The organism is Pseudomonas sp. 29 (genome assembly GCF_002754355.1).
GTDB lineage: Bacteria > Pseudomonadota > Gammaproteobacteria > Pseudomonadales > Pseudomonadaceae > Aquipseudomonas > Aquipseudomonas neuropathica.
The window spans coordinates 681,763-739,433 of record NZ_PEEY01000001.1 but is presented as its reverse complement, the minus strand read 5'-3'; the positions used below and the strand labels follow the sequence as shown (position 1 = coordinate 739,433).

Sequence of the window (57,671 nt, the reverse complement as noted above, 5' to 3'; positions counted from 1 at the left end):
ATCACTGCACCGATCCACTCAAAACGCCGAACCGCAAACGCCAGCGAACGAATGCGAGCTTCATCGACCGACCCCCGCGCCATCAACACCAGCGCCAGCATCGCACCCAGCCACGCGCCCGCCGCGAGCAGGTGCAGAATGTCGCTGAGAAAATGCCAGAACCGCAGTATTCCTTCGTCCATCGCCCCGTGTCCGCTCCAGGCCAAAGAGGCGAGGGCGATGGCGCCAGCCATCGATGCGAGCCACGCGCCCGGCCTGATCAACACCACGATCAGCGCGATAATCCGCACTGCCCACGCCAGCCCGACATCGGTTTCCAGCAGCATCATTTGCAGATGTGGCCACAGCGCCGCGAGCGCTGTTTCGCCACTCATGGCGCGGGTCATCAGCATCAATCCTGCCACTGACAACAACGCCCCGATCAATGCCATCCCGCGCAGCATCGGCCGAAACCGCAGCAGCGTCCCAGCGCTGTACAGCGCAAACAACGCCAGCCCGAACAACAGCAGCAAATCCACATACAACGCAAACCGCAGCACGATGTTGATCAGTTCAGCCATTGCTCACTTCACTTTGAACGTGACGTTGCCGGTGATCGGGTGCGTATCGGAAGACACTGCGCGCCATTGGACTTGGTAGGTGCCGGCGGGCAGCGGCGCGAGCGGGGTGATCAGCATGCTTTTCGGATCGCTGCCGGCGCTGACTTTGGCTTTCATTGGCATCGGCGAATGGGCCATGCCGGGCATTTCGGTCATGACCAGTTTGGCGCCGGAGAATTTTGTCAGCAGGTTCTCGGAAAAATGCAGTTCGATCTTGCCGGGCGCGGCGCCGTCGGCACCTTCGGCGGGAGTCGACGAGAGCAGTTTCGGGTGGGCTTGAGCGAGGCTGCTGAGGAGCAAGCCGCTGGCGAGTACAAGGGTGATTTTCAAGGTGCGCATGCAAGACCTCTGGAGTGTTTTTTAATGGAAATTCAGAACCACATCCGCACGCCAAGCACGAGGCGCGCTTCGCTGCGCTTCTCGCCTTCTTCGCGGGCGTAATCGGCGGTGTTGCCGTAGGTGCGGTTCCACGTCACGCCGATGTACGGCGCAAATTCGCGGCGGATTTCATAACGCAAACGCAGGCCGGCTTCAGTGTTGGCAAGCCCGGAACCGATACCCCATTGCGCATCGTTTTTGCCGTAGATGTTGAGTTCAGCGGTGGGCTGCAGGATCAGGCGGTTGGTCAGCAGAATGTCGTAGTCACCCTCGAACCGCAGCGCGCTCTGGCCACCTTCACCGATAAACGCAGTGGCCTCGGCTTCGAAGTTGTACAGCGCCATGCCCTGCACACCGAATGCAGCCCAAGTCTGCGGCGCGCCGGGTTTGAAGTCCTGACGCACGCCGCTGACCACGTCCCACCACGGCGAAATCGCATGGCCCCAGAGTGCTTGAATCTCTGCGTCTTCGGTCTTGCCGTTGCTGCGCTCGCCTTCGGAGCGCAGCCACAGACGATTGATGTCGCCACCGATCCAGCCGGACAGATCCCAGGCCAACGCGCTGCCGTCATCGGCGTCCTGCCATTCGAGTTTGTCGGCGAGGAAGTACGTGTTGATCGCGCTGTCGTGGACTTTATGGCCGCCGGGGCTGGTAAATACGGCGGCGCGGTCGGCGTCGGTCAACTGCGGGATCGGCGTGCGACTTTCCGTCGGGGCGGCGGGCTGCATCCTGCCGTCGTCCATGCTTTGCATCGCGGAATGATCCATGCCGGACATCTGGCTGTGATCCATGCCCGGCATGTCGCCGGCGGCCATCGCCGAGCTGCCGACCAGCAGCAAAGAAAACGCGGTGAGTCGAGTCATCAGCGGCCCCTTCATGCTTCCACCCGCACTTCGCGGAACATGCCCGTTTCCATGTGGTACAGGAGATGGCAGTGATAGGCCCAGCGGCCAAGTGCGTCGGCGGTCACGCGATAACTGCGGCGCGTGCCGGGCGGCATATCGATGGTGTGTTTGCGCACCTGGAAGTCGCCGTTGTCGTCTTCCAGATCGCTCCACATGCCGTGCAGGTGAATCGGGTGGGTCATCATCGTGTCGTTGACCAGCACCAGGCGGATGCGCTCGCCGTATTTCAGGCGTAAAGGCTCGGCGTCGGAGAATTTGATGCCGTTGAACGACCAGGCGAATTTCTCCATGTGGCCGGTCAGGTGCAGTTCGACCGTGCGGCTCGGATCGCGGCCATCCGGGTCTTCGAAGGTGCTGCGCAGGTCGGCGTAGGTGAGCACGCGACGGCCGTTGTTGCGCAGGCCGAGGCCGGGGTCGTTGAGTTTGGGCGCGGTGGTCATGGCTTGCATGTCGACCAGCGGATTGTCTTTTTCGCTGTCGGGATGGGATTGCATCGGGCCCATCGTCGAGTGATCCATGGCACTCATGTCCATCGAGCCGTGATCCATGCCGCCCATGCCCATGTCGTCCATGGTCACCATTGGGCGCGGGTCCAACGCTGGCACCGGCGCCGACAATCCGGCGCGAGTGGCGAGGGTGCCACGGGCAAAACCGGTACGATCCATGGCCTGGGCAAACAGGGTGTACGCCTCGGTGTCCGGCTCGACGATGACGTCGTAAGTCTCGGCCACCGCGATGCGCAGTTCATCGACGCTGACCGGTTTGACGTGCAAGCCATCCGCCGCGACTACGGTCATTTTCAGTCCGGGAATGCGCACGTCGAAATAGGTCATGGCCGAGCCGTTGATCAGGCGCAGGCGCAGTTTTTCGCCGGGGCGGAACAACCCGGTCCAGTTGTTATCCGGCGCGTGGCCATTCATGAGGAAGGTGTAAGTGGCGCCGCTGACGTCGGCAATGTCGGTGGGATTCATGTTCATTTCTGCCCACATCTTGCGATCGGCAACGGTGGCGCCCCAGCCTTTTTCGCTGACGTCGTTGATGAAATCGCCAACGGTGCGTTTGTCGAAGTTGTAGTAGTCGGACTGTTTTTTCAGGGTCTTCATCAGGCTGGCCGGGTCTTCGTCGCTCCAGTCGCTGAGCATCACTACGAACTCGCGATCGTAGTGGAATGGCTCAGGGTCTTTGGCGTCGATCACCAGCGGCCCGTAGACGCCGGCCTGTTCCTGCAACCCGGAATGGCTGTGATACCAGTAGGTGCCGTTCTGCCGCACCTTGAATTGATAGACGTACACGCCACCCGGTTCGATGCCGTGAAAGCTCAGGCCCGGCACGCCGTCCATGTTCGCCGGCAGCAGAATGCCGTGCCAGTGAATCGAGGTGCTGGCGCTGAGTCCGTTGCGCACCCGCAGCGTCACCGTATCGCCCTCGCGCCAGCGCAGCAGCGGGCCGGGCAGGCTGCCGTTGATGGTCATCGCCGTGCGTGGGCTGCCGGTGAAGTTCACCGGGGTTTCGCCGATGAACAACTCGAAGTCGCTGCCGCTCAGTTCATGCAATTGACCGGGCGCATTCCGCGCCCAGACCGGCGTGCGCCACAGGCCCAGGCCACCAAGCAGGCTGCCGGCGGCGAGGCCTTTGACGAAGGTGCGTCGTGATGGGTTGGAAGGCATGCGCTGGAAATCCCCGTTTGACTCATGACGGGGAGGCTAACCAGCGCCAGCTTTCAGTTGGCTGAGGCGGGGATTACAGTTTTGACAGGTTTAACGCGGCAAACGTCCCGAGATCCATGCACATTCCACCCTTGGACTTCCAGTTGGCAGTGCTCGCTTTGGCTTTGTGTAACAGCGGTAGCCATTCGTGCAGCGCTCCCAGGTTGTTTTTGTAGCCTGGGATATGACTGGCGCTCACATACTGCATGAACTCGGCTTGCCCGGTAGCCGAGTAGAAGACTGGCTCATTGGCGCCGTCCTCTTCTGCAAAGCAGAACTGCTCACCATCGTGATAGAAACTGATGAAGTGTGCATGCTGCGGGATATCGCTCCAGCTCTCCCAGCCAAATGCCGGTTGCCCTTGTTCCGTCGACTTCTGCGCCAGAACCTTTTTGCCTTTGGTGGACATATCGTGAATGTCGACAGTGACAAACCAGCGTTCCGAGCCGAAAGCATCAGGGTTTTTCATGGCCGCCGCGATCAGTGAGTCTTGCTGTGTGTCTTGCACCTGCCGGAATTTTTGCCGGGCTGCCCAGGCCGCTTCGATTTTTTTGAAGTAGGCACTGTCGACATCGATGGCATCCGACTCAGACCAGCGTTCAGCGAACCAGCGTTTTGCGTCCTGTATCGCTACGGTATCGTCCGTCAGGATGCCGAGTTCAATCCAGTGATTGGCTGCTTGACCTTCAATGCCCAAGCCATTGGCTGACGCGTTGGCGCTTCCCACGATCATTTCGTTTTCGCCAATGTAAGCCTTGGCATGGAGTCGAGGGAGGCTGCGAATGTTCGCTGGATGCAGTTGGAGCAGTTGCCTGACCACTGCGGGGTTGGTCGCCCCTGCAGACAAGTCGAGGAGAATGCGGACGTCTCCACGGCGTTGATCCAGACCCAGTTCCGTTATGGCGCGTTCGCCCCAAAAGGCGACGGCAATGTCCAATGAACCTTTGACTTCGCGCGCCCATTGAGCAAGTTGTTGCTGGTTTTGAATCAGTCGTGTCATCAGTACAACTCTAAGAGGTTAATAGAAGGTCTGCCGGGGCTGTCGATCCTAGAGGCCAAGCCCTTCCTGCACGACCTGCAGCAAGTTGTTTTCGGTCAGGGCGATGGCATCCAATTCCTGCCCGGTTTCGACGGTTTGCAACCACCAGTGGCTTTCGTGGTGTTCATCGACGGTTCGCAACAGATAGGTGTTTCTTTCCGGCAGGGTAATCTGCACCCGCCCGGCGCCATCCTCGGTAAACCGCGCAATGGGATCGAATGTCAGGCTTCGATCATTGGCCTCGATCACCAGTTGATCAATTGCGTAGTCATGCGCCTCACAATCCGGTGAAGTTTCGCAAACATGCGTAGGATTTCGCCGAATCTTCAGTCCTACTTCGGTGACGGGCTGCAACCACGCCTCAATGCGGTGGTACAAGTCATACACCTGAGCAGGCCAGCAATCGATTTCCAGTGCCGCATCCGCGTGGGTATGCCGGGTTTGTTTGAGTTTGGCGGCGAGTTCGTCTGCTTTACTCATTTTGGTTCCCTTGGTTTGGTGGCTGCCTGTTAATCGTAGACCTTTCAACGGCGTACGGCTTTGCCTTGCGTCATGCGCTTGCAACACAAGCGTGTCGAAATCAGTGCTGGCCAAGTCGGTCAGGATCAAAAACCATGGACGCAGGCGTCCCAAAGGAGTGGGTACATGAAAAAGCTGTTTACAATTTTGGCGGTGATTGCGCTGACGGCCGGTAGCATCGGTTTGAGTTCGGCGCGCCAATCACAGTCCAGCAAGGCCCAGGCAGAATCGGTGGCGGGGGTGTTCGATTACTACCTGCTGGCGCTGTCCTGGTCGCCGACCTTTTGTTTGACGCACAAAGATGACTCGCAGTGCACGGGCAAGGGCTACGGCTTCGTGCTTCACGGTTTGTGGCCGCAATACGCCAAGGGTGGCTGGCCGGAGTCCTGTCCACCGCTGACCACGCTGAACGCGGCGCAAACCAGCCAGGGCCTGACGCTGTTCCCGACCAAAAAACTGCTCGACCACGAATGGTCCAAGCACGGCACCTGCAGCGGCCTCGGCGCGATGGGCTATCTGGATGAAGCGGACAAAGCCGTTGGCGCGGTGAAAATCCCGCAGGAACTGCAACCGTTCAGCAGTTCCTATTACTTCGAAGCCCAGGAAATTGCTGACCTGTTCCGCAAGGCCAACCCGGGGATCCCGGCAGATGGCATCGCCGTCATTTGCAGCGGCCCGGAACTGTCGGAAGTGCGCGTGTGCATGGGCAAGGATTTGCAGTTCGGCGCGTGTGGCAAGGGCGTGAAAACCCAGTGCCGGGCGGGGGATATTCGCGTGCCGCCGTCGCGTTGATGTGCCAGAACTGATCGGCTGAACACTAAACTTGTGGCGAGCGAGCAAGCTCTCTCGCCACAGGGTTTCGACAGGCCTGGGTCATCAGGTCAATTCCCGCGCATCCACCCCCAACTCCCCACGCAAAAACTCCACCAGACCGCGCTGCAAACTGCTCACACGCCTTCATAACTGACTAACCCTAAAGAGGCATCGAAAATAAATCTGCGAACAGCGATCATCCAAATTCGCTGCGCGCCGATATACCTGGGCGGGAGCGGGGCGTTTGCCCCGTAGATTCCGGTGGGCTACGCTCACAAACATAAGGGTTTCCCTGCTGGCGCCCTTGTCGTACCTGCCCAGGACTTGCTTTTGCCTATCCCCATTCACGACCCACATCAGGCCCCCGGAGGCACCCTTAAACGCCTGCCGCTACGCAAAGCGGCGGTGCTGTTTATCGTTGCGGTGGGGTTGTGCCTGTCCGGTTTGCTGTACCTGCAACTGGAGCAGTCGCGACGCCAGGATCTGGCGGTGGCAAAAGTCGCGTCGAGCAACCTGACCCGGGCGATGGCCCAGCAGGCCGAAGACACGTTTCTGGCTGCCGATCTGGTGATGACCAGCCTGGTCGACTGGATTCAGGAGGACGGTTACGGCGCCGCGCAGAAGCCGCGTCTGCAGAGAACCTTCGCCCGGCGCGTGCAGCAACTCGATCAGTTGCACGGCATGTTCCTGTTTGATCGTGATGGGCAGTGGGTGATCACCTCATTTACTGATCTGCCCCGTGGTAATGGCGTGGCGGACCGCGAGTATTTCAAATTCCACCAACAGAACGCTTCGACGCTGGCGCACATCGGCCCGGCGATTCGCAGCCGCGAGAACGGCGAGTGGATCATCCCGATTTCCAAACGCGTCAATGATCACGCCGGCAATTTTCAGGGTGTGTTGCTGGCCGGGATCAAGATGTCGTACTTCGACCGCTTCTTCGAAAGCTTCAGCCTCGATGACCAAGGCATCATGTTTCTTGGCTTGAGCGACGGCACTTTGCTTGCCCGCCGTCCGTTTGATGAGAGCCTGATCGGCACGTCGCTGGCGCAAGGACGGATTTATCGCACGTTGCTGCCCGAGGCGGCGGCCGGCACGGCGATGATCAATTCGGTGGTCGATGGTGTTGTGCGTTTGTACGGTTATCGACGCTTGTCGGCGTATCCGTTGGTGGTGTCGTCTGCGACCTCGCGCGATACGATTCTCAAGGGCTGGTACGAGCGTGCGTTCCAGTCGAGTGTGATTGTCGCGCTGGTGATTCTCGGCGTCGGCCTGTTTGGCTGGGTGTTCATTCATCAGGTGCGCGACGGCGAACGGATCGAGAAAAACCTGCGCAAGGCCCAGCGCGCACTGGAGCAGATTGCGACCCACGACAGCCTGACCGGATTGGCCAACCGACGTTTGTTCGAGCGTTCGCTGGAGATCGAATTTGCCCGGGGCGCGCGGCAGGTCAGTCCGGTCAGCCTGATCATGCTCGATATCGATTTCTTCAAACGCTACAACGACGCCTATGGCCACGTCGCCGGGGATCACTGTCTGACCCAGGTTGCTCAGGTGCTGCGGGCGTGCTGTCAGCGCAAATCCGATCTGGCAGTACGTTACGGTGGCGAGGAGTTTGCGGTGCTGTTGCCGGACACCGACATCAACGGCGCGTTGGCAATTGCCGGGCAGATTCGACGCAGCGTGATCGACAAGCACATCACCCATAGCGGCTCGCCGACCGGGTATCTGACGGTGAGTCTGGGCTGCTATTCATTTATCCCGAGCGGCAATGACAGCCTGGAAGTGTTTATCCAGCGCGCCGATGCGGCGCTGTATCAGGCGAAAAATGCCGGGCGCAATCGCGCAGCGGTGTTATCGCTGGATAGCGGCCTGGCCGAATTGATGCGCTCCGATCGCTGAGCCATACGCTGACACAAACCCTGTGGGAGCGAGCTTGCTCGCGAAAGCGCAGTGTCAGGCGATGAAAATGTTGGCTGATCTACCGCCTTCGCGAGCAAGCTCGCTCCCACAGGGATTTTCATCAGGCCAAGGTTATGTGAATACCCAAACAATCAAGAGTTTTCACCACGGGTGGCTCTTGTTCGTTCAGCCGCCCGTGCCACCGCCCGCACCGCCAGTCCCGCCACCTGCCGAACCTGTGCCGCCGCCAGCCCCCGAACCAGAACCACTGGCGCCACCATTGGTGCCAGTCCCGGAACCCATCCCCGAAGACCCGCTGCCACCGGAAGGCGCGCCCGGCGTGTTGTCTGGCGGCGTGGTGGTGCTGGTCGGTCCGCCGGATTTGGTGCCGGTAGCGTCAGCGCCGTCGTTGACGGCGAAGCTCGCGGTCGATGCCGTGGCCAGCAACCCGGCGAGTAATAACGAAGTGAGTTTGCGCGTGATCATGATCCGTCTCCATAAAGGGTCTGTACCTGATATTGGTCTGACGCGCAGAACCCTTGGTGCCGGGTGGCTGACGAGCGGTCAGCAGCGAAACCGAGTGGCCTCCTGATCTTCGGCAATATTGGCTATTTGCCGGACCGGGTGTGAGGGCTAACGTAACCACACATTCACTTGCTACCCGGAGCTACCATGCAACCTCGTGCCGATTTCTACACCGCTTCCCCAGACGCCTTGAAAGCGATGATGGCTTTGGAAACGGCGGTGTCCAAACTGCCGCTGGAAAAAACCCTGATCGAACTGGTGAAACTGCGCGCTTCGCAAATCAACGGCTGCGCGTTCTGCATCGACATGCATACCACCGATGCGATCAAGGGCGGCGAAACCCCGCGTCGGCTGTTCGCGGTCACCGCCTGGCGGGAAGCGCCGTTCTTCAGCGACCGCGAACGCGCCGCGCTGCTGTGGACCGAATCGCTGACCCAACTGAGCCTGACCCACGCACCGGACGAAGATTACGACGTGGTTGCGGCGCAATTCACGCCGAAAGAAATGGTCGATTTGACCGTGGCGATCAGCACCATCAATAGCTGGAATCGTTTGGCCGTAGGTTTCCGCAAAACCCCGCAGGCTTAAGCCTCAACGCATAAGCCCTGTGGGAGCGAGCTTGCTCGCGAAAGCGGAGTGTCAGATAACAACCATGGTGACTGACACGACGCCTTCGCGAGCAGGCTCGCTCCCACAGGGGAAATGGGCATGGCCAGAAAATAGGGATCAATGCCCATCCGCACTCGGCGCCGCCGGTGGTTGCACCTTGCGCATCAAGGGCACCATCGCCGTGGCGATGACGAAGCACACCCCGATCATCAGAAAGGTGTCGCCGTAGGTTTGCGTCTGCGCCTCGCGGTAGGTCAGTAGCCACAACTGGCGCAGGCTGGCGGTGACACCGACGTCGCCACTCTGGCCCAGATTCGCCAGGTTGCCGCCGACCTGCGACAGCCACTGATTCATCGCTTCATTGCTGCTGTTCAAGTGTTCGGCCAACCGTGTGAAGTGCAGGTTGGTGCGGTCATTGAGAATGGTCGCGCACGCCGCAATACCAATCGCCCCGCCCAGATTGCGCATCAGGTTGAACAGACCCGAAGCATGCTTCAAACGTGCGGGCGCCAACCCACCCAAAGTCAACGTCACCGCTGGCGGCACTGCCAGTTGCTGGGCGATCCCGCGCAACGCTTGCGGCAGCATCAATTGCCCCGCACCCCAGTCGTGGGTGATCGGGCTGAACTCCCACATCGACACCGCGAACAAACCCAGACCGATCATCATGATCCAGCGCAGGTCCATGCGATTGGCCAGAAAGGCATACAACGGAATCGCCATGATCTGGAACACGCCAGTGGAGAAAACCGCCAGACCAATGTCCAGCGCGCTGTAGCCGCGTACCCGGCCGAGGAACAGCGGCGTCAGGTAAATCGTCGCGAACAGGCCGATGCCGGTGACAAACGAAAAGAAGCAGCCGAGGGCGAAATTGCGATCCTTCAAGGCGCGCAGATCAACGATCGGATTGGCCACGTGCAAGGTCCGGCCGATGAAGGCCAATCCCGCGAGGCCGCTGATCCACGCCGTGGTCAGAATGGTCTGGTCGCTGAACCAGTTCCAGCGCGGGCCTTCTTCGAGGGTGTATTCCAGGCAGCCAAGAAACAGCGCGAGGAACACCATGCTCAGGTAGTCCGCGCCCTTGAGCAGGGACAATTCCGGCTGGTCGATTTTCACCAGCATCGGTACCGCTACAGCGACGAAAATCCCCGGCACCAGGTTGATGTAGAACAACCAGTGCCACGAAGAAATATCAGTGATCCAGCCGCCGATCACCGGTCCCAAGGTCGGTGCCAATGACGCAACGGCGCCGATGGTTGCCGCAGCGATCACCCGCTGTTTGCCGGTGAAGAAAAAGAACGCCGTGGTGAACACCAGCGGAATCATCGAGCCGCCGAGAAAACCTTGCAGCGCCCGAAAAGCAATCATGCTCTGGATGTTCCAGGCGACGCCGCAGAGCAGGCTGGCGAGGGTGAAGCCGACCGCCGAAGCGCAGAACAACCAGCGCGTGGAGAACACGCGCGACAGCCAGCCCGACAGCGGAATCACGATGATTTCGGCGATCAGGTAACTGGTCTGCACCCACGCGGTTTCATCGGTACCGGCGGACAGCCCACCGCCGATATCGCGCAGCGACGCCGAGACGATCTGGATATCCAGCAGCGCAATGAACATGCCGATGCACATGGTCGCGAAGGCGAACACCTTGGTCGCGGTCGCCATGTCCGCCGCGTTGAATGGCTGCGCCGGGGCGGCGAGGGTGGTGCTCATGGCGCGACGGCCACGGCGCTGGTTTCCGGTTGCGCGCGGGTGTCGACTTCTGCCGTCACCGAGAGGCCCGGACGCAAGTGGCCGAGCACGCCGTCAGCCGGGTCGAGGAGGATCCGCACCGGCACGCGCTGGACGATTTTGGTGAAGTTGCCGGTGGCGTTTTCCGGCGGCAGCACGCTGAACTGCGAGCCGGTCGCGGGGGCGAGGCTGTCGAGGCGACCGTGGAATTCCTGGCCGGAGAGCACGTCGGCACGGATGCTTACGCGCTGCCCGGGTTTCATCCGCGCCAATTGGTCTTCCTTGAAGTTGGCATCGACCCACAAGCCGCTGGCCGGCACCACGGACAACTGTTGTGAACCGGCCTGAGCGTAAGCGCCAACCCGCGCGCGGCGATTGCCGATCACCCCATCGACCGGCGCGCGAAGTTCGGTGTAGCCGAGGTTCAGTTGCGCCAGATCACGTTCGGCGCGGGCTTGTTGAAGGGCGGCGCGGGCCTGTTGTTTTTGCGTGTCGATCACCGCCAGTTGGCGTTGCGCGGCGAGCAGTTCGGCCTGGGCGCGGGCACTGAGGGCTTGCGCTGTTTTGAAGGTCGCGTCGGCGCGTTGTGCGCTTTCCACCGACACCGCATTGGTCGTCACCAAGCGTTTGTAGCGCGCGTTGTCATCCCGCGAGCGTGCGGTTTCTGCGCCAGCGGCGTCGATGCCGGCGCGGGCCTGACCGATCACCGCTTGTTGCAGTTGTTCGGTGGCGTCGAGGTTGGCCAGTAGTGCTTCTTCGGCGGCAACGGCGCCTTCGGCCTTGGCGAGGTTGGCGCGATAGTCGCGGGCGTCGAGGCGGATCAGCACATCGCCGGCCTTCACGTGCTGGTTGTCGGTGACCAGCACTTCGTCGATGTAACCGGCGACTTTCGGCCCGATCACCGTGACGTCGCCACCAATATAGGCATCGTCGGTTTCTTCAAGAAAACGCCCCGCGCCCCACCAGTGCATGGCGTAAATACCGGCGAAAATCAGCGCGAGCAATCCTGCGCCCGGAAGCAAAACGCGTTTAAGCAGAGGCGGCTTGGTCTTTACCACAACAGGTTCGAGGGTGGGCATGCTGGTCATGGCGGATTACCTGCGTAAGCGGATCGTTATTACGGCTGTAATATGACGCAGGTAATATTTAGTGGCAAATTATTTCTGGTGCCAATCGTCAGTTGTTCACTTGAGCCAGTGGCCCGGCGTGCTGCCGGTCATGGTTTTGAAGAAGGCGATGAAAGCGCTGTCGCTGGCAAAACCCGATTCGAACGCGCAGTAACTCAGGCTGCGCCCGGTGGCGAGCAATTCCATCGCGCGCATCAAGCGCCACTGCTGGCGCCATTGCTGATAACTCATGCCGGTTTCGCGCTGGAAGATTCGCCCGATGGTGCGGCTGCTGGCGCCGACCTGCTGCTCCAGTACTTGCAACTCTGGAGGCAGACGTTCAGGCGTTTTCAACAGTGGTGCCAGGCGCTTGTCCTGAGGTAACGGCAGCAGCATCGGTTGCTGCGCCGCTTCAGCGATTTCGCTCAGACACAGGCCGAGCAGGTGGGAGAGTTTGCCCTGTTGCCAATCGCTGGCGAAATCCGCCAGCGCCATCGGTTCCAGCACCGCACGCAACAACGGGCTGACTTCAATCACGCAAACCTGCTGCGGCAGTGCGCTGCACAGCTCGGGGATCAAGTAGATCGAGCGGTAGTCGACGCTCTGTTGCATCACCGCGCGATGGCTGACACCCGGTGGAATCCACGCCGCCCGCGACGGCGGCAGCAGGCACAGTTGCTGCGCCAGGGTAATCCGCGTGCAGCCTTGGCGCGTGTACAGCAGTTGGCCGCGTTGATGACGGTGCAGACCGGAATCGTGATCGCCCAAGGTCGAGGCGATACCGATCACGGGTGCGTCATAGCGATCTGCATCAAACGTTGCGTGGGCGTCGAGCCAAGCCATGGGTTGTCCGGTTTCAGCGATAAATTGGCAGGATCTGGATAATACGCCAGTCAGCGATTCTTAAACTCCTCGGCGGTTTATGAGAGGAGTGATGAAGCATGAACAACAGACATTTCTTGTGGCTGGCGATTGCGCTGCTGATGTTTCCACAGATCGCGCAAACCCTGTACAGCCCGGCGCTCGGTGATATCGGGCGGGTGTTTAACGTTGGCCCGCAAGCCGCCGCGCAGACGTTGTCGGTGTATTTCCTCGCGTTTGCCGTCGGGGTGGTGGTGTGGGGGCGTTTGTGCGATCGCATCGGTCGACGCCCGACGATGCTCGCGGGCCTGGCCATCTATGCGATTGCCACGCTTTCAGGCCTGCGGGTCAGCAGTTTCAACGGCTTGTTACTGACGCAGATGTTGGCGGCCTTCGGTGCGGCGGTGGGTTCGGTGGTTACGCAGACCGTGTTGCGCGACCGCTTCAAAGGCGCCGAACTGGCGCAGGTGTTTTCGTTGGTGGGCATCGCGTTGGCGGCCAGCCCGGCGCTTGGCTTGTTCACGGGGGCTAGTCTGGTTCAGGCCTTCGGTTATCGCGGTGTGCTTGGCGCGTTGCTGTTGTTGGCAACGCTGTTGTGGCTGTGGAGTTGGTACACCTTGGCGGAAACCCGGTCCCAGCCAACGTGCCATGTCGGTCTGTTCGAAACCCTCGGGCGCATGTTGCGTGACCCGGGAATCTGGCGTTCGGCGCTGTGGATCGCCTCATTCAACGTGGCGCTGTTCAGCTATTACAGCCTCGCTCCGTTCATGTTTCAGCGGCTGGGTGTGGAAGCCAGCGGGTTCGGCTACAGCGGTGTGATCCTCGCGCTGGGCTCAGGTTTTGGAGCATGGCTGAACCGGCGTTTATTGACGGCCGGGTTCAAGGCATTGCAGTTGATTCGCCTCGCGGCTGGCATCGCCTTGCTCGGTGGTGTGGGCGTGTGGTCGCTGCAGAACAGTGTCGCGTTCGTCCTGCCGATGCTGTTGGTGGTATTGGCGTTTGGCCTGGCGATCCCGAACATTCTCGGTTCGGCCCTGGCCGATTACGCTGATCGATTGGGCACTGCCGGGGCGTTGTTGGGCTTGATGTATTACCTGCTGATCGGCGCCGGGCTGATGCTCGCCGGCTGGTTTCAGGCCCTCGGGGAAACCCTGATAACGTGCAGCGCCGTGGCCTTGCTGCTGACAATAAAGCCAGGCAAAGCAATTGTTTAAGAAATGTAAGCGCTGTAGGAAGCGTCTTGCTTTTGTGTGGGATGGCTCCGACTATCACGATCATTGATGACATGGCATTACGCCATTTTATGATCGCAAGGAAGTTGCGTGCCGTTTCCGTTTCGCGCTGTTTTTCGTCGTTGTTCCACGCGCTGCCCGCTGTTGTCGGCCTTTGTGTTGAGTGTCTGTGCCTCCTCGATTGAAGCTGCCGAACCTGTCGCGCCGGGCCAGGAAGTGCTGCGCCAGCAGCAACAGCAGCAGCGCGATCTGCAACAACTGCAACTTGAGCAAAGAAAGCGGCAACTGGAACGCGGCGCGTTCGGCCAGGCGCCGGTCACCCCGGCCATCCCACCAACCGTCACCGCCGATGAACGTTGCTGGCCGTTGAGCGGTGCGCGCATCGGCGGCGTCACGCTGATCGACAGCGACCAGCTCAACGCGCAGATCAAACCGTTGTTGGCGCCGTGCATGGGCGTCGGCCAGATCAATCATCTGCTGGCCACCATCACCGCGAGCTACGTCGACAAGGGGTACATCGCCAGTCGTCCGTATCTGCTCAGCGCACCGGCAGCGGGGCAGTCGCTGGATATCCGCATTGACGAAGGCTACATCGAGTCCATCGAACTGGCCGATCAGAGCCTGCCGGTGTCGCTCGGAGGCGCGTTTCCAGACATGCTCGGCGAGCCGCTGAATCTGCGCGATCTGGAGCAGGGCCTCGATCAACTGAATCGCCTGCGTTCGATCGATCTCACCGCCGACATCGCCCCCGGCAGCCAGCCCGGTGCCTCGCGGATCATCCTGCGGTCGCGCACCTCTGCGCACTCGCGCTGGGCCTTGAACGCGGGGTTCGACAACCTCGGCAGCGCCAGCACTGGACGTGATCGCGACACCGTCAGCCTGAGCCTCGACAGCCCACTGCAACTCAACGACTTGTTGAGTCTCAGTGCCAGCGACACCCTCAATCAGGGTGACCGCTACAGCCGCAACGCCAGCCTGTATTACGCGATCCCTTACGGCTACTGGACCTACAGCGTGTTCGCCAGCCACGCCGAATATCGCGCGCCGTTCAAACTGCCGAGCGTGACCTTTCACAGCACGGGCATCACCGATCAGGTCAGCCTGCGCGCCGACCGTGTGTTGTGGCGCGACCAGAGCCGTCAGCTCAGCGCCAACCTGCAACTGGCGCACAAAGATGTCGACAGCTACTTGCAAGACGTTCGCCTTGGCATTCAAAGCCCGACCCTGACCGTGGCCGAGGCCGGGCTCAATCTGTTCTGGCTCGACCGCGCGGTGTGGAACCTTGACGTCAATTACGCCCAAGGCTTGCGCTGGTTTGGCGCCGACGATGACTCGCAACATCAGATCAATAACCTGCCCAGAGCGCAGTTTCGTAAGTACCGCGCCGGCCTCAGCCAATGGCGTAACGGTCAGTTCGGCGCGCAGGCCTGGCAATGGCAGAGCCAACTCAATTTGCAGTACAGCCCCGATCCGTTGCCGGCCATCGAACAGTTGCTCGGCACCGACGACTCGGCGGTGCGCGGCTATCGGGTCAGCAGTGCCTCCGGCGCCAGCGGCGCGATCTGGCGCAACACCTTGCGCCTGCCGCTGCGCAGCGAGTGGCCGCTGCAGATCACCCCGCGGGTGGGCCTCGACCACGGCTGGATCAAGGCAGATCACGGTGCGCAGGGGCAACGCCTGAGCGGTGCCAGTGTCGGCCTGAATCTGGGCTGGAAGAACCTGCAAGTGGACGTCGATTACCAGCGCGCCCTCAACACCCCGAACGGTCTGCAGCACGAGCCTGAAACCTGGCTGATGCGCGTGGGCCTGCAAATCTGAACAACGCAGTGAATAAACAGCCGTCGGATCTGAGCGCGTCAGCCACGGCCGAGACTAAACGCGCAACGTGATGCCGTACTCACATGGAGACGTTTTTATGCCAGCACACACCTTTGCATTTCATCTTTCCCCTCGGGGCAAATTGCGCTGGGCGATTGCCAGCCTGTTCTTCGCCGTGCACCTGCCGAGCGCGATGGCCGGCGGCGTCGTGGTCGCACCGGGGCCCGGCGGCACCGCGCAATTGCAGACCCAGGGCGGTGTGCCCATCGTCAACATCGTCGCGCCCAACGGTTCGGGCCTGTCGCACAACCAGTTCCTCGACTACAACGTCGACCGCCAGGGCCTGGTGCTGAACAACGCCTTGCAGGCCGGGCAATCGCAACTGGCCGGGCAACTGGCGGCCAACCCGCAATTGCAAGGCCAGGCGGCGAGCGTGATCCTCAACGAAGTGATCAGTCGCAATCCGTCCGCGATCAACGGTGCGCAGGAAATCTTCGGCCGCGCAGCCGATTATGTGCTGGCCAACCCCAACGGCATCTCGGTCAATGGCGGCAGCTTCATCAACACGCCGAACGCTAATCTGGTGGTCGGTCGCCCGGAACTGAATGACGGCAAACTGCAAAGTCTGAACAGCCGCGATGCCAGCGGTCAGTTGCAGATTCAGGGCGGTGGCCTGCGCAACGGCGAGGGCTCGATCAACCTCATCGCGCCGCGTATCGACAGCCAGGGCGCGATCACTGCACGCGATCAGTTGAACCTCACGGTGGGACGCAATCAGGTCGATTACGCCAGCGGTCAGGTGAAAACCGTGGATCCGGCGGGCAACACGTCTGATCAACGCATCGACGCCAGCCTGTTCGGCGCGATGCAGGCCGGTCGCATCAATATTGTCAGCACCGCCGAAGGTGCCGGCGTGCGGGTGGGCGCGGTGCAAGTCGCCGGGCGTGACGGCGTGCAGATTCGCTCGGCCGGTGACTTGAGTGTCAGCGGTGAAGCCGTGGCCAACAGCCTCGACGTGACCCGCGCCGGTATCCGCAGCAGTCAGGGCGACGTCGGCTTGCACAGCGGCAAGGATCTGACGTTGGCCGCTGCTGATGTCAGCGCTCGCGACGTCACCGTCGAGGCGAAACGCAACCTGACTTTGTCCACGGTCGAAAGCCGCAAGCTTCAGGAAAAGCGCGAAAACTGGAACAACAGCACCATCGGCATCACCTGGGAAACCTACGACCGTACCCAGACCGATAGCGAATCCCGTCAGCACGGCAGCCAGATCATTGCCAGCCGCGACGCCAAACTTGCCTCCGGCAAAGACACCGAACTGAAAGCCGCGAAAGTCGAAGCCGCGAATAATCTGAGCGTGCAAAGCGCTGGCGATCTGCGCCTGACTGCCGCTACCGAAAGCCATACGCAGACCGATCAAGGCAACCACCGCAAACACCTGTGGAAAGCCGACTGGAACAGCAGCAGCGAAGAACAGCGCAGCGTCACCAGCCAGTTGAAGGCCGGCAATATCGCCCTGCAAACCGCCGCATTATTGCGCTCCGAAGGCGCCGAGTTGACCAGCGCCGGCGACCTGCAACTGGCCGGCAAACAAGTGGAAATCAGCACCGCCACACGGACCAATCGCAGCAGCGACAATAGTTACTCCGGTGACCTGGTCGGCGGTGGTTTCTTCGGCAAGACCGGTGATGCCGACAAGGGCAAAACCCAGCATCAGGGCAGCAAGGTCAACGCCACCGGCAAACTGATCGTCAAGGCTGACGACGTGCGCATCAGCGGCAGCCAGGTGCGTGGCGGCAGCGACGCCAGCGTGATCAGCGATAAAGGTTCGCTGGTCATCGATGGCGTGCAGGACACCTCGCACAGCAACAATCACGACAAGGACAGCAAATTCTTCGGCATTACCAAGGACGAGTCGCGGCAGAACAGCAAAGACAGCAGCACCGTGCGCAGCGAACTGGTGTCCGACAGCAACCTCAAGCTCAAGAGCGCCAAGGACATCGAGCTGGCTGGCTCGACGGTCAAGGCTGACGGTGCGCTGACGGCCGACGCAGCGGGTGACGTCAATGTGCATTCGGCGCAGAACACTCACGACAGCACTGACACCAAGCAAACCCGTGGCTTCGATGCGTACGCCAAAGAGCAAACGCCAGAGCAGTATCGCGCCGGGATTCATTACGAGGACAAACAGCAAACGGTTACTCGCAACGACGTCATCCAGCAGGGCTCCAGCCTCAGTGGTGGCAGCGTGCAGGTGAAGGCGGGCGGTGACGTCACGCTCAAAGGCGCAGAGGTGAAGTCCACCGCTGGCGACACGACATTGAGCGGCCAAAACGTGTCGTTGCTGGCCGAAGCTGACAGCCACAAAACCTCCACCGACACCTCCAGCACCGGCGGTGGTTTCTACTACACCGGCGGTCTCGACCGTGCTGGCAGCGGCGTCGATTTCGCCCACAGCACGGCGCAGGATTCCACCAGCAAAACCACCGCGCAAACCACCCGTGTGCAGAGCAGCGGCGGCTTGACCATCAATGCCGACAAACTCGCTACCGAAGGCGCACAACTCAAGGCCGGCAATGGTCTGAGCGTCGCCGCCAACGAGATCGACAACCGTGCGGCCAGCAACACTGACAGCAGCACGCACAATGACAGCAACTGGTCGGCGGATATCGGCGCCAACGTCGAATACAAAGACATTGCTCGGCCGATCGCCGGCGCGGTCAAGGATGTGCTCAACGGCAAGGTGCCGGACAAGGACGCACTGGCCAACCTCGGTCAGCCGAATGTCGGTATCGACGTTGCGGTCGGTCACGGCAACGCCAGCAAAACCGAGCAGAGCAGCAACGCCGTGGTCAGCCGTTTTGATGGCGGCACCGTCGATGTGAAAACCACTGGCACGCTGCATGACCAAGGCACGCAATACAACGCCAGCGCCGGCCAAGTGAACATCAGCGCTGACAAACTGCTTGCCGACGCTGCGAGCAACACGCACAACAGCAGCGCTAACGCGGTGGATGCCAAGGTCGACGTGCGCGTCTACACCAAGACCGGCGAAGACGTGAACGTCGCTGGCAGCGGCGCGGGTGGTAGCAGTGCGTCGAGCAAGGACAATTCCACCGCCGTCGTCGGCGCTTATGCCGGCAGCCAGGGTGTGAACATCAAGATCGGCGGCGATGCGCAGTTCGAAGGCAGCCGTTTCGATGGCGGGCAGGGTGGTGTGAGCATCAACACCGGTGGTGATCTGGCGCTGAATCAAGCCAATGACCGTCAAACCAGCAATGACAGCAGCCTGCGCGGCAATGGCTCGCTGACGGTCGGCACCTTGCCGGGTACCGATGGCACCAACGTCGATCTCGGCGCCGGCTTCCAGCTCGATCACACCGGCAAGCAAAGCACTGACACCCAGGCTCACGTTGCGAGCATTAGCGGCAACGGCCCGGTGCAGTTGAGCAGCGGCGGCAATCAGCTGCAGCAAGGCACGAAAATCGACAGCGCTGGCGCCATCGATTTGCACGCCGATGGCAAACTTGATCTGCAAGCAGCCACCGACACCCACACCGCCAGCGGCAGCAACCTCGGCAGCGGCTTGAAGGGCGGCGGCAGCAAAACCAGCAGCGAGAAGAGCCGCGATCAGGGCGGCAATCTGAGTGGCAATTTCAATATCGGTCGGGTCAACGAGGATTCGAAAACCCTCAGCGGTGGCCAGATCAACAGCCAGAACGGCATCGTCTTGAGCGGTGATTCGATCCACCTGCAAGGCACTCAGGTCAGCGCATCGAACGTCAGCATCGACGCGCAGAAGGGTGGCTATGTGCAGGAATCGGCGCAGTCCACCGACCACCGCAATAACTGGAATGTCGCGCTCAACGCCGGCGGCAACCTGAGCAGCAAAACTCCGACTGCCGAGGATGAGAAGGCCAGCAGCGATCACGGCTTCAACGCCGGGGCCAAAGTCGGCGTGGATTACTTGCAGGGCAGCACGCAGCAGAACAGCCAGATCAAGGCTGACAGCGTGGTGTTGAACAGCGCCGGTGATGCACTGCTGGCGGGTGCGCGGATTGACGCGAAAACTGTCAGCGGCAAGGTCGCGGGTGATTTGACCGTCGAGAGCCGTCAAGACTCGAGCAACCACGCCAAGGTCGATGTCGATCTGGGCCTGACCGCGAAGAAAAACCCACCGAGTGACAAGGAGAAACTTGCCGGCACCGATTACAAGCCGACGTTGAAAGCGCAGGGCGAGTATGCGCATAAGGACGGCGTGGCGCAGGCGTCCGGGATCAGTGCCAACCAAAGCGTGAATCTCGCGGTCGGCGGCGCCACGCAACTGACCGGCGCGCGGATTTCGGCGCCGCAAGGGAAGGTCGATCTGGGTGGTTCGAAGGTCAGCAGTGCTGATCTGAGCAACCGCGATTATGGCGTGAAGGCAGGCCTGGATCTGCCGCACAAAACCGAGGAAAACGCACCGAAGGTTTCCCTGGAAAACGGCAACCTGAAAGTCGGCCCGGTCACCCTTAGCGGGCATCTGGACACCCAGACCCTGCAAGCCGGGATCGACGAAAAAGGCTAAAACAAACGGTAGTGGATGTGCCAGATCTGCCATCCACCACCGAACCCTGTGGGAGCGAGCTTGCTCGCGAAAGCGTCCGTTCAGTCAGTACAGTAAGTGACTGGTGAACCGCATTCGCGAGCAAGCTCGCTCCCACATTGTTTTGCGCCAGACGTTAAATCTCGCGCATCATGCGCGACCTTAAAGACGCCAGGGAGGCAAACAATGAAAACAGCATTCGTCGCTGTACTCGGGGCTTTGTTGATCGCCCAACCATCCGTGTCCTTCGCGGATAGCAGCAACGGCAAAAACCTCTATGTGCAGCGCTGCGCTGTGTGCCACGGCGCCGATATCAAAGGAACAGGGCCGCTGGCGCACAAAAGCAATCCGCCCACACCTGACCTGACAACCTCCACGTTCAAGCAACGACTGCATGAATATCCGGGGGTGATTGTGTCGTCGATCATCCTTCGCCCGAACGGCAACCTGATACCGAAAACGCTGAAGGAAAACGGGGTAAAAATACCGCCGCATGCCTGGAGTGTTAAGGATCTGCGCGATCTGCATGAATACATGAGTGGTGTGATTTCGATAAAACGCTGAGCTGCACAGGTGACCCGGACGGTCGGTCGAGGAATCCATTGCTTCGGCTTAATAGGAAGCATTACTATTCACGCCCCTTTCCTCAGCACGCCGCCAAAACCCCCATGCGTCCCCGCAGACCCGGCTTTTTCGAGCACTACGAAGAGTTGATCGGCACCTGGACTCGCCGCCTGCGCAATCGCGCGCAGGCCGAGGATCTGGCGCACGACACCTTTGTGCGGGTGCTTGAGTCCGATTCGGCGGCGGTGCAGCAGCCACGGGCGTATTTGCACCAGACCGCGCGCAATATCGCGGTCGACGGTTATCGGCGTGAGGATCGGCGCGGCGCTTTGGAGTCGCAGGACATCGATCACACTGAGTCGTCAATCGGCGACCCTGAGCATTACATGCATGCGATCCAGCTGGCCGATTCCATCGAACGGGCGCTCAGCGAGTTGCCGATCAATTGCCGGAAGATTTTTGTCTGGCAGAAGATCGAAGGCCTGACTCAGGCGGAAATCGCCGAACGCCTGGGGCTGTCCAAGAACATGGTCGAAAAGTATATGATCCGCACCCTGCGCCATCTGCGCGATCGCCTCGACGGGTTGCAGTCATGAGCCGCTGCCCCCTTTCATCTTCGGCCCAACAGGACATTCCATGATGGAGACGCGTGCTTGCGCGTGCGGGCAAACAACGGTACGCGATGACGCGGCTCGCTGGTTTGTGCGTTTGCAGGAGCCGGCCATTGAGGCCGACGAGCAGCAGCGCTTCGACGCCTGGCTGAATGAACATCCGCAGCACCGTGACGAATTTCAGTTGCTGCAGGGCTTGTGGTCAGCCGCCGATTTGCTTTCGGCGCCGCGCCTCGAAGCCCTCGCTGAAACCCCGCCGAACCGTCGCCAACGCCGTCCGTTGTTGCGTTATGCGGTGGCTGCGAGTGTGCTGGCGGTGGCGCTCGGGCTGGGCTTGTTCAGTGGTTTGAATCATCCGGGCGGTTACCGCGCCGAGTTCGCCACGGCGTTGGGCGAGCGTAAACATGTGGCGCTGCCGGACGGTTCGGTGATCGATTTGAACAGCCGCAGTCGCTTGCAGGTGCGCTTTGAACAGGATCGGCGGCTGATCGAGTTAAGTGAAGGTGAGGCGATGTTCAGCGTCGCGCACGACACTTCACGACCGTTCGTGGTCGAGGCGGGCAGCGGCAAGGTCACGGTCACCGGCACGCGTTTCGATGTGCGCCGCGATGTGGCGCAGACCCGCGTGGCGGTGGAGCAGGGCACGGTGAAAGTGCAGGGCCGTGATGCAGCGGATGATCAGTTCATCAGCCTGAGCGCCGGCCTCGGCACCCACGTCGATGCCCAAGGCCAGGTCGCCGCCGCCTATGCGGTCAACCCGGCAGAACTGACGGCATGGCGCAGCGGCAAACTGGTGTTCAACAACGCCAGCCTCAGCGAAGTCGCGGCCGAAGTGTCGCGTTATCGTGAAAAGCCGTTGACCGTGACCAATCCGGCCGTGGCCAGTCTGCGCCTGACCAGCGTGTTCAAATCCGACAACACCGATGCCTTGCTCAAAGCCTTGCCGAGCATCCTGCCGGTGGCCGTTCGCACCCTTGCCGATGGCAGTCAGGAAATAATCGCAAAATAAAATTCAGGTTTTTTTCGAGTTCAACGTCTTCCTGTACAACTGCAACTGGTTTGCATTAACAGCCGCACACTCTTGCGATCCACAGGACTACGTACGACGTGAAATACACCCCTGCCAACAACAAAAAATTCTCTTGGCTGCCGCTGGCTCTTGCGCTGGCGGTCAACGCTGGCATGCCGCAGGCGTTCGCCGGTGAAGCCATTCATATCCGTGCGCAGCCGCTGGGCCAGGCCTTGAGCGAACTGGGCCAGCAGACATCGCTGCAAGTGTTTTTCAGCCCGGATCTGGTCGCCGGCAAACAGGCCCCGGCGGTCGACGGCGACATCTCCCCGGAGCAGGCGCTAAGCCAATTGCTGCAGGGCAGTGGTCTGGATTATCAGATCAACGAAGGTTCGGTGACGCTGTCGCCGGCCGCAACCTCCACCGCCGGCAATGGCCCGCTGGAATTGGGCGTCACCGACATCAAAGTGGTCGGCGACTGGCTCGGCGATGCCAACGCTGCCGTGGTGCAGAACCACCCCGGGGCGCGCACGGTGATCCGCCGCGAAGCGATGGTTGAACAGGGCGCAATGAACGTCAGTGACGTGCTCAAGCGCGTACCGGGCGTGCAAGTGCAGGATTCCAACGGCACCGGCGGCAGTGATATTTCGCTGAACGTCGGCGTACGCGGTCTGACCTCGCGTCTGTCGCCGCGCTCCACCGTGCTGATCGATGGCGTGCCGGCGGCGTTTGCCCCTTACGGCCAGCCGCAACTGTCGATGGCACCGATTTCCTCGGGCAACCTCGACAGCATTGACGTGGTACGCGGCGCCGGTTCGGTGCGTTATGGGCCGCAAAACGTCGGCGGGGTGATCAACTTCGTCACCCGGGCGATTCCGGAAAAAGCCACTGGCGAAATCGGCACAACGCTGGAAACCACTCAGTACGGTGGCTGGAAACACATCGACACCGCGTTCCTCGGCGGCACCGCCGACAATGGCATGGGCGTGGCGTTGCTGTATTCCGGCGTCAACGGTAACGGTTACCGCGAGCGCAACAACGGCAACGACATCGACGACGTGTTGCTCAAGACGCACTGGGCGCCGACCGATCAGGACGATTTCAGCCTCAACTTCCACTACTACGACGCCACGGCCGACATGCCCGGCGGGCTGACGCAGAAACAGTACGACGACAAACCGTATGACTCGGTGCGGGACTACGACCAATTCACCGGTCGGCGTAAAGACGTGTCGTTCAAGTGGATCCGCCAGATCGACGAGCGCACCCAAGCGGAAATGCTCACCTATTACACCGACAGCTTCCGTGGCAGCACCATCGCCGCTCGCGACCAGAAAACCCTCAGTTCATACCCGCGTTCGTATTACACGCTGGGCATCGAACCGCGGGTGTCGCGGGTTTTCGATGCCGGCCCGACCACGCAGGAAGTCAGTGTCGGTTATCGCTACCTGAAAGAGGCGATGCACGAATCGTCGAGCCGCGTGGCGCTGGTCAACAACCAGCCGGTGCTCACGCCGACCTCCGACGGCCATGTGTTCCAGGACCGCACGGGCGGCACCGAGGCCAACTCGGTCTACCTCGACAACAAGATCGACGTCGGCAACTGGACCATCACTCCTGGCATTCGCTTCGAACACATCAGCACCGACTGGCATGACCGCGCCGTGCTCGACACCGCTGGCAAACCGGTGCAGGCGAAAAACCGCAGCATCGAGAGCAACGAACCGTTGCCGGCGCTTAGCGTGATGTATCACCTGTCGGACGCCTGGAAACTGTTCGCCAACTACGAAACCTCGTTCGGCAGCTTGCAGTATTTCCAGCTCGGCCAGGGCGGCTCGGGTGATCAGACTGCCAATGGTCTGGAGCCGGAAAAGGCCAAGACCTACGAGATCGGCACGCGCTACAACGATGACGTGTGGGGCGGCGAAGTGACGCTGTTCTACATCGACTTCGACGACGAGCTGCAATACATCAGCAATGACGTGGGCTGGACCAACCTCGGCGCAACCAAGCACCAGGGCATCGAAGCCTCGGTGCACTACGACATGGTGGCGCTGGATCCGCGCCTCGACGGCCTGACCGCCAACGCGGGTTTCACTTACACCCGCGCTACTTATGAAGGTGAGATTCCGGGCTTCAAGGGCCGTGATCTGCCGTTCTATTCGCGGCAGGTGGCGACCGTCGGTTTGCGTTACGACATCAACCGCTGGACTTACAACATCGACGGTTTCGCTCAGTCGAAACAGCGCTCGCCGGGCACCGGTGTGAATGCCGACGGCAGCTTCAACGGCAACTACATCACCGATGGCACGGCGGACGGGCAGTATGGCGACATCCCGGGTTACGTGACCTGGAACGTGCGTGGGGGTTATGACTTCGGGCCGCAGGTGTCGAATTTGAAACTGGGCGCCGGGGTGAAGAACGTCTTCGACAAGCAGTACTTCACCCGCTCCAGCGACAACAACTCGGGGATGTATGTCGGCGCGCCGCGCACGTTCTTTGTGCAGGCCAGTGTCGGTTTCTGATAGACCGCATCAGCTTCTTCGCGAGCAGGCTCGCTCCCACATGGATCACTGAAATCCTGTGGGAGCGAGCCTGCTCGCGAAGCTTTTAGACTTTAAGAACTTTCCCGCCAATGGCCACCGCGACCAACAGCACCGCCATCAAGCCAAAGGCAAAACTCAAACTGCTGGCATGGGCGACAAAGCCGATCACCGCCGGCCCCGCCAGAATCCCTGCATAACCCAGCGTGGTAATGGCCGGCACCGCGATGCTCTCCGGCATCACCGTTTGCTTGCCCACTGCCGTGTACAGCACTGGCACGATGTTCGAGCAACCAGCGCCGACCAGCGCGTAACCGACCAGCGCCGCTTCCCAGCTTGGCGCGAATGTCGCCAGAAACAGGCCGGCCGCTGCCAACAGACCACCAAACAAAATGATCCGTGTTGCACCGACCATTCGCACAATCCGGTCACCCATCAAACGTCCGGCCGTCATGGTCAATGCAAACGCCGCATAACCCAGCCCTGCGTACGCCGTGTCGATCCCGCGTTCCTGCGCCAGAAACACCGCACTCCAGTCCAGCGCCGCGCCTTCAGTCAGGAACACGATGAAGCACATTCCGCCGATAAACAGCACGATGCCGTGAGGGATGGCGAATGCCGGTCCGGAACTTTCACTGCCGTAGGGCAACATGTGCGGCACGCATTTGAACAATGCCGCGATCAGCACGACAACCACCACCAGCATGGCGGCCAGTGGCGTCAAACCCAGGCCGAGCAAGGCACTGACACCCGCCGCGCCGACAATCCCGCCGAGACTGAACAAGCCGTGGAAACCCGACATCATGTTCTTGCCGCTGGCGCGCTCGACGATCACCGCTTGCAGGTTTACCGTCGAATCCACCGTGCCCAGGCCAGCGCCGAACATGAACAGCGTGGCGATCAGCGCCGGTATCGACGACACCGTGGCCAGTAGCGGCAGCGCCGCGCAGATCAACAAGGTGCCGCCGGTAGCGACGCGCCGACAGCCGAAGCGCGTGGCCAGAATCCCCGCCAGCGGCATCGCCAGAATCGAACCGACCCCCAAGCACAACAACAGCAAGCCCAACGTGCCTTCATCCAGTCCGGCGCGCGCCTTGGCGTACGGCACCAAGGGCGCCCACGCGGCGATGCCGAGCCCAGCGATGAAAAAGGCGATGCGCGTGGACATCTGTTGCAGGCGTCCGGGGACGAAAGTGTCTTGGGGGTTGAGGCTGGTCATATCGATCCTTGGCAAAAAACTTCGCGTCCCCGAAGGACAGTGATTCAGCGACGAGGTTCGATCGCCGGCCATTCGGGGAAGTACAAGCAACATCCTACCCTGTGGGAACGGAGGCTCACCAATATGCGGTCATGCACATCTCCCTGTGGGAGCGGGCTCACTAATCAGCGGTCATGCACCGATTCCTGTGGGAGCGAGCTTGCTCGCGAAGGCGGTGTGTCAGATAAAGAAAATATCGGCTGACACACTGCATTCGCGAGCAGGCTCGCTCCCACAAGGGATTGCGTTTTACAGTGGCCTTCTTCGGCGACAGGGGCAAACACTGATGACGCAATTCTACGATGCACGGGGCAATATCTACGGCGTGATTTCACCCCAGGCATTGCGCACGGCGGGCGTTGATTTACCTGCCAGCGCTTCCGAATGCGCCTCGTCGCGTCAGATGTGGAGCGAAGCAGCGATCAAACTCTGCTGCGACTGGCCCGAAGGCCAACGCCCGGCGAACAGCAAATCCCACCGTAGCGACGGCCTGCTGATCGGCCCGTTCCAGACATCGCCGCCATTCGACGTGTTGATCGTCAACACCGACGGCACCCTCGCCGAGCGCAGCGGCAATGGCTTGACGATTTTCTCGCAAGCGCTGACCGAGCAAGGCTTGATGCCGGAGGAGGGCGCGTTGTTGCGCGTGCATCACGACAAGGGTGACGCCGTGGAGACCTCGGTGAAACCGGCCGAAGTCGAAGGCGTTGAAGGTTTCTGGCTTGATCTCGGTCAACCGCGATTCGGACCGGATGCCGTGGGCGCGCAGGTGGTTGAGAGCCTTCAGTTCAACGGTCGGGACGTGAGCCACGTCGCGCCCTTGGCACAACTTGATTGCGAGTGGGCGCACAGCCAGTTCGTGCGCATCGGCAACCCGCATTGCGTAACCCTGCTCGCCGACGAAGCGGCGTTGCCGAGCAACGAGCCGATGCGTGAATCCCCCCTGAGCGAAGGGTTGACTGCAATCGCCTACGCCATGCCCACCGGTGGCGGTGATCCGTGCCCGGCGGGCGTCAATCTGCAATGGGCGGTGCTGGAGTCGCCGCAGCGAATCCTCGCCCGGGTGTTCGAGCGTGGCGAAGGGCCGACGGCTTCATCCGGGACCAGCGCCAGTGCGGTGGCTTGCGCGGCGTGGCGAGTGGGTTGGGTCGCGGCGGGAGAAGTGCAAGTGGTCATGCCCGGTGGCACGGCGCCGATTTTGCTGGAAGAGGCGGACGGAGAATTAGTGCGGGTCAGATTGTTTGGTACGGCGCGGCTGATGGGCTGAATTCAAAACCGCCATCGCTGGCAAGCCAGACTCCCACAGGGTTTTGTGGTGAACACAAATAGTATGTTCAAACACATAACCCTGTAGGAGTGAGCCTGCTCGCGATAGCGGAAATACATTCAACATAATATCGCCTGATACACCGCTATCGCGAGCAGGCTCACTCCTACAGTGGATAGTGGCTGTACTCAGTTTTGTGTTCAGCATCAAACCCTGTGGGAGTCTGGCTTGCCAGCGATGGGGCCATCGGCCTCAACACAAGTCTCAGCTCAGCGCGGTACTGAATTCCACCACCGGCATCTGCCGCTTCATCAACACCTTGCCGCCACGAATCGAATACAGCGGCAAGCCCTGACTGCGGATCACCTCGTAATCGCTGTCCGCCGACAGAATCAGCAGATTCGCCGGGCGCCCCTGTTCCAGACCATAACGCTCGCCCAAGTGCATGGCTTTAGCGCTGTTGTCGGTGACCAGATCCAGCGCACTTTGCAGGTTGCGGTAACCGAGCATGTGGCAAATATGCAGCCCCGCCTCAAGCACTCGCAGAATGTTGCCGTTGCCCAGCGGATACCACGGGTCGACGATGGAATCCTGACCGAAACACACGTTCATGCCGGCTTCGAGCAGCTCATTCACGCGGGTCACGCCACGGCGTTTGGGAAAGTTGTCGAAGCGCCCTTGCAGGTGAATGCTCTCGGTCGGGCACGAGACAAAACTGATTCCGGAATGGCCCAGCAAGCGGAACAGTTTTGCGCAGTAGGCGTTGTCGTAGGAGCCCATCGCCGTGGTGTGGCTAGCGGTGACCAGCGCGCCCATGTCGCGACTGCGCGCCTCTTCGGCGAGCACTTCAAGGAAGCGCGAATGCGGGTCGTCGGTTTCGTCGCAATGCACGTCGACCAGACAACCGGTGCGCTCGGCCAGGTCCATCAGAAACTTCACCGAACTGACGCCCTGATCGCGGGTGTACTCGAAATGCGGAATGCCGCCGACCACGTCCGCGCCCATGCGGATTGCTTCTTCCATCAGCTCGCGGCCATTGCGGAACGACTCGATGCCTTCCTGCGGGAACGCGACGATTTGCAGATCGATGAGGTGGCTGCTTTCCTCACGCACTTCGAGCATGGCTTTAAGTGCGGTGAGTTGCGGGTCGGTGACATCAACGTGGGTGCGCACGTGCTGGATGCCGTGGGCGGCCAGCGTTTGAATGGTTTTTTTGGCGCGGGTCTTGGTGTCTTCTTCGGTGATGGTGACCTTGCGCTCGCCCCAGCACTCGATGCCTTCGAACAATGTGCCGCTCATGTTCCAGCGCGGCTCGCCAGCGGTCAGCGTGGCGTCGAGGTGAATGTGTGGTTCGACGAAGGGCGGCACCACCAGATTGCCGCCGGCGTCGAGGTCATCCGGGCCAAGGGTCGGTGCTTCGGTCTGCCGGGCGATGCTGCGGATCAGACCGTCTTCAAGGTGCAACTCGTGCAAACCTTCCTGGTTGCGCAAACGGGCGTTGATGATGTGCATCAGGCGAATCCTTTTTTATAAGTCTTGTAGTGGCGCGGTTGCGCTGCGAGCGCCGAGCACGCCGGTGACGATGACATACGTTAGCGCGGCAGCGGCGATGCCTACCAGCGGCGCGACCCACGGCGAGCTGAATGCGGCGACGGTGCCGACCGCATAGGCCCCGAGTCCCGGCCAGTTGAACGCCGGCAACCGTGCGTCGGCCAGGCGCGGATAACGCCCGCGCCAACGGAAGAAGAAGTCCGCCATGATCACCCCGCCAATCGGCGGAATCACCGTGCCGAGCAGAATCAGATACGGCACCAGCATGTCGTACATGCCCAGCAGAGCGAGCAGGGTGCCGATCACCGCACCGGCGAGGGTCACGGTCTTGCGTCGGCCAGTGCGTAGCAGATTGCAACCAGCGACGGCGAAGTTGTAGATGGTGTTGTCCTGGGTGCTCCAGATGTTCAGCAACAGCATGGCCATTGCGGCCATGGCAAAACCTTGCAACAGCAGCACTTCAACCACGTCAGGCTGTTGGTAGACGATGGCGCCATACGCACCGATCAGCACCATCAGGCCGTTGCCGATGAAGAATCCGATCAGGCTGGCCAGCACCGCCACCCGCGCCGAGCGCGAGAAGCGTGTCCAGTTGGTCGCCTGCGTGGCGCCGCTGACGAAGGTGCCGAACACCAGAGTAATCGCCGTCGACCAGTCCAGCGAACCCGTCGGCACTACGCTGAGCAAGCCTTCGAACCCGCCAACTTTCACCGTCGCCACCCACATCGACAGCAGGAGCAACAACATCATCGCCGGCACGGCGATGTACGAGAGGATTTCCAGCCCGCGATAACCGACGTAGGCCGTGGCGCAGAACAGCAGACCGAACAGCACCATCAGGCCGAGTATCGTGCTTTCGTCGAGATTGAAATATTTACCGATCACCACGGCAGCCGTCGCCGTGCCCCAGGCGTACCAGCCGATCTGGGTGAAACCGAGGATCAGGTCACTGAGCTTGCTGCCGACTTCGCCGAAGCAGAAGCGGCCCATCAGCACTGAGTTGAGGCCGCTTTTGAAGGCGATATAACCCAGGCCCGCCGCATACAGGCCGAGCAGCAGGTTGCCGACGACGATCACCGCCATCATCTCGGCGAAACTGAACGCCACGCCAAGCTTGCCGCCGGCAAACATGGTTGCGGTGAAAAACGTGAAACCGAGCAGCACCATCGCCGTCGAGGCCAGGCCTTTGCGTGCATGCATGGGGACTTCGCTGAGGGGGTAATCGTTGCCGATATCGTTCTGCGTCATGGGGCGGTCCTTGCTGGAAAGGGAAGACGCGGGGGAGGTTGCAGTGGTCGTGCCAAATGCCGCTTGGCGCGGGTTATGTATAGACGAGTCGCGCGGATTGGCGCGAAAGCGGTGCACCTGAATAGACCCAAGCCCAATGTGGGAGCGAGCTTGCTCGCGAAGGCGGCGTGTCAGGCGACATCTGCAGTGGCTGATATTCCGCTTTCGCGAGCAGGCTCGCTCCCACAAGGGATAGGTGTTGGCTCAGAGGAAGCGCAGCAGGGCGGCAACGATGGCTTCCGGGGCGTCTTCCTGGACGAGGTGCCCGGCGTTGGCAATCGGGTGGAATCGTGACCCCGGGATCATCTGCTGTAACGCGCGGCCACGCTCGATGGGAATCCACTGATCCTGCTCGCCCCAGAGAATCTGTACCGGGCAACGGATTGTCGGGTACAGGCTTTCTGCTTCACGGGTATAGCGCTCATCCATCTGCGCAATCTGCCGATAGAACGCCGCTTGCCCCGGATCGCCAAGCCACGGCTGCACGTAGGGTGCGAGTTCGTGATCGGCAATCTCGCGGTGGATCGCCCCGCGAATATAGGTCGGCACGATGGCGCGCTGAATGTAGTCGGGGATGCCACTAAACGCCGCTTCATGCTGACGCACGTGCTGCACGAACGGCGACCCCCAAGGCGTCAGCGCGACCGGATCAATCAGGGTCAGGCTGCGGTAATCCTTGCCGTCGAGCAGATGTGCGCGCAGCACCGTGGCGCCGCCAAAGTCGTGAGCCACGACATCCGGGCGTTGCAGATTCCAGTGGTCGAGTAACTGCGCCAACAGTTGGTTTTGCACACCGAGGGAGACGTCGGCGTCGGGCTGCTCGGAGCGCCCGTAGCCGAGAAGATCGAAGTAATACACGCGATGAGTCGTGAAAAAGTGCGGCGCAATCCGATGCCACACGTACGACGAAAACGGCGTGCCATGCACGAACACCAGCGGGGGGCCGTCGCCGCGCACGGCGTAGCGGACCTGTCGGCCGTTGAAGTCAAAGACCTGATCCAGCAGCCAGTCTGTCATGGGCCTGTCCTCTTGGCGGGTGGGAGCCAAAAAGCATAGGCGTAAAAAAACAGCCTCGCGGGCTGTTCTTTGGCAAAACACCAATCCCTTGTAGGAGTGAGCCTGCTCGCGATAGCGGTGTATCAGTCGACATCCATGTTGAATGTCAATCCGCTTTCGCGAGCAGGCTCACTCCTACAAAGGATATTCGCGTTGCGTTACTCACCGCGATAGATGCAACCGCTGGTGCACGTCTCGTGAATACGGATCGCGCTCAGTTCCGGCAGCAACGGCTTCATTTCATTCCAGATGAATTTGGCCAGCACTTCACTGGTCGGGTTTTCCAGGCCGGGAATGTCGTTCAGGTAGTTGTGGTCGAGACGCTCGTACAGCGGTTTGAAAATCGCCTTGATCTCGGAGAAATCGCGGATCCAGCCGGTGTGCGGATCGAGATCGCCGCTGAGGTGAAGCGCCACTTTGAACGAGTGACCGTGCAGACGCCCGCACTTGTGGCCGTCCGGGACGTGCGGCAGGCGGTGGGCGGATTCGAAAGTAAACTCTTTGAAGATTTCCACGGTATTTTCGGCTCTGTTCAGATGGCGTTCGCCGCAGCGATTCGGGCAGGCGGCGAGTTTATCAGCTTGTGTTTGAGCGTGCTGACTAAAGGGTCAGCAAGCGCTCGGCGAGGCGACCATTGGCAGTCAGTTCAAGGAATTCATCGCCCAAGCGGCGGCTCTCGTCCATCGCTGCGTGCCAGTATTTCTGCCGGCTCGGTGCATCGCCCATAAAGCGCTTGAAGTCGTTGCGGTCAGGCAATTTGCCGTAGGGCAGGCGCGCCAGATATTCCTTCGACGGCGCGAGCAGCAGCACGTCCTGCAAGCGCTCCACCGAGGCCTTGCGCCATGGCAGGGTCTTGTCGAACCAGCCGGGAATCACCCGATCAGTGAAGTGCGGATAGAGCACAATGCCGTCGCCGCTGTAGGGCAGGTCGAGGTGATAATCGAGCAGACCACCATCGCGGAAAGTGCCAGCACCGGCGCCCGGCAAATCCCGTACACCTTCCATGACCATCGGGATCGAACCCGAGGCGAGCAGGGCCTGACGCAGGTTGCTGGCATTCAGGGCGACGAAGCGCGACGGGAAGTCGTTCAGCGCATTCACCGGCGGGGCGAGGCGCGGGTCGTGGATGATCAGCCGTTCAAAGTGCCGCGACAACCGTGCGCGGCCACGCAGGTTGTCGGCGATCACCGAACCCAGCGCCATACCCAAACGCCCGCGATGATCATCGGCCAGACGCCCCTGACTTTTCACCACCATGATGTTCAGGCGGTAATGCGCGTTGTCGAGGATGCTCGCGTCGCGGCCGTCGAGCAGGTCATGGAGCATGCGCTGCGAGCTCTGACTGATCTCGGCCATGGTCACGCCTTTGTTGAAGTTCTGCTCGGCGTACAGATGACCGAGGCGCCGGATGCCTTCGGCGGCGTCCGGCAGGCAAGCGCTAGCGAAACGCCAGGAACCGACCGAGGCACCGATCAGCGAACGCTCGCGCGGCACGCTGGGCAGCCATTCACCGAACAGCGCCAGATCCAGCCCTTGAATTCCCAACGCCTTCGGTCCACCGGCGGCGCCGGGCAGGGTGCCGACGTCGGCGGCATTCAAGCCTTGCGCACGAATGCGCGCCATGGCCCGCGGGCCGGCCTTGAGGGTGAGGGCGGGGAATTTGATGTGGATGGCGGTCATACCGGTCTCGATCGTTAGCAAGCGAACAATTATAAGCACATGTTACAAAACCTTGTAGGAGTGAGCCTGCTCGCGATAGCGGTGTGTCATTTAATAATGATCTGTCTGATACACCGCTATCGCGAGCAGGCTCACTCCTACAAGGGGATATGTATTGAGTGGGAGCAATGATGGCAATTCAGTTTCAGTTAAGTTCATCCCGCTAAGGTGCCCACCGTAAGCAACACATAAAAATATGGAGACACCATGAAAACCCTGACTGCCCTGTCCATTGCCTCGATTATCGGTTTCACTGCCAGCCTCGCCCATGCCCGCGATCTCGGCCCTGACGAAGCCCTGCGTCTGCGCGACGCTGGTACTATCGTCTCCTTCGAGAAGCTCAACGCCGCCGCGTTGGCCAAACACCCGGGTTCGACGATCACTGAAACCGAGCTGGAAGAAGAGTACGGCAAGTACAGCTACCAGATCGAAATGCGCGATCCGCAGGGCGTCGATTGGGATCTGGAATTAGACGCGGTGACTGGGCAGGTTCTCAAGGATCATCAGGATAAGTAATGAAGGTTAATGTTCGCGCCACCAGCCGTACGGCATTGGCGCTGGTGATTTTCTGCTCGGCCGCGATGGCGCGTGACCTCGATCAGGATGAAGCCCTGAGTCTGCGTGAGAAGGGCGTGATCCTGCCGCTGGAGCAAGTGCTGCAGCAGGCGATGGATCGCTATCCCGGCGCAAAACTGCTGGAAGTCGAGCTGGAAGAAAAACACGACGTCTATATTTATGAAGTCGAGTTGCTGACCGTCGAAGGTGTCGCCCGTGAGCTGCACTTGAAGGCCGATACCGGCGAACTTGTGAAAGACAAGGAAGATTGATCGATGCGTTTGCTTTTGGTGGAAGACCACGTACCGCTGGCCGACGAATTGCTCGCCAGCCTGCAACGACAAGGTTACGCGGTCGATTGGCTGGCGGACGGTCGTGATGCGTTGTATCAGGGCAGTAGCGAGCCCTATGACCTGATCATTCTCGACCTCGGCCTCCCGGGTGTGCCGGGGCTTGAGGTGTTGGCGCAGTGGCGCGCCGGCGGTCTGGCGATTCCGGTATTGATTCTCACCGCGCGTGATTCCTGGGCCGAGCGCATCGAAGGTCTGAAGGCCGGCGCCGATGATTACCTGACCAAACCGTTCCACCCCGAAGAGCTGCAGTTGCGCATTCAATCGCTGCTGCGCCGCTCCAAAGGCCAGGCCAATCAGCCGACATTGCAGGCGGCCGGTCTGCATCTGGACGAGGGTCGGCAATGCGTGGTGCGCGACGGCGCCGATATTCAACTGACTGCCGCCGAGTTCCGTCTGCTGCGTTATTTCATGCTGCACCCGGAGCAGATTCTCTCCAAAAGCCATCTCGCCGAACACCTCTACGACGGTGAAACCGAGCGCGATTCCAACGTCCTCGAAGTGCACGTCAATCACCTGCGGCGCAAGCTCGGCAAAAGCGTGATAGAAACCCGTCGCGGCCAGGGTTACCTGTTCGGCGGGCAGGCTTCGTGAGGTCGATCCAGCGCCGCTTGAGCCTGGGTCTGATCAGCGTGATGGTGGTCGTCGGTGTGGTGGTGGCGCAAACCAGTCTGTGGTTGTTCGAAGTGGGTTTGCAGCGCTACCTCGAAGCCGGCCTGCGCAACGACAGCGAGAGCCTGTTGGTGGCGCTGGTCCGTGGCCCGCAAGGGCTGCAACTGGATGAAAGACATCTGTCCCCGGCCTATCAGCGGCCGTTTTCCGGGCACTACTTCCGTATCGATTTTGCCGACAGCCACTGGCGTTCACGCTCGTTGTGGGATCAGGACCTGCCGCTGCTCGACCATCCCGGGTTGCACAGCAATCTGCAACTGGGGCCGGACGGTCAGCAGTTGCTGGTGCTGCGCTCGGATTATCGGCGCCTGGGCCAATCGATTTCGATCAGCGTCGCGCAGGATTACACCCCCGTGCGCGAGAGCTTTCAGCGCATGCGCCAGATCGGCCTCGGCCTTGGTCTGGCGGCATTGTTGCTGATTCTGTTCTTGCAGCGATTGACCGTGCGCCGCGCGCTGAAACCGCTGGAAAGGGCTCGTGAGCAGATCGCGCAATTGCAGCAAGGCCAGCGTTCGCAACTCGATGATCAGGTGCCGGTGGAACTGGAACCGCTGGTGGCGCAGATCAACCATTTGCTCGCGCACACTGAAGACAGCCTCAAGCGCTCGCGCAATGCCTTGGGCAATCTCGGGCATGCATTGAAAACGCCGTTGGCGGTGTTGTTGAGCCTGGCCTCCAGCGAAAAACTCGATGCGCATCCCGAGTTACGCAAGGTGCTCAAGGAGCAGCTGGAGCAAGTGCAGCAGCGGCTCAACCGCGAACTGAACCGGGCCCGGCTGTCCGGTGATGCGCTACCGGGTGCGTTGTTTGATTGTGATGCGGAACTGCCGGGGTTGTTGGCGACGTTGAACATGATTCATGGCGAGCATTTGGCGCTGAGTTATGTCGCGCCGGCGGGGTTGCAACTGCCGTGGGATCGTGAGGATTTGCTCGAACTGTTGGGGAATCTTCTGGATAACGCCTGCAAGTGGGCGGACGCCGAGGTGCGTCTGAGTGTGATTGAACGTTCGGATGGTTTTGCACTGAGCGTGGAAGATGACGGCCCGGGGATTCCCGAACAGCAGCGCGCTGAGGTGTTCAGCCGGGGCACGCGGCTGGATGAGCAGACCCACGGGCATGGGTTGGGGCTGGGGATTGTGCGCGACATTGTCGATACGTGGGGCGGGTTGCTGGTGTTGGGCGAGAGTGAGTGGGGCGGGTTGAAAGTGGTGATTGAGTTGCCTCGGCGGTGAGCCTCTAAAAGCCCCTCACCCTAACCCTCTCCCGGAGGGAGAGGGGACTGACCGAGGTGTTTGTTCGAGATACACCGACCTGAGATATCGTGCCGAACTCAGGTTTTGAAAGCTTTCCCGTGACCTGAAATATCGAGACGGACTCAGGTTTTGAATGGCACGAAGATCGGCTCCCTTTCCCCCTCGCCCCCTTGGGGGAGAGGGCTGGGGTGAGGGGGTAAGGATCTACCTGACACCCCACTACCTTCAAATCAAACGCGAAACTGATCCATCAAACTCTGCTGCTGATTCGCCAGGCTATTGAGCGACTGGCTCACCCGTGCCGACTCATTCGCCTGCCCGGACAACGACTCGGTCACATCGCGGATCGTCGCCACGTTGTTATTGATCTCCTCGGCCACCGCACTTTGCTCTTCAGCGGCACTGGCAATCTGCAGGTTCATATCGCTGATCACCGTCACCGCATCGCCGATCTGACGCAGCGCGGTCACCGCTTGGCCAACCTGTTCGACACTGCCCTGAGCCTGGCGGTGGCTGTTGCCCATCGAACCGACTACATCCTGCGTGCCGGTTTGCAGTTGCTCGATCACCTGACGGGTTTCTTCCACCGACTCTTGCGTGCGGCGGGCGAGGTTGCGGACTTCATCGGCGACCACGGCAAATCCACGTCCGGCTTCACCAGCACGCGCCGCTTCGATCGCGGCGTTGAGCGCGAGCAGGTTGGTTTGCTCGGCGATGGCGCGAATGGTTTCCAGCACCGCGCCGATCTTCTCGCTGTTGGCCGCCAGCCCTTCGACTTGCACCATCGCTGCACTCATGTCGGCAGCGAGGGTGTCGATGCTCGCCGTGGTGCGATCGATCACGGTCAGGCCCTGACGGGTAGCGCGATCAGCATCCTTGGCGGCCTCGGCAGCCTGCGCGGCGCTGCGGGCGACGTCTTGCGCAGTGGCGCTCATTTCGTGGGACGCGGTGGCGACCTGATCGACCTGACGGTATTGCTGTTCCATGCCAGCACTGGTCTGGGTGGCGATGGCCGAGGACTGGTCGGCGGTGTTGCGCGCGTCCTGCACCGAGCGTTTCACCTCGGCAATGATCGGCTGCAACTTGTCGAGGAACTTGTTGAACCAACCGGCCAATTGACCGAGTTCGTCCTTTTTTTCATAAGCCAGACGGCGGGTCAGGTCGCCTTCGCCGCTGGCGATGTCTTCGAGCATGTGCGCCACGCCGAGGATCGGCTTGGTCACGCTGCGTGCCATCAGCCACACCAGCAACAGGCCGATCAACGCGGCCAGCACGCCGAGGCTCAGTTCGATCAACGTGCCGGAATTATTGCTCGCGTCCAGCTGTTGCTTGAGCGCTTCGGCGCGGCTGACCAGGACTTTTTCCGGCACATCCAGCAGCACGCCCCACGACGGGCCGCCGGGAATCGGCTGGAACGGCGACAGCACTTTCAACTGGCCGTTGCTGTGCAGGCTGCTCACGCTGGTGCTTGAGGCGAGCTTGCTCAGCAGTTCGGCGCCGCTGATTTTGTCGACAGCATCCAGACGCTGGCTGAGTTTGCCGGCATCCGGGCTGTACCCGGCGAGCAGGCCGGCGGGGCTGATGATGCTCACGGCGGTCTGGCCGTCGTAGAGCTTTTTGCTCGCGCCCTGGCTGATCGCTTGCAGGCTGTTGAGGTTGATGTCGACCGACAGCGAGGCGATGACTTTGCCGTTGACCATCAACGGGAAGACGATGCTGGTCATCAGCACCTTCTGTCCGTCGATCACATAGAAGTACGGTTCGATCACGCATGGCTTGAGCGTGGCGCGCGGGCAGGTGAACCAGGCATTGGCCGCTTGGCCGCTGGGGCCGGTGCTGGTGTCGGCCATGTCGCTTTCCGGCAGGGCCATCGAGGTGACTTTGCCTGGCGTTGGTTGCGACCAGTACAGGGCGAAGCGGCCCTTGTCGTTGCTGCCCAGTTCAGCCTGACCTGCGAACAGTTCATCCTTGCCGTCCAGTGCGTTGGCTTCGAACACCAGCGACAGGCCGAGCAGATCCGGGTTGGCTTGCAGCGCCGATTTGACCTGTCGGGTCATGTCTTCGCGCAGGTCGAAGGCATCGAGAAAGCGCTTCTCGGCCTGCTCGCGCAGGAACAACACCTGCCGCGAGAAGCCGTGACCGTACTGATAGGCGTCCATGAACTGCTGGCGAATGCCGGCCGCCTGCACTTCCCCTTGCGATTCGATGCGCGCCTGCGCCGACTCGGTGAGCATTTCCATGCTCGAAGCTTTCACCAGTTCAGAACTGTGCTCCATGCGATACAGCGAAAGACCTACCAACAGGGTCACGATACCGGCCAGGCAGAGGCCGGCGAGCAGGGTGATTTTCCATTGGATGGAAAGTTGTCTGAGCGACATGGAGACGTCCTTATTCGATAAATATCTGAGACTTTGCACTGTAACGGCCGCGTTTCGGCTTTCTTTATCGTTGAAACACAATATGGCGGATTGACGCACCCGGGAGCGCTCGCTTTGACACCGCCGCCACTCTGCGGCACAGTGCGCGCCCTTCTAATAAGACCCTCTTTGCAAATCCGCCGGTTAAGCTTTGGCGGACTCATTCTGTCTGGCGGTCGGTTTTCCACCGCAGTGTTTTTCGAGGAAGTGAAATGAATGCAGTCATAGCGGCGGTCGGCGTCATGCTGGTGCTCAGCCTGTCCCGCGTGCATGTGGTGATCGCTCTGATCGTTGGCGCGCTGGTCGGAGGCCTGACCGGTGGTCTGGGCATCGACGCCACGCTCAAGGCGTTCAACAGCGGCTTGGGCGGCGGCGCGACCGTGGCGTTGTCCTACGCCTTGCTCGGCGCTTTCGCCGTGGCGATTGCCAAGTCCGGCCTGGCTCATGCGCTGGCCGACAAGGCGCTGGCAATGGTCGATCGCCAGCACTCGACCGGCGGTGGCAGCGTCAAATGGCTGCTGATTGGCCTGTTGTGGGTGGTGGCGATTGCCTCGCAGAACATTCTGCCGATCCACATTGCGTTCATTCCGCTGCTGGTGCCGCCGCTTCTTTATGTACTGACCAAGCTGCAACTCGACCGCCGCTTGATCGCCTGTGTCATGACATTCGGTCTGATCACGCCGTACATGTTCCTGCCGGTGGGCTTCGGCAACATCTTCCTCAATGAAATCCTGCTGGCCAACGTTGCCCGTAGCGGTGTCGACATCAGCGGTATCAATGTCACCCACGCCATGGGCATTCCGGCGCTGGGTATGGTCTTCGGCCTGGCGATGGCGTTCATCACCTATCGCAAGCGGCGCGTATACGACCTGGCGAAGATCGAGCAGGTCGAGCAAGTGGCGGTGCAGTACAACCCGCTGAGCCTGATGATTGCCGGTGTGGCGATTGCTGCTGCGTTCATCGTGCAACTGCTGCTGGACTCGATGATTATCGGGGCGCTGGTCGGTTTCCTGATCTTCTCGGTGTCGGGCATTGTGAAATGGCGCGAGACCGATGACCTCTTCACCGAGGGCATGAAGATGATGGCGATGATCGGCTTCATCATGATCGCCGCGTCCGGGTTTGCCGAGGTGATGAAGGCCACCGGTGAGGTGCAGACCCTGGTCGAGTCGTCGGCGTCGTGGATCAATCACAGCAAAGGCGTCGGCGCGTTGCTGATGCTGCTGGTCGGGTTGCTGGTAACCATGGGCATCGGTTCGTCGTTTTCCACGGTGCCGATTCTGGCGGCGATTTTCGTGCCGCTGTGCGTGCAACTGGGCTTCAGCCCAATCGCCATTGTCTGCATCGTCGGCACCGCCGGTGCGTTGGGCGACGCCGGTTCGCCAGCGTCGGATTCGACCCTCGGCCCGACCTCCGGCCTGAACATCGACGGCCAGCATCACCATATCTGGGACACCGTCGTGCCAACATTCCTGCACTACAACCTGCCGTTGCTGGCGTTTGGCTGGGTGGCCGCGATGGTCCTCTGAACCCCGCCGATCTTCTGTGGGAGCGAGCTTGCTCGCGAAAGCGGTGTATCAGCGACTTGATGGTTGACTGACACGACGCCTTCGCGAGCAAGCTCGCTCCCACAGGGGAATGGGGTAATACCTTTGCTCAACTTTTGTAATGACGTGCCGTTAAAGCCTTTAACCACGCCAATAAAACCAAAAGAGTGAGCTCCCACAATGCGCCTGAGCCTCAAGGCTAAAGTCCTCTCCCTCGCCGTTCTCCCGGTGTTGCTCTTTGCCCTGGTCATCAGCCTGACCACGCTGTTCATCCTCCAGGAGCAAGCGCACAAAGAGGTCGACCAGACCCGCGAGCGTCTGCTCGGCGATGCCAAAGCCACTCTGCAAAGCTACGTCGCCGTGGCCATGACCACGATCAAGCCGCTGTACGACGCGGCCGCGCCGGGTGACGTTGAGGCGCGGGCGCAGGCGATCAAATTGCTCTCAGGCATTCGCTACGGCAAGGACGGCTACTTCTTCGGCTACGACTCCGAGACCGTGCGCCTGTTCAAGGCCAACGACCCCGAAGGCGTGGGCAAAAGTTTCAAGGACAACCGCGACCCGAACGGCGTCTACGTCAATCGTGGTCTGGTGAGTGTGGCGAAGGACGGCACCCACTATCTGCAATACAGCTCGCCACTGCCGGGCAACGCCAACGTGCTGGTGCCAAAGCTCGGTTACACCGAATACCTGGCGAAGTGGGACATGGCGGTCGGTACTTCGGTCAACCTCGACGGCATCGAAGCGCAAGTGGCACTGGTCGAAGCGCAGGTGCAGGAACGTATGCAAGGCGTGGTGCTGAGCATCGTCGGCGTCGCGGTGGTGGTGCTGTTGGTGATCGCGGCGGCAGGGATGCTGCTGGCCAATACCATTTTGCGTCCGTTGACCCTGATGAAAGCCAACCTCGACGACATTGCAGCGGGTGAGGGCGACCTTACGCGTCGCTTGAACATCACCAGCCAGGATGAACTTGGCGAACTGGCGGGCTCGTTCAACCGTTTCGTCGACAAGATTCATGGTCTGGTGCGGCAGATCACCGAGATGACCACGCAACTGACCGGTCTGGTGACGCAAGTGTCCGATCAGGCGCAGCGTTCGGATCAGGCGATGGAGCGTCAGCGCCACGAGACCGATCAGGTTGCCACGGCGATCAACGAGATGTCTGCCGCCGCGCAGGAAGTGGCCAAAAGCGCACAGAACGCCGCCGTCGCCGCTCAGCAGACCGACGAAGAAGGCCAGAGCGCCAAACGCGTGGTGGCCGGCAGCATCAAGCAGATTCATGCGCTGGTCGATGACATCCGCAGCAGCGGCGTGTCGCTGGACAGCCTGCAGCAAGACGTGACGTCGATTGTCGGAGTGCTCGGGGTGATTCGTTCGATCGCCGAGCAGACCAACCTGCTGGCGCTCAACGCCGCAATTGAAGCGGCGCGGGCCGGTGAGGCCGGACGTGGTTTTGCCGTGGTGGCGGATGAGGTGCGGGCGCTGGCCAGCCGTACGCAGATCAGCACGCAGGAAATTCAGGGGATGATCGATCGTTTGCAGGCGGGTACGCAGCAAGCGGTTGAAGCCATGCGTCGTTCCAGTGAGGCGGGTGACGGCACCTCACAGCAAGCCAATCAGGCCGGGGCTTCGCTGGATGCGATGGCCGAGTTGATCGCGACGATCAACTCGATGAACGCGCAGATTGCCAGTGCGGCGGAAGAGCAGACGGCGGTGGCGGAGGAGATCAACCGCAGCGTGCATCAGATTGCGGTGGCGGTGGACAGCGTGGCCGATGAGACGCAGTTGGGGGCGCAGACTTCGCGTAGTCTGGCGGAGCTGGGGCAGCGACTGGGCAAACTCGTGGGTCAGTTCCGTATTTGACCGCTTGAAAAGCCCCTCACCCTAACCCTCCCGAAACGTCGGACCGCCCATAGGGAGAGGGGACTGACCGAGTTGTCTTGCGCCATACATCGACCTGAGAAATCGAGTCGATTATGGATTCACAGCAGAGATTTCAGGTCGGTGCATACCTGCAATATCCCCCAATCAGTTCCCTCTCCCTCCGGGAGAGGGCTAGGGTGAGGGGCTTTTGATTTTCAGTTTTCAGGGACGATCCCAATAGGGCACTTCACCAAAACATTCGACAAAGAAATCAATCACCGTCCGCACCTTCACCGACAACCTGCGGCTCCCCGGCCACAACACCGCAATCTGCTGCGGCTCCAGGCTGTTCGACACCTGATAGTCCCGCAGCACCGGCACCAGCGTGCCGTCGCGCACCGCTTCGCCAATCAGCCATGACGGAAACATCACCAGCCCCAGGCCTTGCTCGGCGGCTTGGGTGAGGGTGTCGGCGTGGTTGCCAGTGATCGGGCCTTTCACCGAATAGGGCGTCCAGTCCTCGCCATCGCGGCGGAAAAACCAGCGCTGCTGGCCGGCCGCGCCTTTGTAGGCGAGGCAATGGTGTTGCGCGAGATCTTCGGGTTTTTGCGGTGTGCCGTGGCGTTTGAGATACGCCGGGCTGGCCGCGACCTGAAAGCGGTGCGGCGCCAGAATCCGTGCCTGCATACTCGAATCGTGCAGCGGGCCGATGCGAAACAGCAGGTCGGCGCCTTCCTGCAACGGGTCGACGTAATGGTCGGTCTGCTGGATATCCAGTTGCAGCTTTGGATATCGCGCGCACAACTTCCCCAACCACGGCGTCAGATGGCGCTGACCGAATACTACCGGGGCGTTGATGCGCACCAGGCCGGTGGGTTCGCTTTGCTGTTCCTGCAGCGCCTGTTCGGCTTCCTCCAGTTGCACCAGCACCAGCCGCGCATGGTGACCGAGCATGCGCCCGGCTTCGGTTGGCGTCACCGCTCGGGTGTGGCGATAGAGCAATTGCTGATTCAACGCCTGCTCCATCAATTGGATCTGCCGGGAGATCGAGGAGGGCGCCACACCTTCGCGGCGGGCCACTTCGGAAAAGCTGCCGTGATCGAGCACGGCCACAAACAGCCTGAGTGCCTTGAATCCGAGTTCATTGAGCCCGTGCATGATGTGTCCTGCTGTGCGGGTTGCGCAAAAGTGTTGTCCGGATGCTCCCATTTATCGCACAGCTTCGCCAGCCGATAATCCGCGCCATCGTTTACTTGAGTGGAATGTTGTTTATGCAGACGTTGGAGGAGGTCGCAGTCGGGGCGCCGGTGAAGAAGTCGGGGTTGCGCCTGTTGTTGCTGCCGCTGGTGATTCTGGCGGGCATGGGTTTGTCGGTGGAGGCGGGGTTGCTCGGTCCTTTGGGTGTGCAGGTCGGGCATCTGTGGGCAACTTTGAGCATCTTTGGCGTCGGCTCGGCGATTCTGTTTTTACTGCTGTTGTTCGCCGGTCCGCAAAAAGGCCCGGCACTGACGGATCTGCCGCGCTGGCAGTTGATCGGCGGATTTCTGGGGCCGATGTATGTGGTGGTGTTGACCCTGGCAACGCCGCACATCGGTATCGCCATGACGATGATTGCGATTCTGTCCGGGCAGGTTGGCAAGAGTGTGTTGATCGACCATTTCGGCTGGTTCGGCGCGACGCGCAAGAAGGTCAATGCCGAGCGGTGGCTGGCGTTGGGGTTGATTGTGGCGGCACTTGTTTTGATTGCGCGGGGGTGAGTGATGAGTCTGGTTATTTTGTTGGCGGTGGTGGTGTTGGCCGGTGCGGTGTTGAGTGTGCAGGCGGCGATCAACGGGCGTTTGGGTGAGAGCGTCGGGGTGTTGCGCAGTAGTTTGCTGACATTCGTTGTCGGTGCGGTGTCGACCGGGTTGTTGATTTTGTTTTTTGAGCCGGCGCATGCGGTGAGTCTTTTGGATGTGCCGAAGTGGCAGTTGACCGGGGCGCTGTTTGGTGTGGTCTACATGATGGTGATGGTCGGGGCGGTGCCGGTGGTGGGGACGGCTGTGGCGACGGTGGCGGTGATTGTCGGGCAGTTGGGCATGGGGATGTTGATTGATAATTTTGGCTGGCTGGGGAATCCGGCGATTGAGCTTTCTTCCAGTCGGATTTTGGCGATGGGGTGTTTGGGGTTGGCTTTGGTGTTTATGTATCGGAGTTCGCGTCAGGCTGGGTGACCTGGGTTGCGTACATATCCATTGCTGCGGTAACGGCTGATTAGGGTTTCGCCCTGACGGCGACTCACTTTTTTTACAAACGCCTAAAAAAGTAAGCAAAAAAACGCTTGCTCCTACGTGCGGCCCGCTCGCTGGGGCTTGGGTTCCTTCGCTGCGGGATCGATCCGGGCGCAGCGTCTCCGGTTTGCTTCGCTGCACCTACTCCCGCTGTGTTTGGCTGCGCCAAACGGTCGCTGCGCTCCCACGCCCGGATCAATCCCTCCACTCAGCCTTCCGACGTCGCTTTACAGATCAAAAGCTGCAGCCGAGCTAACGCTCATCCTGTTGAGTGGTGAGGAGCAACAGCGTGTTCGGCTTTGATTCTGTGGTGGGGCTGCCCCTCACCCCAGCCCTCTCCCGAGGGAGAGGGAGCCAATTTGTGGGCTTTTCAGAATCTAAGTCCAACGCGGTATCGCACGTCGGCGTAGCTCTCCCAAACACCTCAATCAGTCACCTCTCCCTCCGGTAGTGGAAGGAAATGGCGCTGATTTGGGTGCTTTTCAAAGCCTGAGTTCAACGCGGTATCGCACGTCGGCGTAGCTCTCCCAAACACCTCAATCAGTCCCCTCTCCCTCCGGGAGAGGGCTAGGGTGAGGGGCTCTTGATCTGGCTCTTGATCTTGTTTCGGCTTTTGATCTTTTGCCCCATCGGCAGGCCGAGCGGAGGTGTTCATCCGGGGGTTAGGCGCGCAGCGCCGTGCGGCCTAGCCGCATACATCGAGAGGAGGTGCAGCGCAGCAAACCGTAGGCGATGCCCCCGGATGAACACCGTAGCGAGGGAACACTGAGCCTCAGCGAAGTGCCGTACGCCAGGGGCAAAGCCTTTTGCTTACTTTTCGGCGTCTGGAAAAGTGAGTCGCTGTAAGAGCGAAACCGCCAGCGGCAACACCCGCAGCAACGGATATGCTCCCAATCCCAATCCCAATCCCAATCCCAATCGCAAAAAAAATCAAAAGATCGCAGCCTGCCGCAGCTCCTACACTGGGTGTTAGGGCTTGCCCTTCAAGCCCCAGACAACCCCCACCCAAGGAGTCTGTCCCATGCCCGATAGAAAATGCGACTGCCCCAACTGCAAATGCACGATCAAGGAAGGCGATCATGCCTACGCCGTCCACGGCAAACACTATTGCTGTGAAGCCTGCGCTCACCACCACAAGAGTGGCGAAGAGTGTTCAACCAAGGGCTGTAAATGCGCCCACGGATGACGAACGACGCATAGAAAAGTGGAGCCTAATCAGGCTCCACTTCCAGTTTCAGACTTTCATCGTCCATCCGTTCGGTATGCCGCACCGTGCCCTGCAGCCTTCGCCCCTCAACCCTGACCACGACGGTTTTCGCCTGGTCAAGATCCTCCGGCAGCGGTGCCGGCACTCGCAACGCGAAGCGAAACGGATCATCTACGACCGCCTCCAACCCAACGCGGCAATCCACGCTTTTGGTGATACGCCCGAACAACGTATCAAGGCCATAGTCCAGATGCGCCGGGCTGTTGATGTTGGTCATGGTGCATTCCCCCGAATGATGCCGATCGCCAGGCTGAGCTTAGCTGGTCGGTCGCCACACGACGTTTTCCACGCCGAATTTTTCTGCCATCGGCTTGCTGGTCTTCTGCACCTTCTCACGGCCAAAGCGCGGGATGCGACCGACGCCGGCGTCGCAGCTCGCCCAGTGCCACGCCTCGACATTGTCCATCTTGTCCGAGCGGATAATGAAGGACTTGGGCGTGCCGTGGAGGGTGTATTCGATGACATAGAGTTTTGCGTTGTTCATAAAGCCCGTATTCCTCCCTGTAGTATTAGAGGGATCGCGGCGCACCGGGAAAATTCATTCGGATTGTCCGACGGTCTCTATCGTTGGCGACGCCGTGGCGCACTGGTTACCATGGTTTCCCCGCCAACCCCAATGAATGCTCGCCATGGCCCTTGCCGCACCGCCCGATCTCAGCGATACCGATGTGCCCGTGCAACCGCTGGCACGCACGTATCCGCGCGGCTTGTTTATCGAGCCGCACGAGCATGTCTGGGGGCAGTTGCTGTATGCGATGAGCGGGGTGATGTGGGTCGAGACCCCGCACGAAGCGCTGGTGGTGCCGCCGCAGCGCGCGGTGTGGTTGCCGCCGGGGGTGCCGCACGGGATTCGGGTGGTGTCGGATTTGCAGATGCGCAATATCTACCTGCGTCCGGCGCTGGCGGCGACGCTGGATCAGACGGTGCAGGTGATCGAAGTCGGTGGTTTGCTGCGCGAGTTGATTGTCGGGCTGGTGGAGCAGGGCGACAGTGGTGAACCGGCCTACTACGAGGCGTTGGTCGGGCTGGCCTTGCTGGAACTCAAACGCGCCAGGCGTTCACAGTTGAAGATCCCGATGCCGGATGATTCCGATCGGCGTTTGATGAACCTGTGCCAGGCGGTAATGGCAGCGCCGTCGCTGGAGATTCCGTTCGAGCAGCACGCGGCAAATGCCGGGGCCAGCGTGCGCACGTTGGCGCGGTTGTTCAAGGACAGCCTCGGCATGGGCTTCGCCGAGTGGCGGCGGCAGGTGCAGTTGGCGACGGCGGTGGCGGAACTGATTCAGGGCGTGGCGGTGAGTGTGATTGCCCGGGAGCTCGGCTATTCACCCAGTAGTTTCAGCGACATGTTTCGCCGCGAACTTGGCGTGGCGCCCTCACAATTTGCAGTGGAACACGATTAATCAAACCAGCGCAGATCCAATGTGGGAGCGAGCCTGCTCGCGAATGCGGTGGATCAGTTGACTCATCCTTCACTGACACACCGCATTCGCGAGCAGGCTCGCTCCCACAGGGTTCTGTGGTGTGCATCCGATACTTGTCCGAAATTCAGAAGTCCTTGGCCGATGCCATCCCCGCCGGTTCCCTAAACTCTGCCCATTCCCTTCAAACGGCGGAGTTCCTCCCCATGAACTACCTGATTTCACTGGCCATCGGTCTGGGCGTCGGCCTGCTGTATGGCGCGCTGGATTTCCGTTCCCCGGCGCCACCGGCCATCGCACTGGTCGGTTTGCTCGGCATGCTTGCCGGTGAACAGTTATGGCCGATGGGCCGGCAACTGGTGACGGGCTGGCTGTCCTGAACTCTTTTTCTCCTTCGGTGGATGTCCCCATGAAAGCACTGCAATTCGATAAAACCGGCGATCTGTCTTCCTTGCGCTACGTCGAGGTGCCGACTCCGGTACCCAGCGCTGACGAAGTGCTGGTGCAGATCAAGGCTGCCGGCCTGAATCCCAGTGATGTGAAAAACGTCCTGGGTCGTTTCCCCTACACCACGCTGCCACGGATTCCCGGTCGGGACTTTGCCGGTGTCGTTGTCGAAGGCCCGCAGGCCTTGATCGGTCAGGAAGTCTGGGGCACTGGTCGTGAACTGGGCTTTTTTGCCGACGGCTCCCATGCGCAGTTCGTCAAACTGCCGACCAATGGCGTGGCGCACAAACCTTCGCATCTGAGTTTCACCCAAGCCGCCAGCCTCGGCGTGCCCTACACAACGGCGTGGGATGCGCTGGAACGCAGTCTGGTAACGGCTGAAACCCGTTTGCTGGTGATCGGCGGCGGTGCGGTGGCCTCGGCGGCATTGGCCCTGGCGAAAGTGCGTGGTGCGCAGTTGCTGGCAGCGGCGCGCCGCCCGGAGCAGGTGGCGGAGTTACAGGCGCAGGGTTATCAGACGATCCAGCTGGATAAACCCGAAGACCTCGGCGCGCAGGTCAACGCGGTGTATCGCGGCGGCGCCGATGTGATTTTCGACACCACCGGTTTCTGGTTGCCAGCGTCGGTGGCGGGATTGGCCACCTTCGGCCGGATCGCGATCATCGCCGCGCCGGTGGACGGGCACGTGCAACTGCCGGCACTGGCGTTGTATCGCAAGGGCGGGTCGGTGGTCGGGATCAATTCGTTGTTGTATGGCGTTGAAGCGTGTGCGGCGATGCTTGAGCAGTTCGGGCGGTTCTTTGATGAAGGCTTGCTGCCGTTGCCGCAAGGGTTGGTCGAAGCGCCGTTGGCCGAAGGCCTGGAGCGCTACGCCGATGTGAATCAGGGCAGCGGTGACAAGGTCATCCTCATCCCCTGAAACACCGCAAAACCCCTGTAGGAGTGAGCCTGCTCGCGATCGCGGTGTATCAGTCACCCATGTATCAACTGACACACCGCGATCGCGAGCAGGCTCACTCCTACAGTAGATCGGTGTCGGGCTCAGGATTGCGGGACACCGTTTTCCCACGCCGACCAGTTTTTCAGGATGTCCTGCACCAGCGGATTCCCCGCGCGATAGAGGTTCTCCAGCGCCGGCACGAAGCCGCCCTGATCGGCGTACTTGAGCAGGTTGTCCACTTCACTGCCGCCCGGCTCTGGACGATCAAAATCGGAGCCGGCACGCACCACGGCCAGACGTTGCACGTCGACCAGACCTTCGCGACTGGCACGCAGCAAGGCCTCATAGGTGGAGTTGTCTTCCTGCTGCGTCGTGCAGTATTCGCCCTTGTTATCGGTCAACAACTTGGTCCAGACCTCGGCCCGTTCGCTCAAGCGCGTGCCGGAGAACCAGGTGTTTCCGGCCAGTGTGTCGCAACGGGTCACCACCGGTGGTTGATTGGCCGGGGCCGACGGGTATTTCAGGCGCCACGCGGCGGATTCCCTGCTTTCGCTCAGCTCAACCTTGTGGCTGAGGGCGAATGCCTTGGCCTGCAGTTTCGGGTTGAGTTCAAAGACTTCGGTCTTGTAGTCCAGCGGTGGTTTTTCGTTCGGGCCTTTGGTGTTGATGCCCAGGTAGCCGGTCGGCCAAGTCGACGGCGCATCGCGCGAATCGATCTCCCATTGCGTGCCGAATTCCACCAGATAATGCGCCCATGCAGCGGTGCCGATGGTCCCGTGTTTCGGGCTGATGCCGGCGATGCCGGCGATCAGGAAGTAACTTTTGCGCAGGTCGAATTTCGGTGACAAGGCCAAGGCCAGGGTCGAGGCGGCGGCGTTGGTCTGGCCCATGCCAGTGGTCAGCAGGCACACCTGCTGCGCGTTGCAGCGGATGCTCGGGTACTCGGCGGACAGGCCCGGCACGCGGATTTCCTGCTTCAGCTCCAGGCGATCGATCCAATGCTGCGCCTCGGGGGCGAACATGGTGATCAGCACGACTTTCGGCTGCATCGGTGCTTCGGCGGCCCACGCGGTGGAGGAGAGCAGGGCCGCACCGGCCAGGGTCAAACGCATCATTGCTTGCATGGAAAACTCCTTGATTCAGAACTGATAACCGACGCCGGCGTAGTAACCCCAGCCGTTGGAACGTGCGCGGAAATTGCCGTCGCCAAAATTCAGCTCGCTGCCGTCTTCCCAGTTGCCGCCGTTGTGGAAATAACGGCCGACCAGGGTGAAGCGCAAGTGAGTGAACGAGTAGAGCAAGACGTTGGTCGCCACTGTTGCGTTGGCCGTGCGCGCAGGGTTGTCCTTGTGGATGTCCGAGCCGAAATCGAAGTTGGTGAAACCAATGTAGGTCAGCGACGCGCCGTTGCTGAATTTGTCGATCGGCACGATGTACTTCAGTTGCGCGCGATAGCCGTCCCACGAGTATTCGTTGCTCGCGCCGTAGTTTTCCCACTGATAGCGACCGTACAGGTTGGCCGACAGATTGACCCGCGAATGGGTGTCGATGTCGGTGCCGAAACCGCTGTAGAGGGTGTTGGCGCGGTTCTCTTTGCGGCTGCCGTGGTCATAGATCCAGTCGAACGCCACATACCATTCCTTGAACGGGCCGATGGCCAGGCTGCGGCCGGCGAGGTAGTCGATGGAAATGCGCGGTTCGTGCTCCATAAACACCGGCGAGCCGTGATCCCACACGCCTTTGTCGTGGCTATTGCCAATGTTGAAGATCTTCGGAATGTCGACGTAGCCGTATAACTCGAACGGGCCTTTGCGGCCGAAGTACTCGTATTCCAGATAGATGTCATCAGCCGGTTGCGGGCCGAAGCTGATGTCCTTGCTGCCGATCAGCATCAGATCCTGGTTGTACCAGTCCGACAGGTACGCGCCTTTTTTCGGCGGGCTGGCTTCGGGGCTGAGGGCTTCGCCCTGGGCGGATTCTTCCTTGGCGACCGGTTGCGCCAGAGCGCTGGGGCTGAGAAGTCCGGTAACGCCGGTCAGTAGCAGGGAAACAGCGAGCGTGCACGGGAAAGGTGCGCGAAAAGGGCATGCGATGGGCATTCAAAGTCCTTTTTTGCGGATCAGGGCCCGGATTCCGTGGGCTTGTACGGTTTTGTTACGAAAACGCTGGAATTGCCATTGCGCAAACGTTTGCACAAGACGTACCAAAATCTTCAACAAGCTGAAAAATAGATCGTTTTGCTGCATTTCCTGCTTGATCGGTCAGACGCGGTTTTGCGCACCCTGCAGGTCCTTGTGGGAGCGAGCTTGCTCGCGAAGGCGGGGGGGCGGAAAAGTATCCGCAAGCTGACACGACGCCTTCGCGAGCAAGCTCGCTCCCACAGTTTTGAATCTCGTCGAGGCTAATAGCTGCGTGGTTGAAACGCTGATTCCAGAGACCTCTAGCACCAAAGTATTAATGCCATTTAACCAATGCCCCATCGCAGGGCGTGGACTAGCGTGTGTCAGGAATAGAACGGTTTTGTAATGACCGGCGCAGTCTTGATTCGCGTGTCGAATAAGCCCGCTGCTTGTGCACGCCGCTCAAGGAAGAAATTGGCCACGACAAGGAGTAGCCCGTGGAAGCAAGGTTTGGTGTCGCCCTCGTTTCGCGCTTTTCCCCTCTTTCCCTTGCTGTGCACCTGAGCGTCGCCGGGCTGTTGTTCGGCGGGGTCAGCGCACCTGCGCTGGCCACGTGCTCCACGGCAGGTTCCACCGTGACCTGCACCGGCGTGCCGAGTCTGCCGCTGTTTCTCAATAACTTTTCCAGTGCCACCAGCGGTTTGACGGTCAACGTCAACAGCGGCGCGCAGATGAACGCGACCCTCGGCGGCCATGTGATGGACCTGACCGGGGTGAACATCTCCCTGAACAACTCCGGCACCCTCGACCCGGCGCTACTGGGCCTGGTCTCGGTGTTGAGTGGCGGCGCATTCATTGGCACCGGTGCGACCAGTACGGTCAGTGTGCTCAACAATGCCAGCGGGATCATTCGCGGCACGGGTATGTTGCTCGGGCTCAACCTGACCAGCATCGACGGCCTGGCCCTTTCGGTTAACAACGCGGCAACCGGCACCACCAGCATCACCAACAACGGCACCATCACCTCGACCGGACTCTCGATCGGCGGCATCACCTTGGCGGATACCCCGGTGGTCGGCGTCTACGGCGGTTCGCAGGTCAACATGACCAACAGCAGCGCCGGTGTGATCAACGGCCGGATCGCGTTCGAAACGTCGGCGGCGGGCAATACCTTCACCAACGCCGGTGCGATTACCGGTGGTGTGTCGATGGGCGCGGCGAGCACCAACACTTTCACGGCGGTGACCGGCTCCAGCGTCAACGTCGGTGACGGTGTACAGATCAGCGTCGGCCTCGGCGGTTTGATCGGCATCAACCTGACCTTCGCCCCGACCGGTACGGTGGATGGCGGTGCGGGCGGCACCAACAGCCTGATCCTGCAAAACCCGGCCGGCGTCGGCGGCGGTATCACCGGGACTGGCACAGCATCGAGCGCCACCTACATCAACTTCAACAACCTGACCCTCAACAGCGGCACCTGGACCTTGCAGGGGCCATTGGTCAGTGGCGCGACCACGCTCAACGGCGGTATCGCGAATTTCAACAACAACGCCACCTTCGGCAGCGGCGTAATCACCTCCAACGGCGGGACTCTGCAGGCCAGCAATGCCGGGTTGAACATCAGCAATCTGATTTCCCTCGGCGCGGGTGGCGTGACCGTGCAAGGCACTAACGCGACCACCCTGAGCGGGGTGATTTCCGGCAGCGGCGGTTTCACCAAGGCCGGTACCGGCCAGCTTAATCTCAGCGCCGCCAACACCTACCTGGGCAACACCACGCTCAATGGCGGCACCGTCCAGTTGGGCAACAACCTGGCGCTGAGCACCGGCACCCTCAACGTCACCGGCGCGACAACATTGAGCGCACCGGGCACGATCAGCCTGGCCAACGCCATCAGCCTCGGCGGCACCTTGACGGCCGGCGGCACTGGTGCGCTGACCCTCGGCGGTTTGATCAGCGGCAGCAGTGGTCTGACCAAAACCGGCAGCGGCAGCCTGACCGTCAGTGGTGCCAATAGCGGGTTCACCGGCACCACCACCCTCAGCGCCGGTAGCCTGTTGGTGACCAACAATGATTCGCTGGGCAGTGGCGCGCTGAATACCGCCGCCGGTACCAGTCTGGACAGCACCGCCAACGTCACTCTGGCCAACAACATCTCGATGACTGGCGCGCTCAACGTGCTCGGCAGCAATGCCCTGACACTCGGCGGCGTGTTGTCTGGCACTGGCGGGATTACCAAATCCGGCAGCGCCGGCCTGACCTTGAGCGGCAACAACACCAACAGCGGCAACACGCTGCTCAATGCCGGCAGCCTGTTCGTTGGCAGCAACAGCGCGCTGGGGACTGGCGCACTGAATGCGGCGGCGGGTACCACGCTGGATGCGACTGCCGCAGTGACATTGGCCAACGCCGTTGCGCTGGCGGGCGGGGTGACCATCGGCGGCACTCAGGCATTGGGCCTGAGCGGCGTTGTCAGCGGCGTCGGCAGTTTGATCAAGAATGGCACGGCCGATCTGACCCTCAGCGGCAACAACACCTTCTCCGGCGGCACTGCGCTTAATGCCGGCACGCTGATTGTCGGTTCCAATACGGCGCTGGGTACCGGTGCCCTGACCACAGCGGCAGGCACCAAACTCGACGCCAGCACCACGGCCGCGTTGACCAATGCGGTGACCCTTGGCGGTGATCTGGAAGTGCGTGGCAGCGCTGACCTGACCCTCGGTGGTGTAATCAGCGGCAGTGGCGGGTTGACCAAGCGCGGTTTTGCCAACCTGACTCTCAACGGTGCCAACACTTATCTCGGCGGTACCACGCTGGCCGCCGGCACGCTCACTGTGGGCAACGCGGCCGCGTTGGGCAGTGGTGCATTGAACGTCATCGATGTCTCAGCGCTGGACAGCAACACCGCTGTCAACCTGAGCAACAACATCAACCTCAACAGCAGTACCCTGAGCCTCGGCGGCAGCAGCGGTCTGACCCTCTCCGGAGTCATCAACGGCGCCGGTCAACTGGTCAAGAGCGGCGCCGCCAACCTGACCCTCGATGGGGTAAACACGTTCGCTGGCGGGACCACGTTGAACGCCGGTAGCTTGACTGTCGGTAACGCTGCGGCGCTGGGCACTGGCGCACTGACTGTCGCCGGGGCCAGTACCCTCAACAGCAGCACGGCGGTGACCCTGAACAACGCAATCACCCTCAACGCCAACCTCACCGCCGGCGGCGCCAATGCGCTGACCCTTGGCGGGGTGATCAGTGGCGGCAGTGGTTTAATCAAGACCGGCGCATCCAGCCTGACCCTCAACGGTAACAACACCTACACCGGCACCACCGCCCTGAACGCCGGTTCGCTGATTGTCGGCTCCAATACCGCCCTCGGCACTGGCACACTTAACGCCTCGAACGGCACCACTCTGGATGCCAGCACTGCGGCAACGCTGGCAAACAACGTTAACCTCGGCGGCACTCTGACCCTGGGTAGCTCCAATGCGCTGACCCTCGGCGGCGTGGTCGCGGGTATCGGTGGACTGACCAAGAACGGCGCTGCCGATCTGACCCTCAACGGCGCCAACACTTATTTTGGCAACACCGTGTTGAATACCGGCAAACTGACCGTCGGCAGCAACACCGCGCTGGGTTCCGGTACGTTGAACGCGGCGGCCAACACCACGCTGGACGCCAACACGGCGGTCAGCCTGAACAATGCCGTGGCACTCGCCGGTGCCTTGAATATCGGCGGTACGGCGGATATGACCCTGACCGGTCTGGTCAGCGGCGCCGGCAGTCTGGTGAAAGACGGCGCGGCCAATCTGATTCTCAACGCCGCCAACAACTACGCCGGCGGCACCACGCTGAACGCCGGTACGTTGACCGTCGGCAACAGTTCGGCGCTCGGTTCCGGTGCGCTGACCGTCGCTGGCGCCGCAACGCTGGACAGCAACTCGCCGCTGGTCAGCCTCAACAACGCCTTCGCCCTGAATGCCGCGCTGACCGTGGGCGGTACGCAGAACCTGACCCTCGGCGGCGTCACCAGCGGCACTGGCCAGTTGATCAAGGACGGCGCGGCCAATCTCACCCTCAATGGCAACAACACCTTCAGCGGCGGCACCACGCTCAACGCCGGTACGCTGACATTGGGCAATGCCAACGGCCTGGGCAGCGGTGCATTGGTCGTCGGCGGCGCGGCGACGCTGGATAACAGCGCCTCGTTCGGCATTGGCAACGCGATCACTTTGAACGCCGGGCTGACGGTTGCCGGCAACAACGATTTGAGCCTGAACGGCATCATCGACGGCGCCGGCAGCCTGACCAAAAACGGCCTGTCGGATCTGACCCTCGCCGGCAACAACACTTTTACCGGCGCGCTGAATATCGTCTCGGGCAGCGTCACCACGCTCAATACCAACGCGTTGGGTAACACCTCCGGGGTCAACATCAGTGCCGGTGCCGGGCTGAATCTGGGCAGTGACGCCAGCCTCGGCGCGCTGACCGGCAGCGGCAGTGTGCAACTGACCGGCAGCAACACCCTGACCGTCGGCAGCGGCAACGTCACCAGTACGTTCGACGGTGATCTCAGCGGCAGCGGCGGCTTGGTCAAAGTCGGCACTGGCACGCTGAACCTCACAGGGATCAACGGCATCACCGGCAACACCGCGATCAATGGCGGCATCGTCGATCTCAGCGGTTCGCTGGGCAGTGCACAGGTCAACGTCAACACTGGCGGTACCCTCACCGGCACCGGTTCGGCGCTTGGTAGCGTCAACGTCAACAGCGGCGGCCATCTGGCGTTGTCGTCGGGCAATCAACTGTCCGCCGGTGCGCTGACCCTCGCTGCCGGCAGCAATGTCGATGTGGCGTTGGGCACGCCGTCGACCACTTCACTGATGAACGTCGGTGGCAACCTCACCCTCGACGGCAATCTCAACGTCACCGATGCCGGCGGTTTTGGCGTTGGTGTGTATCGCCTGTTCAACTACACCGGTGCCCTGACCAACCTCGGTCTGGACGTCGCCAGCGTGCCGGTCGGCTACGGCCTCGGCGATCTGCTGGTGCAAACCGGGGTGGCCAATCAGATCAACATTCAAGTCTCGGCGCCGAACAGCAACATCCGTTACTGGGACGGCAGCCAGACCATTGCCAACGGCGTGGTCGATGGCGGTAGCGGTACGTGGAATGCGGTCGGGACCAACTGGACCGATGCCAACGGCCTGGTCAACCAGCCGTGGGCCGGCGACTTCGCGGTGTTCCAGGGCAGCGCCGGCACTGTGACGGTGAACGGCACGCAAGCGTTCACCGGCATGCAATTCCTCACCGATGGCTACAACGTGGTTAACGGTGCGGCGGGGCAACTCACGGCGGTCAACGGCACCGGCGGCACCACTTCGTTGCGCGTCGATCCGGGCGTGACGGCGACCATCAATGCCAATATCGATGGCAGCGGCATCCTCAATAAACTCGATGCAGGCACCTTGGTGCTCGGTGGTGCCAACACTTATACCGGCGGCACGCAACTGGACGGCGGCAAGATCATCGTCGGCAGCAACACCGCGCTCGGCACCGGCACGCTGACGGCGAATGCCGGTACGCAATTGGACAGCAACGCGGCGGTGACACTGGCCAACGCGGCGACGCTCAACGGTAACCTCACCGTGGTCGGCAGCAATGCGTTGACCCTCAACGGCGTGATTGGCGGCACCGGTGGCTTGATCAAAACCGGCACGGCCAATCTGACCCTCGGCGGCAATAACGCTTTCCTCGGCCCGGTGGCGCTGAATGCCGGCGGACTGATTCTGGCGTCGAACTCAGCGCTCGGCTCCGGCACGTTGAACGCGGCGGGCGGTACGACGCTGGATGCCAGCACGGCGGTTTCGGTAAACAACGCGGTCAACCTGGCCGGCAATCTCGGCATCGGCGGCACGGCGGATCTGACCTTGGCCGGTACGCTCAACGGCGCCGGCAGCCTGAGCAAAAACGGCGCGGCCAACCTGACCCTCAGCGGCAACAACAACTTCCTCGGCGGCACCACTTTGAACGCGGGCACCTTGACCGCCGGCAGTAACTCAGCGCTGGGTCTGGGCAATCTCACCGTAGCCGGCGCCTCGGCGTTGGACAGCAACAGCGCGCTGAGCCTGGGCAACAACGTCGTGCTCAACGCCAATCTGAGCAACACCGGCAGCAACAACCTGACCGTCGCAGGTGTGGTCAGCGGTGCGGGTGGCTTGATCAAGGACGGCGCGTCGAATCTGACACTCAACGGCATCAACACCTTCACCGGCGGTACCACGCTGAATGCCGGCACGTTGACCCTTGGTACGGGCGCGTCGCTGGGCAGTGGCGCGCTGACCGTGGCGGGTGCTTCGACCCTCGACAATTCCGCGCCACTGGTGCTGGCCAACAACCTCAACGTCAATGCCAATCTGGCCTTGGCCGGTAACAACAACCTGACCCTTGGCGGTGTGATTGCCGGTGCCGGTACGCTGAGCAAAAACGGTCTGGCCGACGTGACATTGAGCGGCAGCAACACTTTCAGCGGCACGTTCGATGTGCTCGCTGGCAGCCTGACCACGCTCAGTGGCGGGGCGCTGGGCAACAACGCCACGGTCAATCTCGCTAGCGGCGCAGCGCTCAATCTCGGTGCTTCGGGCAGCCTCGCGAGCCTCACCGGCAGCGGCACTGCGCTGGTCGGCACTGGCAATACGCTGAGCCTCGGTGGCAACAACGTCAGCAGCACGTTTGCCGGCATACTCAGCGGTGATGGCGGGCTGAGCAAACTCGGCACGGGCACCCTGACCCTCAGCGGCATCAGCGACATGACCGGTGACACCAGCGTCAACGCCGGCACCTTGCAGGTCAACGGCTCGCTGGCCAGCGGCAACGTGCTGGTCAACAACGGTGGCACCCTCGGTGGCAGCGGCACCTTGACCGGTGCCGTGACGGTGGCTGATGGCGGTCATCTGGCTGGCGTCACTGGCAGTACGCTGAACGTCAGTTCGCTGGTGTTCAACGGCAACTCAAACTTCGACGTCGGACTTGGCACACCGGTGTCCGGTGGCGGCAATGCGCTGGTCAATGTCGGCGGCAACCTGACCCTCGACGGCACCCTCAATGTCAGCGACATCGGCGGTTTTGGCAGCGGCGTGTATCGCCTGATCGACTACACCGGCGGCCTGACTGACAACGGCATGCTCTTCGGCACGTTGCCGGGTAGCGTCAGCCCGGGCGATCTGCAACTGCAAACCGCGCTGGCCAATCAGATCAACCTGCTGGTCACCGCACCGGGCGTCACCGTGCAGTTCTGGGACGGCAATCAGCTTGTGGCCAATGGTTCGGTAGAGGGCGGCAGCGGCACTTGGGGCACTGGCA

46 protein-coding genes and 1 pseudogene (2 of these 47 only partly in view) are annotated in these 57,671 nt (G+C 61.1%); 24 read left to right on the top strand and 23 right to left on the bottom strand.

The window, feature by feature from the left end; genetic code table 11:
• From copD to CLU80_RS03370, 6 genes are all read right to left on the bottom strand, one after another.
• A protein-coding gene (copD, locus tag CLU80_RS03395) for a copper homeostasis membrane protein CopD (RefSeq protein WP_095050548.1) crosses the window boundary here: on the bottom strand, positions 1-560 show its 5' portion. Its footprint begins 310 nt before the window's first position; only the first 560 of its 870 coding nucleotides appear in the window; its start codon is at positions 558-560; its stop codon lies off the left edge, out of view.
• A gap of 3 nt (positions 561-563) precedes the next feature.
• A complete protein-coding gene (copC, locus tag CLU80_RS03390) occupies positions 564-938 on the bottom strand; it encodes a copper homeostasis periplasmic binding protein CopC (protein ID WP_095124392.1) in 375 nt (124 codons plus the stop codon).
• A 32-nt stretch (positions 939-970) separates the two neighbouring features.
• Positions 971-1,840, bottom strand: coding sequence for a copper resistance protein B (locus CLU80_RS03385; protein ID WP_099759337.1), 870 nt, complete (start codon positions 1,838-1,840; stop codon positions 971-973).
• A gap of 11 nt (positions 1,841-1,851) precedes the next feature.
• Entirely contained in the window at positions 1,852-3,549 is a 1,698-nt protein-coding gene (locus tag CLU80_RS03380) for a copper resistance system multicopper oxidase (protein WP_099756753.1), read from the bottom strand.
• Positions 3,550-3,622: 73 nt separating this feature from the next.
• Positions 3,623-4,588, bottom strand: a complete 966-nt coding sequence (locus CLU80_RS03375) for a phospholipase D family protein (protein ID WP_099756752.1) — start codon at positions 4,586-4,588, stop codon at positions 3,623-3,625.
• 48 nt (positions 4,589-4,636) lie between these two features.
• Positions 4,637-5,107 carry a hypothetical protein gene (locus tag CLU80_RS03370; RefSeq protein WP_099756751.1) on the bottom strand — a complete coding sequence of 157 codons (471 nt, stop codon included), beginning with the start codon at positions 5,105-5,107 and terminating at the stop codon, positions 4,637-4,639.
• 165 nt (positions 5,108-5,272) lie between these two features.
• Here CLU80_RS03370 and CLU80_RS03365 point away from each other — a divergent pair, with 165 nt between their 5' ends.
• Positions 5,273-5,938 carry a ribonuclease T2 gene (locus CLU80_RS03365; RefSeq protein WP_099756750.1) on the top strand — a complete coding sequence of 222 codons (666 nt, stop codon included), beginning with the start codon at positions 5,273-5,275 and terminating at the stop codon, positions 5,936-5,938.
• A 351-nt stretch (positions 5,939-6,289) separates the two neighbouring features.
• A complete protein-coding gene (locus CLU80_RS03360) occupies positions 6,290-7,861 on the top strand; it encodes a sensor domain-containing diguanylate cyclase (RefSeq protein ID WP_093433809.1) in 1,572 nt (523 codons plus the stop codon).
• A gap of 186 nt (positions 7,862-8,047) precedes the next feature.
• Here the strand turns inward: CLU80_RS03360 and CLU80_RS03350 are convergent, their stop codons facing one another.
• Positions 8,048-8,347, bottom strand: coding sequence for a hypothetical protein (locus CLU80_RS03350; protein WP_093433811.1), 300 nt, complete (start codon positions 8,345-8,347; stop codon positions 8,048-8,050).
• A gap of 186 nt (positions 8,348-8,533) precedes the next feature.
• Here CLU80_RS03350 and CLU80_RS03345 point away from each other — a divergent pair, with 186 nt between their 5' ends.
• A complete protein-coding gene (locus CLU80_RS03345) occupies positions 8,534-8,974 on the top strand; it encodes a carboxymuconolactone decarboxylase family protein (RefSeq protein WP_093433813.1) in 441 nt (146 codons plus the stop codon).
• A gap of 138 nt (positions 8,975-9,112) precedes the next feature.
• Here CLU80_RS03345 and CLU80_RS03340 read toward each other — a convergent pair whose 3' ends face one another.
• The 3 genes from CLU80_RS03340 to CLU80_RS03330 all read right to left on the bottom strand — a co-directional run bounded on the left by CLU80_RS03340 (position 9,113) and on the right by CLU80_RS03330 (position 12,672).
• Positions 9,113-10,705 (bottom strand): DHA2 family efflux MFS transporter permease subunit, encoded by a 1,593-nt coding sequence (locus CLU80_RS03340; RefSeq protein ID WP_099756749.1) that lies wholly within the window; start codon positions 10,703-10,705, stop codon positions 9,113-9,115.
• Positions 10,702-11,811 carry an HlyD family secretion protein gene (locus CLU80_RS03335; protein WP_093433817.1) on the bottom strand — a complete coding sequence of 370 codons (1,110 nt, stop codon included), beginning with the start codon at positions 11,809-11,811 and terminating at the stop codon, positions 10,702-10,704. Before CLU80_RS03335 ends, CLU80_RS03340 begins: the two co-directional genes overlap by 4 nt.
• Positions 11,812-11,907: 96 nt before the next feature.
• Positions 11,908-12,672 (bottom strand): AraC family transcriptional regulator, encoded by a 765-nt coding sequence (locus CLU80_RS03330; RefSeq protein ID WP_093433819.1) that lies wholly within the window; start codon positions 12,670-12,672, stop codon positions 11,908-11,910.
• A 98-nt stretch (positions 12,673-12,770) separates the two neighbouring features.
• Between CLU80_RS03330 and CLU80_RS03325 the strand changes: the two genes are divergently transcribed.
• The 7 genes from CLU80_RS03325 (at position 12,771) to CLU80_RS03290 (ending at position 25,034) form a co-directional block, all read left to right on the top strand.
• Entirely contained in the window at positions 12,771-13,904 is a 1,134-nt protein-coding gene (locus CLU80_RS03325; RefSeq protein WP_099756748.1) for an MFS transporter, read from the top strand.
• A gap of 108 nt (positions 13,905-14,012) precedes the next feature.
• Entirely contained in the window at positions 14,013-15,740 is a 1,728-nt protein-coding gene (locus tag CLU80_RS03320; RefSeq protein ID WP_099756747.1) for a ShlB/FhaC/HecB family hemolysin secretion/activation protein, read from the top strand.
• Positions 15,741-15,837: 97 nt separating this feature from the next.
• On the top strand, positions 15,838-20,307 hold the full coding sequence (locus CLU80_RS03315; RefSeq protein WP_099756746.1) for a hemagglutinin repeat-containing protein: 4,470 nt from the start codon (positions 15,838-15,840) through the stop codon (positions 20,305-20,307).
• 204 nt (positions 20,308-20,511) lie between these two features.
• Positions 20,512-20,889: a c-type cytochrome gene (locus CLU80_RS03305; protein WP_093433827.1), complete on the top strand. Its 378-nt coding sequence runs from the start codon at positions 20,512-20,514 to the stop codon at positions 20,887-20,889.
• A gap of 104 nt (positions 20,890-20,993) precedes the next feature.
• Entirely contained in the window at positions 20,994-21,485 is a 492-nt protein-coding gene (locus CLU80_RS03300) for a sigma-70 family RNA polymerase sigma factor (RefSeq protein WP_099756744.1), read from the top strand.
• A gap of 40 nt (positions 21,486-21,525) precedes the next feature.
• Complete coding sequence (locus CLU80_RS03295) at positions 21,526-22,509, top strand: FecR family protein (protein ID WP_093433831.1); 984 nt, start codon at positions 21,526-21,528, stop codon at positions 22,507-22,509.
• A 98-nt stretch (positions 22,510-22,607) separates the two neighbouring features.
• Positions 22,608-25,034: a TonB-dependent siderophore receptor gene (locus CLU80_RS03290; protein WP_099756743.1), complete on the top strand. Its 2,427-nt coding sequence runs from the start codon at positions 22,608-22,610 to the stop codon at positions 25,032-25,034.
• An 85-nt stretch (positions 25,035-25,119) separates the two neighbouring features.
• Here CLU80_RS03290 and CLU80_RS03285 read toward each other — a convergent pair whose 3' ends face one another.
• On the bottom strand, positions 25,120-26,271 hold the full coding sequence (locus tag CLU80_RS03285; protein ID WP_093433835.1) for an MFS transporter: 1,152 nt from the start codon (positions 26,269-26,271) through the stop codon (positions 25,120-25,122).
• 325 nt (positions 26,272-26,596) lie between these two features.
• On the opposite strand from CLU80_RS03285, the gene CLU80_RS03280 reads away from it, so the two are divergent.
• Complete coding sequence (locus CLU80_RS03280) at positions 26,597-27,577, top strand: diaminopimelate epimerase (RefSeq protein ID WP_099756742.1); 981 nt, start codon at positions 26,597-26,599, stop codon at positions 27,575-27,577.
• 264 nt (positions 27,578-27,841) lie between these two features.
• Here CLU80_RS03280 and codA read toward each other — a convergent pair whose 3' ends face one another.
• The 5 genes from codA to CLU80_RS03255 form a co-directional block, all read right to left on the bottom strand.
• On the bottom strand, positions 27,842-29,089 hold the full coding sequence (gene codA, locus CLU80_RS03275) for a cytosine deaminase (RefSeq protein ID WP_099756741.1): 1,248 nt from the start codon (positions 29,087-29,089) through the stop codon (positions 27,842-27,844).
• 15 nt (positions 29,090-29,104) lie between these two features.
• A complete protein-coding gene (codB, locus tag CLU80_RS03270; RefSeq protein ID WP_099756740.1) occupies positions 29,105-30,376 on the bottom strand; it encodes a cytosine permease in 1,272 nt (423 codons plus the stop codon).
• A gap of 243 nt (positions 30,377-30,619) precedes the next feature.
• Positions 30,620-31,432, bottom strand: coding sequence for an alpha/beta fold hydrolase (locus CLU80_RS03265; protein ID WP_099756739.1), 813 nt, complete (start codon positions 31,430-31,432; stop codon positions 30,620-30,622).
• Positions 31,433-31,629: 197 nt separating this feature from the next.
• The gene (queD, locus tag CLU80_RS03260) at positions 31,630-31,986 is read right to left on the bottom strand and encodes a 6-carboxytetrahydropterin synthase QueD (RefSeq protein ID WP_007915588.1); all 357 of its coding nucleotides are present in this window, start codon (positions 31,984-31,986) and stop codon (positions 31,630-31,632) included.
• Between the two features lie 85 nt (positions 31,987-32,071).
• The gene (locus CLU80_RS03255; protein ID WP_099756738.1) at positions 32,072-33,151 is read right to left on the bottom strand and encodes a hypothetical protein; all 1,080 of its coding nucleotides are present in this window, start codon (positions 33,149-33,151) and stop codon (positions 32,072-32,074) included.
• Between the two features lie 246 nt (positions 33,152-33,397).
• Here CLU80_RS03255 and CLU80_RS03245 point away from each other — a divergent pair, with 246 nt between their 5' ends.
• From CLU80_RS03245 to CLU80_RS03230, 4 genes are read left to right on the top strand one after another with little or no spacing between them, the layout of a single operon-like run.
• Positions 33,398-33,706, top strand: a complete 309-nt coding sequence (locus tag CLU80_RS03245; RefSeq protein ID WP_093433852.1) for a PepSY domain-containing protein — start codon at positions 33,398-33,400, stop codon at positions 33,704-33,706.
• On the top strand, positions 33,706-34,017 hold the full coding sequence (locus CLU80_RS03240; protein ID WP_038362521.1) for a PepSY domain-containing protein: 312 nt from the start codon (positions 33,706-33,708) through the stop codon (positions 34,015-34,017). Before CLU80_RS03245 ends, CLU80_RS03240 begins: the two co-directional genes overlap by 1 nt.
• 3 nt (positions 34,018-34,020) lie before the next feature.
• A complete protein-coding gene (locus CLU80_RS03235) occupies positions 34,021-34,689 on the top strand; it encodes a response regulator transcription factor (protein ID WP_038362523.1) in 669 nt (222 codons plus the stop codon).
• Positions 34,686-35,999 (top strand): sensor histidine kinase, encoded by a 1,314-nt coding sequence (locus tag CLU80_RS03230; RefSeq protein WP_093433857.1) that lies wholly within the window; start codon positions 34,686-34,688, stop codon positions 35,997-35,999. Before CLU80_RS03235 ends, CLU80_RS03230 begins: the two co-directional genes overlap by 4 nt.
• Before the next feature lie 251 nt (positions 36,000-36,250).
• On the opposite strand, the gene CLU80_RS30565 is transcribed toward CLU80_RS03230, so the two are convergent.
• Both CLU80_RS30565 and CLU80_RS30560 read right to left on the bottom strand, forming a co-directional pair.
• On the bottom strand, positions 36,251-37,006 hold the full coding sequence (locus CLU80_RS30565) for a methyl-accepting chemotaxis protein (RefSeq protein WP_371857720.1): 756 nt from the start codon (positions 37,004-37,006) through the stop codon (positions 36,251-36,253).
• A 102-nt stretch (positions 37,007-37,108) separates the two neighbouring features.
• Positions 37,109-37,255, bottom strand: a pseudogene (locus tag CLU80_RS30560) (HAMP domain-containing protein); the annotation flags it as partial.
• Positions 37,256-38,649: 1,394 nt separating this feature from the next.
• Here CLU80_RS30560 and CLU80_RS03220 point away from each other — a divergent pair.
• Together CLU80_RS03220 and ctpM are read left to right on the top strand one after the other, a co-directional pair.
• Positions 38,650-39,966, top strand: coding sequence for a Na+/H+ antiporter family protein (locus CLU80_RS03220; protein ID WP_093433861.1), 1,317 nt, complete (start codon positions 38,650-38,652; stop codon positions 39,964-39,966).
• A 198-nt stretch (positions 39,967-40,164) separates the two neighbouring features.
• Positions 40,165-41,847 carry a methyl-accepting chemotaxis protein CtpM gene (gene ctpM / locus CLU80_RS03215; RefSeq protein WP_093433863.1) on the top strand — a complete coding sequence of 561 codons (1,683 nt, stop codon included), beginning with the start codon at positions 40,165-40,167 and terminating at the stop codon, positions 41,845-41,847.
• 222 nt (positions 41,848-42,069) lie between these two features.
• On the opposite strand, the gene CLU80_RS03210 is transcribed toward ctpM, so the two are convergent.
• Positions 42,070-43,005, bottom strand: coding sequence for a LysR family transcriptional regulator (locus CLU80_RS03210; RefSeq protein ID WP_093433865.1), 936 nt, complete (start codon positions 43,003-43,005; stop codon positions 42,070-42,072).
• Positions 43,006-43,118: 113 nt separating this feature from the next.
• Here CLU80_RS03210 and CLU80_RS03205 point away from each other — a divergent pair, with 113 nt between their 5' ends.
• The 3 genes from CLU80_RS03205 (at position 43,119) to CLU80_RS03195 (ending at position 45,303) form a co-directional block, all read left to right on the top strand.
• Positions 43,119-43,604, top strand: a complete 486-nt coding sequence (locus CLU80_RS03205) for a DMT family transporter (protein WP_093434363.1) — start codon at positions 43,119-43,121, stop codon at positions 43,602-43,604.
• 3 nt (positions 43,605-43,607) lie between these two features.
• The gene (locus CLU80_RS03200) at positions 43,608-44,060 is read left to right on the top strand and encodes a DMT family transporter (RefSeq protein WP_093433867.1); all 453 of its coding nucleotides are present in this window, start codon (positions 43,608-43,610) and stop codon (positions 44,058-44,060) included.
• A gap of 1,078 nt (positions 44,061-45,138) precedes the next feature.
• A complete protein-coding gene (locus CLU80_RS03195; protein ID WP_077573617.1) occupies positions 45,139-45,303 on the top strand; it encodes a metallothionein in 165 nt (54 codons plus the stop codon).
• A gap of 25 nt (positions 45,304-45,328) precedes the next feature.
• Here the strand turns inward: CLU80_RS03195 and CLU80_RS03190 are convergent, their stop codons facing one another.
• Both CLU80_RS03190 and CLU80_RS03185 read right to left on the bottom strand, forming a co-directional pair.
• Positions 45,329-45,601, bottom strand: a complete 273-nt coding sequence (locus CLU80_RS03190) for a hypothetical protein (protein ID WP_095050997.1) — start codon at positions 45,599-45,601, stop codon at positions 45,329-45,331.
• 39 nt (positions 45,602-45,640) lie between these two features.
• Entirely contained in the window at positions 45,641-45,868 is a 228-nt protein-coding gene (locus CLU80_RS03185) for a DUF6555 family protein (RefSeq protein ID WP_093433873.1), read from the bottom strand.
• 136 nt (positions 45,869-46,004) lie between these two features.
• Here CLU80_RS03185 and CLU80_RS03180 point away from each other — a divergent pair, with 136 nt between their 5' ends.
• The 3 genes from CLU80_RS03180 (at position 46,005) to CLU80_RS03170 (ending at position 48,171) form a co-directional block, all read left to right on the top strand.
• Positions 46,005-46,787 carry an AraC family transcriptional regulator gene (locus CLU80_RS03180; RefSeq protein ID WP_093433875.1) on the top strand — a complete coding sequence of 261 codons (783 nt, stop codon included), beginning with the start codon at positions 46,005-46,007 and terminating at the stop codon, positions 46,785-46,787.
• 224 nt (positions 46,788-47,011) lie between these two features.
• Positions 47,012-47,185 carry a DUF1427 family protein gene (locus CLU80_RS03175; protein ID WP_093433877.1) on the top strand — a complete coding sequence of 58 codons (174 nt, stop codon included), beginning with the start codon at positions 47,012-47,014 and terminating at the stop codon, positions 47,183-47,185.
• A gap of 29 nt (positions 47,186-47,214) precedes the next feature.
• A complete protein-coding gene (locus CLU80_RS03170; RefSeq protein ID WP_099756736.1) occupies positions 47,215-48,171 on the top strand; it encodes a quinone oxidoreductase family protein in 957 nt (318 codons plus the stop codon).
• A gap of 122 nt (positions 48,172-48,293) precedes the next feature.
• Here the strand turns inward: CLU80_RS03170 and CLU80_RS03165 are convergent, their stop codons facing one another.
• Positions 48,294-49,316, bottom strand: a complete 1,023-nt coding sequence (locus CLU80_RS03165; RefSeq protein ID WP_099756735.1) for a purine-nucleoside phosphorylase — start codon at positions 49,314-49,316, stop codon at positions 48,294-48,296.
• 15 nt (positions 49,317-49,331) lie between these two features.
• A complete protein-coding gene (locus CLU80_RS03160; protein ID WP_093433884.1) occupies positions 49,332-50,291 on the bottom strand; it encodes a nucleoside-specific channel-forming protein Tsx in 960 nt (319 codons plus the stop codon).
• Between the two features lie 518 nt (positions 50,292-50,809).
• Here CLU80_RS03160 and CLU80_RS03155 point away from each other — a divergent pair.
• Positions 50,810-57,671, top strand: the 5' portion of a protein-coding gene (locus tag CLU80_RS03155; protein WP_099756734.1) for an autotransporter-associated beta strand repeat-containing protein. 3,665 nt of this gene lie beyond the right edge of the window; the window shows 6,862 of its 10,527 coding nt (coding positions 1-6,862); the start codon lies at positions 50,810-50,812; the stop codon falls past the right edge of the window.

What these genes read in the sequence shown, in the direction of transcription:
- copC (WP_095124392.1), bottom strand. Translation starts at nt 938, where the DNA reads ATGCGCACCTTGAAAATCACCCTTGTACTCGCCAGCGGCTTGCTCCTC.
- CLU80_RS03385 (WP_099759337.1), bottom strand. Translation starts at nt 1,840, where the DNA reads ATGACTCGACTCACCGCGTTTTCTTTGCTGCTGGTCGGCAGCTCGGCG.
- CLU80_RS03380 (WP_099756753.1), bottom strand. Translation starts at nt 3,549, where the DNA reads ATGCCTTCCAACCCATCACGACGCACCTTCGTCAAAGGCCTCGCCGCC.
- CLU80_RS03375 (WP_099756752.1), bottom strand. Translation starts at nt 4,588, where the DNA reads ATGACACGACTGATTCAAAACCAGCAACAACTTGCTCAATGGGCGCGC.
- CLU80_RS03370 (WP_099756751.1), bottom strand. Translation starts at nt 5,107, where the DNA reads ATGAGTAAAGCAGACGAACTCGCCGCCAAACTCAAACAAACCCGGCAT.
- CLU80_RS03365 (WP_099756750.1), top strand. Translation starts at nt 5,273, where the DNA reads ATGAAAAAGCTGTTTACAATTTTGGCGGTGATTGCGCTGACGGCCGGT.
- CLU80_RS03350 (WP_093433811.1), bottom strand. Translation starts at nt 8,347, where the DNA reads ATGATCACGCGCAAACTCACTTCGTTATTACTCGCCGGGTTGCTGGCC.
- CLU80_RS03345 (WP_093433813.1), top strand. Translation starts at nt 8,534, where the DNA reads ATGCAACCTCGTGCCGATTTCTACACCGCTTCCCCAGACGCCTTGAAA.
- CLU80_RS03340 (WP_099756749.1), bottom strand. Translation starts at nt 10,705, where the DNA reads ATGAGCACCACCCTCGCCGCCCCGGCGCAGCCATTCAACGCGGCGGAC.
- CLU80_RS03335 (WP_093433817.1), bottom strand. Translation starts at nt 11,811, where the DNA reads ATGACCAGCATGCCCACCCTCGAACCTGTTGTGGTAAAGACCAAGCCG.
- CLU80_RS03330 (WP_093433819.1), bottom strand. Translation starts at nt 12,672, where the DNA reads ATGGCTTGGCTCGACGCCCACGCAACGTTTGATGCAGATCGCTATGAC.
- CLU80_RS03325 (WP_099756748.1), top strand. Translation starts at nt 12,771, where the DNA reads ATGAACAACAGACATTTCTTGTGGCTGGCGATTGCGCTGCTGATGTTT.
- CLU80_RS03315 (WP_099756746.1), top strand. Translation starts at nt 15,838, where the DNA reads ATGCCAGCACACACCTTTGCATTTCATCTTTCCCCTCGGGGCAAATTG.
- CLU80_RS03305 (WP_093433827.1), top strand. Translation starts at nt 20,512, where the DNA reads ATGAAAACAGCATTCGTCGCTGTACTCGGGGCTTTGTTGATCGCCCAA.
- CLU80_RS03300 (WP_099756744.1), top strand. Translation starts at nt 20,994, where the DNA reads ATGCGTCCCCGCAGACCCGGCTTTTTCGAGCACTACGAAGAGTTGATC.
- CLU80_RS03295 (WP_093433831.1), top strand. Translation starts at nt 21,526, where the DNA reads ATGATGGAGACGCGTGCTTGCGCGTGCGGGCAAACAACGGTACGCGAT.
- CLU80_RS03285 (WP_093433835.1), bottom strand. Translation starts at nt 26,271, where the DNA reads ATGACCAGCCTCAACCCCCAAGACACTTTCGTCCCCGGACGCCTGCAA.
- CLU80_RS03280 (WP_099756742.1), top strand. Translation starts at nt 26,597, where the DNA reads ATGACGCAATTCTACGATGCACGGGGCAATATCTACGGCGTGATTTCA.
- codA (WP_099756741.1), bottom strand. Translation starts at nt 29,089, where the DNA reads ATGCACATCATCAACGCCCGTTTGCGCAACCAGGAAGGTTTGCACGAG.
- codB (WP_099756740.1), bottom strand. Translation starts at nt 30,376, where the DNA reads ATGACGCAGAACGATATCGGCAACGATTACCCCCTCAGCGAAGTCCCC.
- CLU80_RS03265 (WP_099756739.1), bottom strand. Translation starts at nt 31,432, where the DNA reads ATGACAGACTGGCTGCTGGATCAGGTCTTTGACTTCAACGGCCGACAG.
- CLU80_RS03255 (WP_099756738.1), bottom strand. Translation starts at nt 33,151, where the DNA reads ATGACCGCCATCCACATCAAATTCCCCGCCCTCACCCTCAAGGCCGGC.
- CLU80_RS03245 (WP_093433852.1), top strand. Translation starts at nt 33,398, where the DNA reads ATGAAAACCCTGACTGCCCTGTCCATTGCCTCGATTATCGGTTTCACT.
- CLU80_RS03240 (WP_038362521.1), top strand. Translation starts at nt 33,706, where the DNA reads ATGAAGGTTAATGTTCGCGCCACCAGCCGTACGGCATTGGCGCTGGTG.
- CLU80_RS03235 (WP_038362523.1), top strand. Translation starts at nt 34,021, where the DNA reads ATGCGTTTGCTTTTGGTGGAAGACCACGTACCGCTGGCCGACGAATTG.
- CLU80_RS30565 (WP_371857720.1), bottom strand. Translation starts at nt 37,006, where the DNA reads ATGGAACAGCAATACCGTCAGGTCGATCAGGTCGCCACCGCGTCCCAC.
- CLU80_RS03220 (WP_093433861.1), top strand. Translation starts at nt 38,650, where the DNA reads ATGAATGCAGTCATAGCGGCGGTCGGCGTCATGCTGGTGCTCAGCCTG.
- ctpM (WP_093433863.1), top strand. Translation starts at nt 40,165, where the DNA reads ATGCGCCTGAGCCTCAAGGCTAAAGTCCTCTCCCTCGCCGTTCTCCCG.
- CLU80_RS03210 (WP_093433865.1), bottom strand. Translation starts at nt 43,005, where the DNA reads ATGCACGGGCTCAATGAACTCGGATTCAAGGCACTCAGGCTGTTTGTG.
- CLU80_RS03205 (WP_093434363.1), top strand. Translation starts at nt 43,119, where the DNA reads ATGCAGACGTTGGAGGAGGTCGCAGTCGGGGCGCCGGTGAAGAAGTCG.
- CLU80_RS03200 (WP_093433867.1), top strand. Translation starts at nt 43,608, where the DNA reads ATGAGTCTGGTTATTTTGTTGGCGGTGGTGGTGTTGGCCGGTGCGGTG.
- CLU80_RS03195 (WP_077573617.1), top strand. Translation starts at nt 45,139, where the DNA reads ATGCCCGATAGAAAATGCGACTGCCCCAACTGCAAATGCACGATCAAG.
- CLU80_RS03190 (WP_095050997.1), bottom strand. Translation starts at nt 45,601, where the DNA reads ATGACCAACATCAACAGCCCGGCGCATCTGGACTATGGCCTTGATACG.
- CLU80_RS03185 (WP_093433873.1), bottom strand. Translation starts at nt 45,868, where the DNA reads ATGAACAACGCAAAACTCTATGTCATCGAATACACCCTCCACGGCACG.
- CLU80_RS03180 (WP_093433875.1), top strand. Translation starts at nt 46,005, where the DNA reads ATGCTCGCCATGGCCCTTGCCGCACCGCCCGATCTCAGCGATACCGAT.
- CLU80_RS03175 (WP_093433877.1), top strand. Translation starts at nt 47,012, where the DNA reads ATGAACTACCTGATTTCACTGGCCATCGGTCTGGGCGTCGGCCTGCTG.
- CLU80_RS03170 (WP_099756736.1), top strand. Translation starts at nt 47,215, where the DNA reads ATGAAAGCACTGCAATTCGATAAAACCGGCGATCTGTCTTCCTTGCGC.
- CLU80_RS03165 (WP_099756735.1), bottom strand. Translation starts at nt 49,316, where the DNA reads ATGCAAGCAATGATGCGTTTGACCCTGGCCGGTGCGGCCCTGCTCTCC.
- CLU80_RS03160 (WP_093433884.1), bottom strand. Translation starts at nt 50,291, where the DNA reads ATGCCCATCGCATGCCCTTTTCGCGCACCTTTCCCGTGCACGCTCGCT.